The 57,671-nt window shown below is 61.7% G+C and carries 49 protein-coding genes, 1 pseudogene and 1 riboswitch; of the genes and pseudogenes, 33 read left to right on the top strand and 17 right to left on the bottom strand.

What is annotated here, in order from left to right; all coding sequences use genetic code 11:
* The first annotated feature begins 64 nt into the window (after positions 1–64).
* The 6 genes from BM317_RS14000 to BM317_RS13975 all read left to right on the top strand — a co-directional run bounded on the left by BM317_RS14000 (position 65) and on the right by BM317_RS13975 (position 10,308).
* Positions 65–493 (top strand): response regulator, encoded by a 429-nt coding sequence (locus BM317_RS14000; protein ID WP_092170757.1) that lies wholly within the window; start codon positions 65–67, stop codon positions 491–493.
* Between the two features lie 48 nt (positions 494–541).
* Positions 542–907: a twitching motility response regulator PilH gene (gene pilH / locus BM317_RS13995; RefSeq protein WP_003206465.1), complete on the top strand. Its 366-nt coding sequence runs from the start codon at positions 542–544 to the stop codon at positions 905–907.
* A 10-nt stretch (positions 908–917) separates the two neighbouring features.
* Positions 918–1,457: a chemotaxis protein CheW gene (locus BM317_RS13990; protein ID WP_092474668.1), complete on the top strand. Its 540-nt coding sequence runs from the start codon at positions 918–920 to the stop codon at positions 1,455–1,457.
* Between the two features lie 210 nt (positions 1,458–1,667).
* Positions 1,668–3,728: a methyl-accepting chemotaxis protein gene (locus BM317_RS13985; RefSeq protein ID WP_092474665.1), complete on the top strand. Its 2,061-nt coding sequence runs from the start codon at positions 1,668–1,670 to the stop codon at positions 3,726–3,728.
* Positions 3,729–3,908: 180 nt separating this feature from the next.
* Entirely contained in the window at positions 3,909–9,845 is a 5,937-nt protein-coding gene (locus BM317_RS13980) for an Hpt domain-containing protein (RefSeq protein WP_092474662.1), read from the top strand.
* Positions 9,838–10,308 carry a chemotaxis protein CheW gene (locus BM317_RS13975; protein WP_092170775.1) on the top strand — a complete coding sequence of 157 codons (471 nt, stop codon included), beginning with the start codon at positions 9,838–9,840 and terminating at the stop codon, positions 10,306–10,308. Before BM317_RS13980 ends, BM317_RS13975 begins: the two co-directional genes overlap by 8 nt.
* Before the next feature lie 108 nt (positions 10,309–10,416).
* Here BM317_RS13975 and BM317_RS13970 read toward each other — a convergent pair whose 3' ends face one another.
* The gene (locus BM317_RS13970; protein WP_092170779.1) at positions 10,417–10,878 is read right to left on the bottom strand and encodes a hypothetical protein; all 462 of its coding nucleotides are present in this window, start codon (positions 10,876–10,878) and stop codon (positions 10,417–10,419) included.
* A 1,057-nt stretch (positions 10,879–11,935) separates the two neighbouring features.
* Here BM317_RS13970 and BM317_RS13960 point away from each other — a divergent pair.
* From BM317_RS13960 to madM, 11 genes are all read left to right on the top strand, one after another.
* Entirely contained in the window at positions 11,936–12,565 is a 630-nt protein-coding gene (locus BM317_RS13960; RefSeq protein ID WP_092170787.1) for a nucleotidyltransferase domain-containing protein, read from the top strand.
* The gene (locus tag BM317_RS13955) at positions 12,528–12,953 is read left to right on the top strand and encodes a hypothetical protein (protein WP_092474656.1); all 426 of its coding nucleotides are present in this window, start codon (positions 12,528–12,530) and stop codon (positions 12,951–12,953) included. Before BM317_RS13960 ends, BM317_RS13955 begins: the two co-directional genes overlap by 38 nt.
* Positions 12,954–13,211: 258 nt before the next feature.
* Positions 13,212–14,882 (top strand): malonate decarboxylase subunit alpha, encoded by a 1,671-nt coding sequence (gene mdcA / locus BM317_RS13950; protein ID WP_092474653.1) that lies wholly within the window; start codon positions 13,212–13,214, stop codon positions 14,880–14,882.
* Positions 14,883–15,758 carry a triphosphoribosyl-dephospho-CoA synthase gene (locus BM317_RS13945; RefSeq protein WP_092474650.1) on the top strand — a complete coding sequence of 292 codons (876 nt, stop codon included), beginning with the start codon at positions 14,883–14,885 and terminating at the stop codon, positions 15,756–15,758. It begins immediately after the preceding gene.
* Positions 15,758–16,057: a malonate decarboxylase subunit delta gene (locus BM317_RS13940; protein WP_003206454.1), complete on the top strand. Its 300-nt coding sequence runs from the start codon at positions 15,758–15,760 to the stop codon at positions 16,055–16,057. The genes BM317_RS13945 and BM317_RS13940 overlap by 1 nt, the downstream gene beginning before the upstream one ends.
* Complete coding sequence (locus BM317_RS13935; protein WP_092474647.1) at positions 16,050–16,901, top strand: biotin-independent malonate decarboxylase subunit beta; 852 nt, start codon at positions 16,050–16,052, stop codon at positions 16,899–16,901. The genes BM317_RS13940 and BM317_RS13935 overlap by 8 nt, the downstream gene beginning before the upstream one ends.
* Positions 16,898–17,701 carry a biotin-independent malonate decarboxylase subunit gamma gene (gene mdcE, locus BM317_RS13930; protein WP_092474644.1) on the top strand — a complete coding sequence of 268 codons (804 nt, stop codon included), beginning with the start codon at positions 16,898–16,900 and terminating at the stop codon, positions 17,699–17,701. The genes BM317_RS13935 and mdcE overlap by 4 nt, the downstream gene beginning before the upstream one ends.
* Positions 17,695–18,318 (top strand): malonate decarboxylase holo-ACP synthase, encoded by a 624-nt coding sequence (locus BM317_RS13925; RefSeq protein ID WP_170842333.1) that lies wholly within the window; start codon positions 17,695–17,697, stop codon positions 18,316–18,318. Before mdcE ends, BM317_RS13925 begins: the two co-directional genes overlap by 7 nt.
* Positions 18,315–19,235: a malonate decarboxylase subunit epsilon gene (gene mdcH, locus BM317_RS13920; protein WP_092170809.1), complete on the top strand. Its 921-nt coding sequence runs from the start codon at positions 18,315–18,317 to the stop codon at positions 19,233–19,235. Before BM317_RS13925 ends, mdcH begins: the two co-directional genes overlap by 4 nt.
* A gap of 66 nt (positions 19,236–19,301) precedes the next feature.
* A complete protein-coding gene (gene madL / locus BM317_RS13915; protein ID WP_092170813.1) occupies positions 19,302–19,694 on the top strand; it encodes a malonate transporter subunit MadL in 393 nt (130 codons plus the stop codon).
* Between the two features lie 5 nt (positions 19,695–19,699).
* Positions 19,700–20,464: a malonate transporter subunit MadM gene (gene madM, locus BM317_RS13910; protein ID WP_092170832.1), complete on the top strand. Its 765-nt coding sequence runs from the start codon at positions 19,700–19,702 to the stop codon at positions 20,462–20,464.
* A gap of 140 nt (positions 20,465–20,604) precedes the next feature.
* On the opposite strand, the gene BM317_RS13905 is transcribed toward madM, so the two are convergent.
* Positions 20,605–21,519, bottom strand: a complete 915-nt coding sequence (locus BM317_RS13905; protein WP_060740224.1) for a LysR family transcriptional regulator — start codon at positions 21,517–21,519, stop codon at positions 20,605–20,607.
* A 246-nt stretch (positions 21,520–21,765) separates the two neighbouring features.
* On the opposite strand from BM317_RS13905, the gene BM317_RS13900 reads away from it, so the two are divergent.
* Positions 21,766–22,383 (top strand): PAQR family membrane homeostasis protein TrhA, encoded by a 618-nt coding sequence (locus BM317_RS13900; RefSeq protein WP_060740225.1) that lies wholly within the window; start codon positions 21,766–21,768, stop codon positions 22,381–22,383.
* 64 nt (positions 22,384–22,447) lie between these two features.
* Here the strand turns inward: BM317_RS13900 and BM317_RS13895 are convergent, their stop codons facing one another.
* Entirely contained in the window at positions 22,448–23,167 is a 720-nt protein-coding gene (locus tag BM317_RS13895; protein ID WP_092177029.1) for a 16S rRNA (uracil(1498)-N(3))-methyltransferase, read from the bottom strand.
* Positions 23,168–23,374: 207 nt separating this feature from the next.
* On the bottom strand, positions 23,375–24,781 hold the full coding sequence (locus tag BM317_RS13890; RefSeq protein ID WP_092474641.1) for an adenosylmethionine--8-amino-7-oxononanoate transaminase: 1,407 nt from the start codon (positions 24,779–24,781) through the stop codon (positions 23,375–23,377).
* 246 nt (positions 24,782–25,027) lie between these two features.
* Here BM317_RS13890 and BM317_RS13885 point away from each other — a divergent pair, with 246 nt between their 5' ends.
* Entirely contained in the window at positions 25,028–26,785 is a 1,758-nt protein-coding gene (locus BM317_RS13885) for a flavin monoamine oxidase family protein (protein WP_092177033.1), read from the top strand.
* Between the two features lie 752 nt (positions 26,786–27,537).
* Here BM317_RS13885 and BM317_RS13880 read toward each other — a convergent pair.
* Positions 27,538–28,044: a lectin-like bacteriocin LlpB gene (locus BM317_RS13880; protein WP_092474637.1), complete on the bottom strand. Its 507-nt coding sequence runs from the start codon at positions 28,042–28,044 to the stop codon at positions 27,538–27,540.
* A 336-nt stretch (positions 28,045–28,380) separates the two neighbouring features.
* On the opposite strand from BM317_RS13880, the gene BM317_RS13875 reads away from it, so the two are divergent.
* Both BM317_RS13875 and BM317_RS13870 read left to right on the top strand, forming a co-directional pair.
* Complete coding sequence (locus BM317_RS13875) at positions 28,381–28,932, top strand: cytochrome b (RefSeq protein ID WP_072405882.1); 552 nt, start codon at positions 28,381–28,383, stop codon at positions 28,930–28,932.
* Between the two features lie 32 nt (positions 28,933–28,964).
* Positions 28,965–29,561, top strand: coding sequence for a YceI family protein (locus BM317_RS13870; RefSeq protein WP_025215936.1), 597 nt, complete (start codon positions 28,965–28,967; stop codon positions 29,559–29,561).
* A gap of 243 nt (positions 29,562–29,804) precedes the next feature.
* On the opposite strand, the gene BM317_RS13865 is transcribed toward BM317_RS13870, so the two are convergent.
* From BM317_RS13865 to ahcY, 5 genes and pseudogenes are all read right to left on the bottom strand, one after another.
* The gene (locus BM317_RS13865) at positions 29,805–31,673 is read right to left on the bottom strand and encodes an RNA helicase RhlE2 (protein WP_092474634.1); all 1,869 of its coding nucleotides are present in this window, start codon (positions 31,671–31,673) and stop codon (positions 29,805–29,807) included.
* A gap of 234 nt (positions 31,674–31,907) precedes the next feature.
* A pseudogene (locus tag BM317_RS13860) lies at positions 31,908–32,715 on the bottom strand (substrate-binding periplasmic protein); the annotation flags it as partial.
* Positions 32,716–32,838: 123 nt separating this feature from the next.
* Positions 32,839–33,921: a hypothetical protein gene (locus BM317_RS13855; protein ID WP_092474631.1), complete on the bottom strand. Its 1,083-nt coding sequence runs from the start codon at positions 33,919–33,921 to the stop codon at positions 32,839–32,841.
* A gap of 85 nt (positions 33,922–34,006) precedes the next feature.
* Positions 34,007–34,852, bottom strand: coding sequence for a methylenetetrahydrofolate reductase [NAD(P)H] (gene metF, locus BM317_RS13850; protein WP_092474628.1), 846 nt, complete (start codon positions 34,850–34,852; stop codon positions 34,007–34,009).
* Positions 34,853–35,036: 184 nt separating this feature from the next.
* Positions 35,037–36,446, bottom strand: coding sequence for an adenosylhomocysteinase (gene ahcY / locus BM317_RS13845; protein ID WP_092176598.1), 1,410 nt, complete (start codon positions 36,444–36,446; stop codon positions 35,037–35,039).
* 23 nt (positions 36,447–36,469) lie between these two features.
* A riboswitch (S-adenosyl-L-homocysteine riboswitch) is annotated at positions 36,470–36,576 on the bottom strand.
* Positions 36,577–36,766: 190 nt separating this feature from the next.
* Between ahcY and BM317_RS13840 the strand changes: the two genes are divergently transcribed.
* Both BM317_RS13840 and BM317_RS13835 read left to right on the top strand, forming a co-directional pair.
* A complete protein-coding gene (locus BM317_RS13840; protein ID WP_060740235.1) occupies positions 36,767–37,168 on the top strand; it encodes an acyl-CoA thioesterase in 402 nt (133 codons plus the stop codon).
* Positions 37,169–37,285: 117 nt separating this feature from the next.
* Positions 37,286–38,167 (top strand): formate/nitrite transporter family protein, encoded by an 882-nt coding sequence (locus BM317_RS13835; protein ID WP_092176589.1) that lies wholly within the window; start codon positions 37,286–37,288, stop codon positions 38,165–38,167.
* 27 nt (positions 38,168–38,194) lie between these two features.
* On the opposite strand, the gene BM317_RS13830 is transcribed toward BM317_RS13835, so the two are convergent.
* Positions 38,195–40,156 (bottom strand): patatin-like phospholipase family protein, encoded by a 1,962-nt coding sequence (locus BM317_RS13830; protein ID WP_092176585.1) that lies wholly within the window; start codon positions 40,154–40,156, stop codon positions 38,195–38,197.
* Between the two features lie 245 nt (positions 40,157–40,401).
* Positions 40,402–41,562 carry an MFS transporter gene (locus tag BM317_RS13825; protein ID WP_092474627.1) on the bottom strand — a complete coding sequence of 387 codons (1,161 nt, stop codon included), beginning with the start codon at positions 41,560–41,562 and terminating at the stop codon, positions 40,402–40,404.
* A 301-nt stretch (positions 41,563–41,863) separates the two neighbouring features.
* On the opposite strand from BM317_RS13825, the gene BM317_RS13820 reads away from it, so the two are divergent.
* Together BM317_RS13820 and BM317_RS13815 are read left to right on the top strand one after the other, a co-directional pair.
* Complete coding sequence (locus BM317_RS13820; RefSeq protein ID WP_092474624.1) at positions 41,864–42,697, top strand: EamA family transporter; 834 nt, start codon at positions 41,864–41,866, stop codon at positions 42,695–42,697.
* Positions 42,698–42,736: 39 nt separating this feature from the next.
* Positions 42,737–43,120, top strand: a complete 384-nt coding sequence (locus BM317_RS13815) for an MAPEG family protein (RefSeq protein WP_060740239.1) — start codon at positions 42,737–42,739, stop codon at positions 43,118–43,120.
* Between the two features lie 142 nt (positions 43,121–43,262).
* On the opposite strand, the gene BM317_RS13810 is transcribed toward BM317_RS13815, so the two are convergent.
* On the bottom strand, positions 43,263–44,450 hold the full coding sequence (locus BM317_RS13810) for a murein transglycosylase A (RefSeq protein ID WP_092474622.1): 1,188 nt from the start codon (positions 44,448–44,450) through the stop codon (positions 43,263–43,265).
* Between the two features lie 125 nt (positions 44,451–44,575).
* Between BM317_RS13810 and BM317_RS13805 the strand changes: the two genes are divergently transcribed.
* A complete protein-coding gene (locus BM317_RS13805) occupies positions 44,576–45,025 on the top strand; it encodes a c-type cytochrome (protein WP_092474620.1) in 450 nt (149 codons plus the stop codon).
* A gap of 48 nt (positions 45,026–45,073) precedes the next feature.
* Here the strand turns inward: BM317_RS13805 and BM317_RS13800 are convergent, their stop codons facing one another.
* Both BM317_RS13800 and ligB read right to left on the bottom strand, forming a co-directional pair.
* The gene (locus BM317_RS13800) at positions 45,074–45,469 is read right to left on the bottom strand and encodes a DUF1090 domain-containing protein (RefSeq protein ID WP_060740242.1); all 396 of its coding nucleotides are present in this window, start codon (positions 45,467–45,469) and stop codon (positions 45,074–45,076) included.
* A gap of 89 nt (positions 45,470–45,558) precedes the next feature.
* Positions 45,559–47,232: an NAD-dependent DNA ligase LigB gene (ligB, locus tag BM317_RS13795; RefSeq protein WP_092474618.1), complete on the bottom strand. Its 1,674-nt coding sequence runs from the start codon at positions 47,230–47,232 to the stop codon at positions 45,559–45,561.
* Positions 47,233–47,438: 206 nt separating this feature from the next.
* Between ligB and BM317_RS13790 the strand changes: the two genes are divergently transcribed.
* Entirely contained in the window at positions 47,439–48,059 is a 621-nt protein-coding gene (locus BM317_RS13790) for a LysE family translocator (protein WP_092474616.1), read from the top strand.
* Between the two features lie 255 nt (positions 48,060–48,314).
* Here BM317_RS13790 and metK read toward each other — a convergent pair whose 3' ends face one another.
* Both metK and BM317_RS13780 read right to left on the bottom strand, forming a co-directional pair.
* Entirely contained in the window at positions 48,315–49,505 is a 1,191-nt protein-coding gene (metK, locus tag BM317_RS13785) for a methionine adenosyltransferase (RefSeq protein WP_060740245.1), read from the bottom strand.
* A 19-nt stretch (positions 49,506–49,524) separates the two neighbouring features.
* Complete coding sequence (locus tag BM317_RS13780; protein WP_092176560.1) at positions 49,525–50,520, bottom strand: ArsR/SmtB family transcription factor; 996 nt, start codon at positions 50,518–50,520, stop codon at positions 49,525–49,527.
* 310 nt (positions 50,521–50,830) lie between these two features.
* Between BM317_RS13780 and tkt the strand changes: the two genes are divergently transcribed.
* From tkt to fba, 6 genes are all read left to right on the top strand, one after another.
* Positions 50,831–52,828: a transketolase gene (gene tkt, locus BM317_RS13775; protein WP_092176556.1), complete on the top strand. Its 1,998-nt coding sequence runs from the start codon at positions 50,831–50,833 to the stop codon at positions 52,826–52,828.
* Positions 52,829–52,978: 150 nt separating this feature from the next.
* On the top strand, positions 52,979–54,034 hold the full coding sequence (gene epd / locus BM317_RS13770; RefSeq protein WP_060740248.1) for an erythrose-4-phosphate dehydrogenase: 1,056 nt from the start codon (positions 52,979–52,981) through the stop codon (positions 54,032–54,034).
* 24 nt (positions 54,035–54,058) lie between these two features.
* Positions 54,059–55,222: a phosphoglycerate kinase gene (locus BM317_RS13765; protein ID WP_092176552.1), complete on the top strand. Its 1,164-nt coding sequence runs from the start codon at positions 54,059–54,061 to the stop codon at positions 55,220–55,222.
* A 31-nt stretch (positions 55,223–55,253) separates the two neighbouring features.
* Positions 55,254–55,478, top strand: coding sequence for a hypothetical protein (locus tag BM317_RS13760; protein WP_092176548.1), 225 nt, complete (start codon positions 55,254–55,256; stop codon positions 55,476–55,478).
* Between the two features lie 56 nt (positions 55,479–55,534).
* Positions 55,535–55,870, top strand: coding sequence for an MliC family protein (locus tag BM317_RS13755; RefSeq protein ID WP_092474614.1), 336 nt, complete (start codon positions 55,535–55,537; stop codon positions 55,868–55,870).
* A 242-nt stretch (positions 55,871–56,112) separates the two neighbouring features.
* Entirely contained in the window at positions 56,113–57,177 is a 1,065-nt protein-coding gene (gene fba, locus BM317_RS13750; protein WP_003177554.1) for a class II fructose-bisphosphate aldolase, read from the top strand.
* The last annotated feature ends 494 nt before the right edge of the window (positions 57,178–57,671 follow it).

The following is a 57,671-nucleotide window of genomic DNA, read 5'->3' as shown; positions in this document are numbered from 1 at the left end:
CTTGAACATCAAGGGTTTGCGCTGTCGATCACACTTACGCGTTAAAAACCGGTTCGCAGTGGCAATGGCAGAGCATCTCACGCAGCAGCAACCCAGTGCCTTGAAGGTCATGGTCATCGACGACTCGAAGACCATCCGCCGCACCGCCGAAACCTTGCTGCGCAACGTGGGCTGCGAGGTGATCACGGCTATCGACGGTTTCGATGCCCTGGCCAAGATCGCCGACCATCATCCGGGCATCATCTTCGTCGACATCATGATGCCGCGCCTCGATGGCTACCAGACCTGTGCCTTGATCAAGAACAACAGCGCATTCAAGGCCACGCCGGTGATCATGCTGTCGTCCCGGGATGGGTTGTTCGACAAGGCCAAGGGGCGCATCGTCGGTTCCGATCAGTTTTTGACCAAGCCGTTCAGCAAGGAAGAACTGCTGGGGGCGATACAGGCCCATGTCCCGGGCTTTGCCGCTGTCCAGCCGCACCAGGCACATTAATGACACTCGGCCAACGGGCCTGGGGTCAACAAGAAAATGGGGAACACCATGGCACGAGTTCTGATCGTCGATGATTCGCCGACTGAAATGTACAAACTGACCGGCATGCTGGAAAAGCACGGCCATCAGGTCCTGAAGGCCGAGAATGGCGCCGATGGCGTGGCGCTGGCCCGCCAGGAAAAACCCGATGCGGTGCTGATGGACATCGTCATGCCCGGCCTCAATGGTTTCCAGGCCACGCGCCAGTTGACCAAGGACCCGGACACCGGCCATATCCCAGTGATCATCATCACCACCAAGGATCAGGACACCGACAAGGTCTGGGGTACGCGCCAGGGGGCGAAGGACTACCTGACCAAGCCGGTGGACGAAGAAACCCTGATCGCGACCCTGAACAAAGTGCTGGCGGGTTGACGACGCGGCCATGAGCCAATCCCTGACGGCCTTCGAACTGCTGCTGCAGATCGACCGGCGTTGCCGGCTGCTGGGGGCGGACCTGCCCTCCCAGCCGACCCACCGTGCCGGCTGGAGCGGCATCGGCTTTCGCCTGGGCGAGCACTGGTACGTGGCGCCGATGGGCGAAGTCAGCGAAGTGCTGCACGAGCCGCGTTACACGCATTTGCCCGGGGTCAAGCCGTGGGTGCGTGGCGTGGCTAACCTGCGTGGGCGCTTGTTGCCGTTGATGGATTTGTGCGGGTTCTTCGGCCATGAGCTGTCCGCCGTGCGCAAGCAGCGGCGGGTGCTGGTGGTGGACCACGACGAGGTGTTCGCCGGGTTGCTGGTGGACGAGGTCCTCGGGCTGCAGCACTTTGCCCAGGACAGCCCGGAACCGATGCTGGTGGACGACCAAGACGGCCCCGAAGCGGTCTTCGTCAAGGGCCGGTTCGGCGGCGAGCGCGAGTGGCAAGTGTTCAGCCCGTTTGCCCTGGCGCGGTCGCCGGGGTTCATGGATGTGGCGATTTGACGGAAAAGCTCGGGTGAATGGGCTGGCCCTTTCGCGAGCAAGCCCGCTCCCACCTTGGATCTATGGTGCTCACAAAGCTTGAGTTCACAGTAGATCCCAATGTGGGAGCGGGCTTGCTCGCGAAGGAGGCGAATCGGTCTGACAGGTAAGCAAGGCAGTGGCCCCACTGATAAAGCAGTGAGTTGGACTGGGTAGCACAGGCGAGAACCGATGATCAAAGCAAAAACAGGCAAGCCATTGGAAGCGTCGCGCAGTCGTTCGCAGATCATCGTGCTGTTCGTCGCGCTGATCGTCTTCATCGTGTTGCTGTTCGCCAACTTCGCTTACCTCAACACCCAGTCCACCTACGACAAACAGTACATCGGCCATGCCGGTGAGCTGCGGGTGCTGTCCCAGCGCATCGCCAAGAACGCCACCGAGGCCGCCGCCGGCAAGCCTGCGGCGTTCAAGCTGCTGAGCGATGCGCGCAATGACTTCGCCCAGCGCTGGGGCTACCTGAAACAGGGCGACCCGGTGACCGGCCTGCCCCCTGCGCCCGCCACCCTGCGCCCGCAGATGCGCGCCGTGCAGCTGGACTGGGAGCGCCTGCTCAAGAACACCGATGCCATCCTTTCCAGCGAGCAGACCGTGTTGTCGCTGCACCAGGTGGCGGCCACCCTGGCCGAAACCGTGCCGCAATTGCAGGTCGAGTACGAAAAAGTCGTCGAGATCCTGCTGCAACGTGGTGCGCCGGCCACCCAAGTGGCCATGGCCCAGCGCCAGTCCTTGCTGGCCGAGCGGATTCTCGGCGCGGTGAATACCGTGCTGGCGGGGGACGAGAATGCCAGCCAGGCCGCCGATACCTTCGGTCGCGACGCGGCGCGTTTTGGCCAGGTGCTCAATGGCATGCTGCAAGGTGACGCCGCCCTGAAAATCTCCCAGGTCCAGGACCGTGATGCCCGGGCGCGGCTGAGCGAAATCAGCGAGCTGTTCGAGTTCGTCTCCGGCTCGGTGGATGAAATCCTCGAAACCTCGCCGGAGCTGTTCAAGGTCCGCGAATCGGCCGGCAATATCTTCAACTTGTCGCAGACCTTGCTCGACGAGGCTTCGCACCTGGCCACGGCCTTCGAAAACCTGGCCGGCGGGCGTTCCGTCAATACCATCGGCGGCTACGTGCTGGGCCTGCTGGCGCTGATGTCGATCATCCTGATCGGGCTGGTGATGGTCCGCGAGACCAACCGTCAGTTGCACGAAACCGCGGAAAAGAACGAGCGCAACCAGAATGCGATCATGCGGCTGCTGGATGAAATCGAGGACCTGGCCGACGGCGACCTGACCGTCACGGCCTCGGTCACCGAGGATTTCACCGGCACCATCGCCGATTCCATCAACTACTCGGTGGACCAGCTGCGGGATCTGGTGGCGACCATCAACCTCACCGCCGGCCAGGTCGCCGCCGCCGTGCAGGAAACCCAGGCCACGGCGATGCACCTGGCCCAGGCTTCCGAGCACCAGGCCCAGCAAATTTCCGAAGCTTCGACTTCAATTAATGAAATGGCCCAGTCCATCGACCAGGTGTCGGCCAATGCCGCCGAATCGTCGGCGGTGGCCGAGCGCTCGGTGGAAATTGCCAACAAGGGGAACGAGGTGGTGCACAACACCATTCATGGCATGGACAACATTCGCGAACAGATCCAGGACACCGCCAAGCGCATCAAGCGCCTGGGCGAGTCATCCCAGGAAATTGGCGACATTGTCAGCCTGATCGACGACATCGCCGACCAGACCAACATCCTGGCCCTCAACGCCGCTATCCAGGCGTCCATGGCCGGTGATGCCGGGCGCGGGTTCGCGGTGGTGGCCGATGAAGTGCAACGCCTGGCCGAGCGTTCTTCGGCGGCGACCCGGCAAATCGAAACCCTGGTGCGGGCGATCCAGGCCGACACCAACGAAGCGGTGATTTCCATGGAGCAGACCACCACCGAAGTGGTGCGTGGTGCGCGACTGGCCCAGGACGCCGGCGTCGCCCTGGAAGAGATCGAAGGTGTGTCCAAGACCCTGGCGGCGCTGATCCAGAGCATCTCCAACGCGGCGCAGCAACAGACCACCTCGGCGGGGCAGATTTCCTTGACCATGAACGTGATCCAGCAGATCACCACGCAGACTTCCTCGGGCTCCACCGCCACCGCCGAAAGCATCGGCAACCTGGCGAAGATGGCCAGCCAGCTGCGCCGTTCGGTGTCGGGGTTTACCCTGCCGGCCGCGCCTGTGGCGGATGAGGACAAGGGGTGACTGGGCGCACTTTCCTGGCCGCAGAGATCTTCTGTGGCGAGGGGATTTATCCCCGCTGGGGCGCGAAGCGGCCCCTGGCAATGCAGAACCCCATCTCTATGTACCAGACTGGCTATTTTGGGACTGCTTCGCAGTCCAGCGGGGATAAATCCCCTCGCCACAGGTTGATTTGGAGTGGTTATGGGTGATCGGCACGACTACGTGGCCCTGGAATGGGTCAAGGGCGAGATTGCCGAAACGCTGAAGCAGGCCCATCTGGCCCTCAATCGCCTGGTGGACGATCCCCAGGCGTCGGACGCCCTCGGGCAATGCCTGGCCTGCATTCACCAGGTCCACGGTGGCCTGCAGATGGTCGAATTCTACGGTGCGGCGTTGCTGGCCGAGGAGATGGAGCAGCTGTGCGCCGCCCTGCAGGACAACCGCGTCACCCATCGCGATGAAGCCATCAGCCTGTTGAGCCAGGCCCTGGGGCAGTTGCCGATTTACCTGGACCGCATACAAGGCGCCCGCCGCGACCTGCCGCTGGTGGTACTGCCCCTGATCAACGACCTGCGCAGTGCCCGGGGCGAGAGCCTGTTGTCGGAAACCAGCCTGTTCAGTCCCGAATTGCCCGATATTGCGCCGCTCAGCGACGAGGCTTTGCGGCGCCTCGAACCCGCTGACCTGCCAAACACCTTGCGCAAATGGCGCCAGACCCTGCAAATGGCCCTGGTGGGCCTGCTGCGCGAACAGGATGACGCGACCCATCTCGGTTACCTGGCCAAGGTTTTCCAGCGCCTGGAAACGTTGTGTGCCGGGGCGCCGCTCAATGCGTTATGGCAGGTGGCCTCAGCGCTGGTCGAAGGCATGCGTGACGGACGCATCGCCAACAGCCCGGCGCTGCGCAGCCTGTTCAAGGAAGCCGACAAGGAACTCAAGCGCCTGCTGGACCAAGGCATGCCCGGCATCAATCAGCCGGCACCGCCCCACCTGCTCAAGAGCTTGTTGTTCTATATTGCCAAGGCCGAACATCCCAGCGGGCAGATGCAGATCATGAAAGAACGCTACTCACTGGACGACGCGCTGCCCGACAGCGCCATGGTCGACGAAGAACGCGCGCGCCTGGCCGGGCCCGACCGCGATGCCATGCGCTCGGTGCTCGCCGCGCTGTGCGAGGAGTTGGTACGGGTCAAGGAGCGCCTGGACCTGTTCGTGCGCAGCGATCGCCAGCACGCCTCGGAACTGGACAGCCTGCTGGCGCCGTTGCGGCAGATCGCCGACACCTTGGCGGTGCTGGGTTTCGGCCAGCCGCGCAAGGTCATCATCGATCAGCTGGCGGTGGTGCTGAGCCTCGCCCAGGGCCAGCGCGAGCCGGATGACGCGACCCTCATGGACGTTGCCGGGGCCTTGCTCTATGTCGAGGCGACCCTGGCCGGCATGGTCGGCACCGTCGAGCCCGAGAGTCGCGAAGACACGCACCTGCCCACCACCGACCTGACCCAGATCCACCAGATCGTCATCAAGGAAGTCCACACCTGCCTGCAACAGGCCAAGGATATGATCGTCGACTACATCGACGCGGACTGGAACAGCGAGCAACTGCAGCCGTTGCCGGCGTTGCTGACCCAGGTGCGCGGTGCGCTGGCGATGATCCCCCTGAGCCGTGCCGCCAGCCTGGTGGAGGCCTGCAACGCTTTCATCCGTGACCATCTGTTGCTGGAGCAGGCCCAGCCGGGCTGGGAAGAGCTCGACCATTTGGCCGACGTGATCACCGGTCTCGAATACTACCTGGAGCGCTTGAGCGAGGACCCGGAAACCCCAGGCGAGCCCTTGCTCGATGGGGTCGAGCGAAGCCTGGCCGCGCTCGGTTATTACCCTGACGAAGCGCGGGTGCCGGTGCTTGACGATGTGTTGAGTCCCAACGAAGCCCAGGTCATGCAGGACTTGCAGGAACTGGATGACCCGCAGACGGTGCAGTCCTTGGCACAGGTGCTGGCCAGCCCGGTCTCGGCGGTCAATCCGCCGGCCAGGAACACCCCGGGCAGCCTGTTGCCCCCACCACCGGACGAGAGCCCGGTGGACGACGAGTTGCGCGAGGTCTTCCTCGAGGAAACCGCCGAGGTGCTCGACGTTCTGCGCGAATACTTGCCGCGCTGGAGTGCGCATCCCGACGACCACGGCGCCCTGAGCGAACTGCGCCGGGCCTTCCACACCCTCAAGGGCAGTGGTCGGATGGTACGGGCGCTGGTGCTGGGTGAGTTGGCCTGGGCCATGGAAAACCTGCTCAACCGGGTGCTGGAGCGCAGCGTCGAGCCGCAGGCGTCGGTTCGCCAGTTGATCGAAGACACGGTGCAGTTGTTGCCGGCCCTGGTGGCCGAATTCGTGGCCAATCGGCAGCGCCAGCGCGATGACGTCGACCGCCTGGCCGCCCGCGCCCATGCCCTGGCCAAGGGCGGCGATGAAGACGACGAAGACGACGAGCAGGACGTGGCCGCTCTCGATCCGCTGTTGTTGAAGATCTTCGACAACGAAGCCCAAGGCCACCTCGCCAGCCTCAATCGTTTTCTCGACCAGGCGGCCGACCACCTGCCATTGCAGGCCAGCGATGAATTGCAGCGGGCCTTGCACACCCTCAAGGGCAGCGCTTCGATGGCCGGCGTGCTGCCCATCGCCGAGTTGGCCGGTGCGATGGATGAGCTGGCCCGGGAGTACCGGGCGCACCTGATTGCCCTCGACCTGGATGAGGTGGAGTTGCTGCTGGAGGCCGAAGGGCTGCTGCGCCGCGGCCTGCGCCAGTTGCACAGCGAGCCGCTGGCGCCGATCCCCGATGCCGAGGATCTGATCCAGCGTGCCCAGGCTCTGCTGGCCGAGCGTCTGCACGCCGCCAACAGTGCGCCGGACAAAGCACTACGGACCAAGCGCGATCCCCAGCTGATCAACAACTTCCTCGCCCAGGGCATGGACATCCTGCTGGACGCCGAAAGCCTCTTGCAGCGCTGGCAGCAGCACCCCGGCGAAGGCCAGGAACTGAGTGCGCTGCTGGATGAACTGACTACCCTTGGCGAAGGCGCGCACCTGGCCGACCTGCACCCGGTGGACGAACTCTGCGAAGCCTTGCTGGACCTCTACGGCGCGGTGGAAGAAAGCAGCCTGGCGGTCAGCGATGAATTTTTCCAGCAGGCGCAGCTCGCCCATGAAGCGCTGATCGACATGCTCGATCAGCTGGCGGCCGGGCAGCACGTGCGTCCGCAGCCTGAGCGGGTAGCGGCCCTGCGTCGCCTGCTTCAGGAGAGCCTCGATCCGTCGGCCACTGGCCTGATCCGCAGCGACGGCAGCCGCACGCTGAGTATCCGCGAACTGGGCCACGCGACGGCGGAAATGGCACGCGACGCACCCGCCGAGACCTCGGTGGACGATGACCTCGCGTCGATTTTCCTCGAAGAGGCCCAGGACATCCTCGAAAGTGCTGCCCAGGCCTTGCAGCGCTGGTTGGCCGATCCGGATAACGGTGCGCCGCTGTCCTCGCTGCAACGTGACTTGCACACCCTCAAGGGCGGTGCGCGGATGGCCGGCATCCGGCCGGTGAGCGACCTGGCCCAGGAACTGGAAAACCTTTATGAAGGGCTGGTGGACCGGCGCTACAGCTACAGCGAGGAACTGGCGCAACTGCTTGGCAGCAGCCACGAACGCCTCGACCTGTTGCTCGGGCAGTTGCAGCAGGGCCAACCGTTGGGCGATCCCGTTGCACTGATCGACTCTATCCGAAGGTTCCGCCAGGACAAGCCGAACGCCATCGAGACGAGCGCAGCGGCCCTGGCCGACGGTGCCGGCCATGATCCCGAGTTGCTGGAAATCTTCCTTGAAGAGGGCTTTGACATCCTCGACAGCTCAGGTGCGGCGCTGCTGCGCTGGCAGGAAGAGCCGTCGAATCGCCAGGCCGTGGAAACCTTGCTGCGGGATCTGCACACCCTCAAGGGCGGTGCGCGGATGGTGGAAATCGTCCCTATCGGCGACTTGGCCCACGAGCTGGAAAACCTCTACGAAGGCCTGTCGGCGGGCCTGCTCCAGCCGACTCCGGCATTGTTTTCCTTGCTTCAAAGCAGTCATGACCGCCTGGCGCAGATGCTCGATGCGGTGCGCGCCGGCCATCCATGCCCGCTGGCCGATCGGCTGATCGCGCAGATCCAGGCGGTGAATCATCCCCAGGCAAGTGCGGTGGCCCAGGCTGCCCCGGTGACGGAGCCGATCACGCCCCCCATCGTGAGTCCGCCCGCGGCGCCCGCCAGGCAAGACCCCAGTGCAGCGGGCGACGGCGCGGACATGGTCAAGGTCTCCGCCGAACTGCTCGACGACCTGGTGAACCTAGCGGGGGAAACGTCGATTTTCCGTGGGCGCATCGAACAGCAGGTCAACGACGCACACGTGGCGCTGGGCGAAATGGAAACCACCATCGAGCGCATGCGCGACCAGTTGCGGCGCCTGGATACCGAGACCCAGGGGCGGATTCTCAGTCGTCAACAGGTGGAGGCCGAGCGCCTGGGCTACGAAGAGTTCGACCCGCTGGAGATGGATCGGCATTCCCAGTTGCAGCAGCTGTCCCGGGCGCTGTTCGAGTCTGCCTCGGACTTGCTCGAACTCAAGGAAACCCTGGATCGCAGCAATCACGATGCCGAACTCCTGCTGCAACAGCAGGGGCGGATCAACACCGAGCTCCAGGAAGGCTTGATGCGCACGCGCATGGTGCCGTTCGAGCGCATGCTGCCGCGGCTCAAGCGCATCGTCCGGCAAGTGGCGCAGGAACTGGGCAAGGACGTGGAGTTCGTGGTGGGCAATGCCGACGGCGAGATGGACCGCAACGTCCTGGAACGTATGGCCGCGCCCCTGGAGCACATGCTGCGCAACGCCGTCGACCACGGCCTGGAACCGGCCGATGTACGTGTCGCTGCTGGCAAGCCGGCAAGAGGGCGCATCAGCCTCGACCTGTCGCGGGAAGGCGGCGACATCATTTTCGACATCCGCGACGACGGTGCCGGCGTGCCGCTGGAGGCGGTGCGGAGCAAGGCGATCAAGCGTGGCCTGCTGGCGCCGGACAGCGATATCAGCGACCGCGACGTGCTGCAGTTCATCCTGCAACCGGGGTTTTCCACGGCGGAAAAAATCACCCAGATCTCCGGGCGTGGTGTGGGCATGGACGTGGTCCACGAAGAGGTGCGGCAGTTGGGCGGCAGCATGACCATCGATTCCACCCCGGGGCAGGGCGTGCATTTCCGCATTCGCCTGCCGTTTACCGTGGCGGTGAACCGGGCGTTGATGGTGCATTGTCACGAAGACCAGTACGCGATCCCGCTGAACGCCATCGAAAGCATTGTCCGGGTGTTGCCGGCCGAACTGGACGGCCATTACCAACTCGACCCGCCGACCTACACCTACGCCGGGCAACGCTATGAACTGTGCTACCTGGGCGAGCTGCTGAAAACCGGCGCCCGGCCGAAGCTGCTGGGCCAGAGCCAGCCGTTGCCGGTGCTGCTGGTGCAGTGCAACGAGCGGCACGTGGCCGTGCAGGTGGACGCTATCGCCGGGACCCGGGAGATCGTGGTCAAGAGCCTTGGCCCGCAATTTTCGGCGGTGCAGGGCCTGTCCGGGGCGACGATCCTGGGGGATGGCCGGGTGGTGTTGATTCTCGACCTGCTGGCGCCGATCCGCGCCTTGCCCCACCAGGTCCCGCGCCGCCAGGTGCCGGCGGAAGGCGAGGGTGAACCGCAACGGCCACTGCTGGTGCTGGTGGTGGATGACTCGGTGACGGTGCGCAAGGTCACCAGCCGCCTGCTGGAGCGCCATGGCATGCACGTCCTGACCGCCAAGGACGGCGTGGACGCCATGGCGCTGCTGTCCGAGCACGCGCCTGACCTGATGCTGCTGGACATCGAGATGCCGCGCATGGACGGCTTCGAAGTGGCCACGCAAGTGCGTAACGACCCACGCCTGGCGCACCTGCCGATCATCATGATCACCTCCCGCACCGGTCAGAAACACCGCGACCGCGCCATGGCCATCGGCGTCAACGACTACCTGGGCAAGCCGTACCAGGAGTCGGTGCTGCTCGACAGCATCGCCTACTGGAGCAGAACCCATGCATGACCTGCATCACTCACGCGCCAGCCACCTCACCGGCCTGCTGCTGCCACTGGCCGACCGCCACCTGATCCTGCCCAACGTGGCGGTGGCCGAACTGATCGACTACCAGAGCAGCGCCTTCGATATGGACACCCCGCCGTGGTTCCTGGGCTGGGTAAGCTGGCGCGAACGGCAAATCCCGCTACTGAGCTTCGAATCGGCCTGCGGCCAGAAAACCGTGATCGGCGAGCGAGCACGCATCGTCATCCTCAACGCCCTGGGCGGCCGACCGGAGCTGCGCTTCATCGCACTGCTGGTGCAAGGGATCCCGCGGTCCTACAAGCTCGACAGTCAGTTGAGCTATGTCGACGTGCCGCTGTGCGGGTTGGAACAGGCGGCGGTGCAAGTGGGGGAACATGTGGCGAAAGTGCCGGATTTGTTGGCGTTGGAGGAGTTGGTGGTGGCTGCCGGGTTGGTAAACACCTGAGACGGGCACGATACCTGTGGGAGCGAGCTTGCTCCCACAGGTAATCATTGCAATCTGATAATCGGCTCGCCGGATGTGAACTCGCAATGGCTGTGAGTAACCAAGCCCTCAGAGTTTTGGCCCGAAATAGATATCGTCGAATTCGATGGCAAACGGCGATAAGTTTCGAGACCCGGTGAACCCGATCCAGACTTCCTTTTTAGGTGGCAGATAGAGGAGACGTTCCTGTATCTTCACCCATGTATTGACCGGCGTCGTAGTTTCCACTGCTATTTGGTTTGCCGCCAATCTATCGGGATCGGTGATTGTCATATAGAAGTATTCTGACGGCGCGCTCGGGATACGATAATTAAAATGAAAATACAAGGTCGTACCGGGCTCAAAGTCAAATATTTTACGGAGTCCCGGCTGCACTTTTGCGTAGTCGAACATGTTTACCTGACCACTCCAATAACCATTTTTCCCTTCCGTCTTCAGTTCACCTTTCGATGCTCCGGGGCCGTTCTCCCATCCATTCCACTTAGCCTCTTCGGTATCGCCCTCAAATCTGGTCCAAGGTATATAAGCCATGATGTTTTCCTTTGTCGAGTGACGGCGTTCCAAGAACGCTACGAGTTGATTAGGCGCTGCAATTAGAGGGCTGGATACTGTCAACATTGTCAGGTCGGAGCCATTACCGATCAGTGGTCTCGCACTGATCGGCCGACTTCAGTTCAGGGTCACTCTCCTACAGTGTGCCTTTCAGCCCGATGCGTAGCGTTGTCTGAACCCGTGGCGAGGGAGCTTGCTCCCGCTGGGCTGCGAAACAGCCCCAAAAAAAGCGTCAAGCTTTTTCGGTTACCCTGATATCGTCGAACTCGATTGCCCACTGTGGCGGGTTGATGGTGCCTGCGCCGCGCCAGGCCGATCCATATTTCCTTCGCCCCGCTGAAAAGAGGCAAGCCGTCTTGTGTGGAATTCAGCCATTGGTTTAGTGGGGGGTGGCTATCTACAGATGTACTGAACCGGCTGGTTGGGAAACTGGGTGAGGTCACTCCGATCAAGAAATGCTGGCCGAGTTCTGGTGCTTTTTTAATACAATATTGAAACTGAACCAAGATGATCTTTTGGCTGGCTACGGCCTTATATAGGCTTTCTTGAGAGCGGGTTCGAATCGTTCGACGGATCCCATATCTACCAACCCAGCCCAGTAGATGTTCGAATCCTTGTCCTTACCAATCTCCCATGCCCTGGCGTGGGCTCCGGATCCTGTCGTCCATCCATTCCAGTTTTTGTCATCGAACGATGTGTAATCTTCAAAAGCCATGTTGTTTTTCCCCATGAAGACGTGACAGATCGACCAGTGCGAAGCCCATTGGGCGCTGTAAACGGCAAGTTGACTACTGTCAGTCCTAACAGGTCGAAAGGCCGAGCCGACAGATGGCCATGTCAAAACACTCAGCCGGTTTATTGGTGAAAGCTTGCTCGCAATGGGGACAGCCCCCAACCTCAATGTTGACTGACCCATCGCCACCGCGAGCAGGCTCGCTTCACAGAAGTCCAGGCGCTTACGTTTAATGCCACTTCCAACTTGATAAGTCCCAAAAAGGGACCTATCGTTCCCTTTTTGGGACTTGTGGCCTTTTCTATGAATCATCTCTCTCTAAGCGATGCCTTGTTCACGGCCACTCAGCAACGGGTCCTGGGCCTGTTGTTCGGTAAACCGGATCAAAGTTTCTATGCCAATGAAATTGCTCGCTGGGCTCAAGTCGGCAAGGGCAGTCTCATGCGGGAGTTGGAGCGTTTGCAAAACTCAGGGATCTTGATGATGACTCGTCAGGGCAATCAAACCCATTACCAAGCCAATGTGAACTGCCCGATTTACGCGGAACTGTTGGGCATCGTTCAAAAAACCATGGGTATAGCGGAACCGTTGCGCCAAGCCTTGCAGCCGTTTTCCAGGCAGTTGAGTTGGGCATTCGTCTACGGTTCCGTCGCCAAAGGCCAGGCGAACGCATCCAGTGACATAGATCTCATGCTGATCGGCGAAGGCCTGCACTACAGTGAAGTGATGGAGCGGCTTATGCCTCTGGAAGAGAAACTGGGCCGTCCTCTTAACCCTACGCTCTACACGCCCCAGGACTGGGCCGCAAAATTTGCGGCGGGTAACAGCTTCGTGGTTCGGGTAGCGCAGCAGGACAAGATCAACTTGCTGGGTGAAGACCCTTTGGAGTCCAAGGATGGGCAAGCAGGAAAGCCTGGAAAATCTGTTACGTAGCGGCAGCCTCAAAGCAGAACCGCCGGATCGCCAGGAATGTGAGGGCTTGGTGCGTTCTGCAATGGACCGCCTGACAGATGCGCAAACAGTGTCCCTTTCGTTTGCCAGTCGATTCGACCTGGCGTACAACGCCGCCCATGCCGCCGCCCTTACGGCGTTACGTTTGAGCGGCTATCGTTCGGACAAGCGTTATCTGGTCTTTCAATGCCTGGTTCATACGGCGGATGTCACCAAAGTGCAGGTCCGGCTATTCGCCCTATGCCATGAGCGGCGCAACCTTGCCGAGTACGAGGGCTACATGGATGAAGATGACGCGCTTCTTATCCAACTGATTGAGAGTGCGGTAGAACTGCTCGAACGGGTTCGGCAATTGATGAGTATGAGTTGATCCCTGCTGGCCGCTACAAAATCCAAAGCCAAACGCAATCCTTGTGGGGGCTAGCTTGCTTGCTCGCGATAGCGGACTGTCTGCCGGCTCAGTGTTGACTGATCCACCGTCATCGCGAGCAAGCTCGGCTCCCACAGGGGACTGGGTCTTTTTCCTCACCATTACTCCAACCGTAACGATCCGCTGCTGAGCTTGATTGATGCCCTCGCCACAACACTCCTAAGGTAACCCCCACGACAGCGAACCCGTGGAGTGGTCATGACAACAACAATATCCCCCGACTCGCGCTGGACGCGGCGGCGCAGCGAGAAGCAGCGGCGTCTCGGGCTGGTGAAGGGGCTTGCCGATGGAGTGGTGTTGCCCACCGACAGGATCGTCGCGGCGCTGGAGGCGTTGATCCTGCCCGGCGACCGTGTGGTGCTGGAGGGCAATAACCAGAAGCAGGCGGATTTTCTCTCGCGCTCGCTGGCGAAAGTCGACCCTTCGAAGTTGCACGATTTGCACATGATCATGCCCAGCGTCGGCCGTTCCGAGCATCTGGACCTGTTCGAGCGCGGCATTGCCCGCAAGCTCGACTTCTCCTTCGCCGGCACCCAGAGCCTGCGCATCAGCCAATTGCTGGAAGACGGCCTGCTGGAAATCGGCGCGATTCATACTTACATCGAGCTGTATGCCCGGCTGGTGGTGGACCTGATCCCCAACGTGGTGCTCTCGGCCGGTTTCATGGCCGACCGCGCCGGCAATATCTACACCGGCCCCAGCACCGAAGACACGCCGGCGCTGATCGAGCCGGCGGCGTTCAGCGACGGGATTGTCATTGTCCAGGTCAACCAGTTGGTGGATGACGTCAGTGACCTGCCACGGGTGGATATCCCGGCGTCCTGGGTCGATTTCGTGGTGGTGGCCGACAAGCCGTTCTACATCGAGCCGCTGTTCACCCGCGACCCGCGCCACATCAAGCCTGTGCACGTGTTGATGGCGATGATGGCGATCCGTGGAATCTACGAAAAGCACAACGTCCAGTCCCTCAATCACGGCATCGGTTTCAACACCGCCGCCATCGAATTGATCCTGCCGACCTACGGCGAATCCCTCGGCCTGAAGGGCAAGATCTGCCGTAACTGGACCCTCAATCCGCACCCAACCCTGATCCCGGCCATCGAAAGCGGCTGGGTCGAAAGCGTGCATTGCTTTGGCACCGAGTTGGGCATGGAAAACTACATCGCCGCGCGACCGGATGTGTTCTTCACCGGTCGCGATGGCTCGCTGCGTTCCAACCGCATGGTCTGCCAACTGGCCGGGCAATACGCGGTGGACCTGTTCATCGGCGCCACCCTGCAAGTGGACGGCGACGGTCATTCCTCAACGGTGACCCGTGGCCGCTTGGCCGGTTTCGGTGGTGCGCCGAACATGGGCCACGATCCGCGGGGTCGCCGCCACGGCACGCCGGCCTGGCTCGACATGCGCCACGGCGATGGTGACGCGCCGTTGCTCGAGCGTGGCAAGAAACTGGTGGTGCAGATGGTCGAGACGTTCCAGGAGGGCGGCAAACCGACCTTCGTCGAGACCCTCGATGCGGTGGACGTGGCGAAGAAAGCCGGCATGCCCCTGGCGCCGATCATGATCTACGGCGACGACGTCACCCACCTGCTGACCGAAGAGGGCATCGCCTACCTGTATAAGGCTCGTTGCCTGGAAGAGCGCCAGGCGATGATCGCCGCCGTGGCTGGGGTCACCGCCATCGGTTTGCGCCATGATCCGAAAGACACCGCGCGCATGCGCCGCGAAGGGTTGATCGCCTTGCCCGAAGACCTCGGCATTCGCCGGACCGACGCCACCCGCGAGCTGCTTGCAGCCAAGAGCGTGGCCGATCTGGTGGAGTGGTCCGGTGGCCTCTACAACCCGCCCGCCAAGTTCAGGAGCTGGTAAATGCACGCCTTCAACCTGCAACCGAAAAAACTGTCCTTGGCCGAACGTCTGGCGGACATGGCGGTGGATGCACTGATCGACGAAGCCGACCTGTCACCTAAACCGGCCTTGGTGGACCGTCGCGGCAATGGTGCCCATACCGATTTGCACTTGGGCCTGATGCATGCTTCGGCGCTGTCGCTGTGGCCGGCGTTCAAGGAAATGGCCGAAGCCGCCCTCGATTGCGGCGAGATCGGCCTGCCGTTGCGCGAAGCCCTCGGCCGGATCGGCCGTGAGGGCGAAGCTGCGATGCTCGTCACCACGGGCGGAGTGAACACCCACCGAGGCGCGATCTGGGCCTTGGGCTTGCTCGTGGCCGCTGCGGCGCTGGAACCTGAATCCAGTGTCGCCAGCGCCGTTGCTTTACGTGCCGCCCGCCTGGCCTTGCTCAACGACCGTTATGCGCCCCAACCCTTGAGCCACGGCGCCCAGGTCGCCCAGCGCTACGGCGTGCGCGGTGCCCGGGAAGAGGCGCAACTGGCGTTCCCGGCGGTGACCGGCCTCGGCCTGCCGCAACTCAAGCGCAGCCGCGCGGCGGGGGCGGGTGAGCAGAACGCTCGGCTCGATGCCTTGCTGGCGATCATGACCACCCTGGCCGACACCTGCGTGCTCTACCGCGCTGGCGAGCCGGGTTTGCAGGCCATGCAACAAGGCGCCAGAGCGGTGCTCGATGCCGGTGGCAGTGCGAGCCTGGGCGGTCGTCGCCAATTGCACGCGCTGGATCAACAACTGATTGCCTTGAACGCCTCGCCCGGCGGCGCTGCCGACCTGCTCGCCGCCTGCCTGTTCCTCGATCGTATCGAGCGCGGCGATGGCCTCTTCCCAGGAGTGTGCTGATGGAAACCTTATCCTTTGAATTCCCCGCCGGGCAGCCGCCACGGGGCCGGGCGCTGGTGGGCTGCGTCGGCTCGGGCGACCTGGAAGTGCTGATCGAACCTGGCTTGGCGGGCAAGCTGACGATCCAGGTGCAGACCTCGGTCAATGGCAGCGAGCAACGCTGGCAACATCTGTTCGCCCGCATGTTCGACGGTCAGACGCCACCGGCCCTGTCCATCGACATCCACGATTTCGGCGCCACCCCCGGCGTGGTGCGTCTGCGCCTGGAACAAGGCTTCGAGGAGATCGGCCATGACTGACAGTACAGCGCTGCTCAACAAGCACAGCTTCGTCGAACTCGGTGCCCGGCAACGGGCCAAGGCCTTGCTCGATGACGGTACGTTCCGCGAATTGCTCGATCCCTTCCAGCGCATCATGTCGCCCTGGCTGCTGCGCCAGGGCGTGGTGCCGCAAAGCGACGACGGCGTAGTGATCGCCAAGGGCAGCATTGATGGCCTGCCGGTGGTGATCGCCGCCATCGAAGGCGCGTTCCAGGGCGGCAGCCTCGGTGAAGTCGGCGGGGCGAAGATTGCTGGTGCGTTGGAGCTGGCCGCCGAGGACAACCGCAAAGGCATCCCAACCTGTGCCGTACTGCTGCTGGAAACCGGTGGCGTGCGGTTGCAGGAAGCCAACCTCGGGCTGGCGGCGATTGCCGAGATTCATTCGGCGATTGTCGACCTGCGCCAATACCAGCCGGTGGTCGGCGTGGTGGCCGGCAGTGTCGGCTGCTTCGGCGGCATGTCCATCGCCGCCGGGCTGTGCAGTTATCTGCTGGTGACCCAGGAAGCCCGGCTGGGCCTGAACGGCCCACAAGTGATCGAACAAGAGGCCGGGATCGACGAATACGATTCCCGCGACCGACCCTTCATCTGGAGCCTGACCGGAGGCGAACAGCGTTTCGCCACCGGCCTGGTGGACCGTTACGTCGCCGATGACGTGGCGCGGATCCGCCAGCAGGTCAGCCAACTGCTGCACCTGGGCGTTCCCGTCGAACACCGCAGCGGCCAGGCCGAACTGTTCCTGCAACGCCTGGAGCGGTTGGACACCGGCGTGCAAATCGAACCGGCCACGGTTCGTCAGCTGTATCAGGGAGAACGCTCATGAGCTCGTATTCGTTGAGAGGCTTGCGCTGGTTCGAGGCCTTGAGTGGCGGCGCCAAACCGTTGGAAGGATTGCCTGCTTCGTTGAAAGTCGCGGACGTCACGCTGGGCGGGCAACACGTGCGCCTGCTGGCGGTGGTGGCGGATCCCGACAGTCGTTTTCCCCGGGCGCGCAATGGCGAAGTCGGTTTGCTCGAGGGTTGGGGCCTGGCCAAAGCCGTGGACGATGCCATCGACGCCGACCGCGATGCCACCCACAAGCGTGCGTTGATCGCGATTGTCGATGTACCGAGCCAGGCCTATGGCCGGCGCGAAGAAGCCCTGGGCATTCATCAGGCCTTGGCCGGTGCGGCGGACAGCTATGCCCGTGCGCGACTGGCCGGACATCCGGTGATTGGCTTGCTGGTGGGCAAGGCGATGTCCGGGGCGTTCCTGGCCCACGGCTACCAGGCCAACCGACTGATTGCACTGCGTGATCCGGGGGTGATGGTCCACGCCATGGGCAAGGCCTCGGCGGCGCGGGTGACCTTGCGCAGTGTCGAAGAGCTTGAAGCCTTGGCCGCCAGCGTGCCGCCGATGGCCTACGACATCGACAGTTTTGCCAGCCTGGGCCTGCTGTGGGAAACCTTGTCGGTGGAGCAGATCGAGCAGCCCTGCGCGACCGATCTGGCCCGGGTCACCGATTGCCTGCAACAAGCGATCATCGATGTCGCCAATGCGCCTCGCGACTTGCGCAGCCGCCTCGGTGCGACCCATCGGGCCGCCTCCAGCACGGTTCGTCAATTGTTGAGCGCGCAGTGGTGAACGGGTTCCTGGCCCATGACCTGCTCTGGGGAATGACGCCGGAGCACTTGCCTGCGGATGCGCCACGCTGGGCCGTCGAGAGCCTCGGCCTCGGCCAACCGGTGGTGGTGCGCCGGGCGTTGACCTTGCCCGGGGATGTCGCGGTGGGCGTGCGCGGGCGCTCCAGGGCGCAGCGTTACGCCACGTCGATGCCGATGGCTGCGATCCAGCGCCGGGTGCGCCCGGAGGACCTGTGCCAGGTCGAGTCGCCGCGCGATCTGCCGGCCCTGCACGCCCTGGCCCGGCTACGCCCGCTGCTCGATGGCAGTGGCTGGACCTGGGGCGTCAGCGGCAGCGCCGGGTTCGAACTCGCCAGCGGCATCGAGGCGCTGCACGAGCGCAGCGACCTGGACCTGATCCTGCGCACACCGCACTGTCTGGATCGTCTCCAGGCCAGGGATTTGCTGGCGCTACTGGATGCTTCGGTATGCGCCGTGGACATGCAGTTGCAAACGCCTTGCGGCGCCGTGGCCCTGCGGGAATGGGCGGGTTCGTCGCCTCGAGTCTTGCTCAAGGACGATGTTCAGGCCCGGCTGGTGAGCGACCCCTGGCAGCCTTGCGTGGAGCAGGTCGCGTGAGCAGCCTCTTCGTCTTTCCCGGCCAGGGTGCGCAGCGCGTGGGCATGCTCCATGGGCTGGCGCCGCTGATCCTGGACGAGGCGGGGGATGTGCTCGGTGAAGACGTCTTGCGACTGGACAGCGCCGAGGCGTTGCAATCGACCCGCGCCGTGCAGCTGTGCCTGCTGATCGCAGGCGTGGCGGCGGCCCGTCGATTGCTGGAACAAGCCCCCGCGCCGGATTATGTGGCAGGGCTGTCCATCGGTGCATATCCGGCGGCGGTCGTTGCCGGGGCGCTGGGCTTCGAGGATGCGCTGCGGCTGGTCAGCCTGCGGGGTGAGCTGATGCAGCAGGCGTATCCGCAAGGCTACGGCATGAGCGCGATCATCGGCCTGGATCTGGCGGCAGTAGAAGCCTTGCTGGAGCAGGTGCACGGTGAAACGACGCCGGTCTACCTGGCCAATATCAATGCCGATAATCAGGTGGTCATTGCCGGCAGCGACGAAGCCATGCGCCTCGTCGCTGAGCGGGCCCGCCGCCAAGGCGCCGCCAAGGCCTGCCGGTTGGCGGTGAGCGTGCCGTCCCACTGCCCGTTGCTGGAGGTCCCGGCGCGGACATTGGCCCAGGCATTCCTCGATGTGCCGTTGAAAACACCGACGCTGGGCTATCTCAGTGGCAGCCGCGCCCGACCGGTGACCAAGACCGATGCTCTGCGCGACGACCTGGCCTTTAACATGTGCCGCGTGGTCGATTGGCGCGGCACCGTGCAAAGCGCCTACGAACGCGGCGTGCGGCTACAGATCGAACTGCCACCCGGCGCGGTACTCACCGGGCTGGCGCGCCGGGTGTTCGAGCAGGGCACCGTCATTGCCTTCGACGGTGCCCGGCTCGATACCTTGCAGGCGCTGTTGCGTGAGGAGGGAAGCCGCCAACCCTAGACACCGACTCAAGCTGGCGAAGCACAAAAACAACAACTTCGACGATGCACTTTGAGGACTACGACAATGATTATTTACGGTGTGGCGTTTCTGGCCTTTTGTACCCTGGCGGGTATTTTTATCGGCGAGCTGCTGGGCAAATTGATTGGCGTGCCGGCCAACGTCGGCGGCGTCGGCATTGCGATGCTGCTGTTGATCGGCCTGGGCAGTTATCTGGGCAAGCGTGGCCTGTTCAAGGGTAAGTCCGAGGCCGGCGTGGAATTCTGGAGCGCGGTCTACATTCCCATCGTGGTGGCGATGGCGGCGCAGCAAAACGTCTACGGTGCGCTCAAGGGCGGACCTATGGCGATCCTGGCTGGCACCTTGGCAGTGGTGATTGCCTTCGCGTTGGTGCCGGTGCTGGTGCGCATTGGCAACAAAGATTCCCAGGCCGATGTTTCCGTTAAGACGGTCGGGTGATTGCCATGTACGAATCCATGATGAAAGTCATCACCGGCTACGGCCTGATCAGCGGCTTCGCCATTGTCGGCATCACCATGTGGGTGTCCTATTGGATCAGCAACACGTTCACCAAAGGTCGGTTGCATGGCTCGGCCATCGCCATTCTGCTTGGGCTGGTGCTCTCCTACATAGGCGGGGCAATGACTGGCGGGCAGAAGGGCGTGGTGGACATTCCCCTGCTGTCTGGGATTGGCCTGCTGGGCGGTGCCATGCTGCGGGACTTCGCCATCGTCGCCACGGCGTTCGGCGTGAGCATCGAAGAACTCAAGCGTGCCGGTTTCGTTGGCGTGCTGGCGTTGTTCGTCGGTGTCGGTACGTCATTCATTGCCGGTGTCGGCGTGGCGATGGCCTTCGGTTATACCGATTCGGTGAGCTTGACCACTATCGGCGCGGGGGCGGTGACCTATATCGTCGGGCCGGTGACCGGGGCGGCTATCGGTGCCAGTTCCGAAGTGATGGCGCTGTCCATTGCCGCTGGGTTGATCAAGGCGATCCTGGTGATGGTGGCGACACCGTTCGTGGCACCGATGATTGGTCTGAATAATCCCCGCAGCGCGGTGATCTTCGGTGGCTTGATGGGCACCTCCAGCGGCGTGGCCGGTGGTTTGGCGGCCACTGATCCGAAGCTGGTGCCCTATGGCTGCCTGACGGCGGCGTTCTATACGGCGCTTGGGTGTCTGCTGGGGCCTTCGTTGTTATTCCTGATCATGCGGGGGTTGATCGGATAGGGCTTAGGCTTTTTGCTGACAGGGCTGGCCTCATCGCGAGCAAGCTCGCTCCCACACAGGTTTTGTGTCGTACTCAGATGTTGGGGATGACACAAATCAATGTGGGAGCGAGCTTGCTCGCGATGGGGGGCGGCACGATTTCAGGCCTGGCGATTGGCATACATCCGGCACTCGGCCAACAGCGCCAGCAGGTTCGGATCCCGTTCCTTGGCCTTGAGAAACACTACGCCGATGTGCTGCTGCAAGCGGTACTTTTCCTGCAATGGGATCAGTTTCACCCGGTTTTCATACACCGCCGCGATCCGGCCGGGCAGCAAGGCATAACCCACCCCGGAGCTGACCATGCTCAGCAGGGTGAAGATGTCGTTGACCTGCATCGCCACCTTCGGCTCGAACCCCGCCTGCTTGAACACCCGAATCCCGTCCTGATGTGTGGCGAAACCCTGGGTCAAGGTGATGAATGTCTCGTCGCGAACCTCGGCCAGGTCGACTTCGCTGCGCTGGGCAAAGGGTGAGTCGGCTGGCGTGGCGAGGAAGATGTCATCGGAAAACAGCGCAATCTGCTCGCAGTCCGGGTCGTTGACGCTGTCGTCCAGGGACACCAGGATCGCATCGACCTCCATGTTCTTGAGCTTGTACAGCAGGTCGATGTTGGAACCCATGATCAGGTCTATATTGAGTTCGCTGCGGCGGATCTTCAGGCCCATGATCAGTTGCGGCACGGTCTTGACCGTCAACGAATACAGCGAGCCGAGCTTGAAGCGCTCGGCGGAGAACCCGGCGGCTTCACGGGTCAGGCGCACGCTGTCGACCACGTCCTGGATCAGCTTCTGCGCCCGCTCTTCCAGCACGTAAGCGCTTTCCAGCGGTGTGAGGTTACGCCCTTCGTGCTTGAACAATGGGCAGCGCAGGGCGCTTTCCAGCGAGTGAATGGCCCGGTGCACACTGACGTTGCTGGTCTGCAACTCGGCCGCTGCCCGCGCCAGGTTGCCGGTGCGCATGAAGGCCAGGAACACCTCCAGTTTCTTCAGGGTCAATTCTTCGTCGATCAGCATGGGGCGGACTCTTATTCGTATCGCCCGATTGTGCCCCAATTGGCCTAGGGATGTGATCGTTCCCACGCTCTGCGTGGGAACGCCTCAATGGACGCTCCGCGTCCGCTTTGGGACGCGGAGCGTCCCGGGCTGCATTTCCACGCGGAGCGTGGGAACGATCATCCAATGATTAAATCAACAAACATTGCACTTTGCAGCGCCAAGCCTGAGCCTTGGCGTCTGTTTTGGAATGTGAGGGGGGATTGGATGTATCACGGGGAACGACTCAACGCCTGGACGCACCTGGTCGGGGCGGTCGCGGCTTTTATCGGGGCGGTGTGGCTGCTGGTGATTGCCGGGATGGCCGGCGATCCGTGGAAGATCGTCAGCGTGGCCATCTATGGGTTCACCTTGCTGGTGCTGTACAGCGCTTCGACGGTCTACCACAGCGTGCGCGGGCGCAAAAAGGAAATCATGCAGAAGGTCGATCACTTTTCGATCTACCTGCTGATCGCCGGCAGTTATACGCCGTTCTGCCTGGTGACCCTGCGCGGGCCGTGGGGCTGGACGTTGTTCGGGATCGTCTGGGGGCTGGCCGTGATTGGTATCTTGCAGGAGATCAAGCCGCGTTCCGAAGCGCGGATCCTGTCGATCGTGATCTACGCCGTGATGGGCTGGATCGTGCTGGTGGCGGTCAAGCCCCTGCTGGCGGCCCTGGGCAGCACCGGGTTCGCCTGGTTGGCCTCGGGCGGCGTGTTATACACCGTCGGCATCATCTTCTTCGCCCTCGACCACCGGCTGCGCCACGCCCATGGCATCTGGCACCTGTTCGTGATCGCCGGCAGCCTGCTGCACTTCGTGGCGATTCTGTTTTATGTGCTCTAACTCATGACCACCACCAAACCACTGTGGGAGCGAGCAAGCCCGCTCCCACATTATCCGCAGGACACTAGAAATCCCCCCACAACTGCTGCGCCACGGCCAGGGCCACCACCGGCGCGGTTTCGGTGCGCAGCACGCGTGGGCCGAGGCGGGCGGCCTGGTAGCCGGCGGTCTTGGCCTGCTCGACTTCGGCATCCGACAACCCGCCTTCGGGACCGATCAGGAAGGCCAGGGTCGACGGTTTGTCATGACTGACCAGCGGCTCGGCCACCGGGTGCAGCACCAGCTTCAGTTCGGCCTCGGCCTGCTTCAACCAGTCAGTCAGCAGCAGCGGCGGATGAATCACCGGCACGGTCGAGCGCCCGCACTGCTCGCAAGCACTGATCGCCACCTGGCGCCAGTGCAGCAGGCGCTTGTCGGCGCGTTCGTCCTTGAGGCGCACTTCGCAACGTTCGCTGAAAATCGGCGTGATCTCGCTGACCCCCAGCTCCGTGGCTTTCTGGATCGCCCAATCCATGCGCTCGCCTCGGGACAGGCCCTGGCCGAGGTGGATACGCAACGGCGATTCAAGTTGTCCGGCGAACTGCTCGTCCAACTGCACCCGCACGCGCTTTTTGCCGACTTCGGCCAACGTGCCGCGAAACTCCTGGCCGGAGCCATCGAACACTTGCACCGCATCGCCCTCGGCCATGCGCAGCACCCGGCCGATGTAATGGGCCTGGGCTTCGGGCAGTTCGTGGTCGCCGAGGCTCAGGGGGGCGTCGATGAAGAAGCGGGACAGTCTCATGTCGAATCTCTGAAAAAGTTAATGGTGCTATGGATGCTCCCGGCACCTGTGGCGAGGGGATTTATCCCCGCTGGGCTGCGAAGCAGCCCCAAATACATCCAACGCGATTTGCCTGAAGCACCGGGGTATCCGGTTTTAGGGCTGCTGCGCAGCCCAGCGGGGATAAATCCCCTCGCCACAATAGTGTTCCAACAAGAAGACCGAGGTTCAGCCCGGATCACGATAGCCCGGGTGAAAATCCTTCGGCACCGCCACACTGACCTTGTCCCGGGTGGCGATGTCGATGCCTTCACTGGCCACTTCGGCGAGAAAGTCGATCTGCTCCGGGGTGATGACATACGGCGGCAGGAAGTACACCACGCTACCCAACGGCCGCAGCAACGCACCGCGCTCCAGGGCATGCTGGAACACCGCCAGGCCACGCCGTTCCTGCCACGGATACGCGGTTTTGCTGGCCTTGTCCTTCACCATCTCGATGGCCAGCACCATGCCGGTCTGGCGTACTTCGGCGACGTTCGGGTGATCGGCAAGGTGCGCGGTGGCGCTGGCCATGCGTTGGGCCAGGGCCTGGTTGTTTTCGATGACGTTGTCTTCTTCGAAGATATCCAGCGTCGCCAAGGCCGCCGCGCAGGCCAGCGGGTTGCCGGTGTAGCTGTGGGAATGCAGGAAGGCGCGCAGGGTCGGGTAGTCGTCGTAGAACGCGCTGTAGACCTCGTCGGTGGTCACGCACGCCGCCAGCGGCAGGTAGCCGCCGGTCAGGGCCTTGGACAGACAGAGGAAGTCCGGCGTGATGCCGGCCTGTTCACAGGCGAACATCGTCCCGGTGCGGCCAAAGCCGACGGCGATTTCGTCATGGATCAGGTGCACGCCATAGCGGTCGCACGCCTCGCGCAATAACTTCAGGTACACCGGGTGGTACATGCGCATGCCGCCGGCACCCTGGATCAGTGGCTCGACGATCACCGCCGCCACCGTGTCGTGGTGCTCGGCCAGGGTCTGCTCCATGGCGGCGAACATCGCGCGCGAATGTTCCTCCCAGCCCATGCCCTCGGGGCGGTGGTAGCAGTCGGGGCTCGGTACCTTGATCGTGTCCAGCAACAGCGCCTTATAGGTCTCGGTGAACAACGGCACATCACCCACCGACATCGCCGCGATGGTTTCGCCGTGGTAGCTGTTGCTCAGGGTGACGAAGCGCTTCTTGTCCGGCCGGCCGCGATTGATCCAGTAGTGGAAGCTCATCTTCATCGCCACTTCGATGCAGGACGAGCCGTTATCGGCATAGAAGCACCGGGTCAGGCCCTCGGGCGTCATCTTCACCAGGCGCTCGGACAGTTCGATCACGGGCTGATGGCTGAAGCCGGCCAGGATCACATGCTCCAGCTGATCGACCTGGTCCTTGATGCGCTGGTTGATGCGCGGGTTGGCATGGCCGAACACGTTGACCCACCAGGAACTGACGGCATCGAGGTAGCGCTTGCCTTCGAAATCTTCCAGCCACACGCCTTCACCGCGCTTGATGGGGATCAGTGGCAGCTGTTCGTGGTCTTTCATCTGGGTGCAGGGATGCCATAGCACCGCGAGGTCGCGTTGCATCCACTGGTTATTCAGGCCCATTTACAGTCTCCTCGAGGCGGCTCGCGGCGGGCGCGGGCAAAACAATCGCGCAAGCCTATGCAATGGCGGCCGTGGGGACAACCCATTGTGTCGCTGGCGCTACTTTTAGCGAGGCGATAGACGCCGCTGGCGGCGCTTTGATGGCTGTCGTATTCTTCGCCGTTCCCTGAGCCGACTGGCTCGAAAAACCGAGAGCCGCCTGGCTCGAAAGCTGAAATTTCCTACGTTTAATCCGGAGTTCGTTGAATGTCTGCTGGTTGGCTGCGCGCCTGTGCGCTGGTGATGATAGGGCTGTTCAGCGTTTCGGCGCTGGCCAAGGACAAACAACCGACGGCCATCGTCATCGGCGGCGGCCTGGCGGGACTCACCGCGGCCTATGAGCTGCAGAACAAAGGCTGGGCCGTGACGCTGCTGGAAGCCAAGCCGGACCTGGGCGGTCGCTCGGGCATGGCCACCAGCGAGTGGATCGGCAATGAGAAGACGCAGCCGGTGCTGAACAAGTACGTCTCGACCTTCAAGCTGAGCACCACGCCGGCCCCGGAGTTCGTGCGTACCCCCAGCTACCTGATCGACGGCACCTACTTCACCGCCGCCGACCTGGCGACCAAGCAGCCGGCCACCGCCGAAGCCCTCAAGCGCTACGAAACCACCCTGGACGACCTGGCGCGCTCCATCGAAGACCCGCAGAACCCGGCGGCCAACAACACGTTGCACGCCCTGGACCAGATCACCGTCTCCAACTGGCTCGATCGTCTACAACTGCCGGCCACGGCGCGTCAGTTGGTGAACCAGGAAATTCGCACCCGTTATGACGAACCTTCGCGCCTGTCGCTGCTGTATTTCGCCCAGCAGAACCGCGTCTATCGTGGCGTGTCCGACCGCGACCTGCGGGCCTCGCGCCTGCTCGGCGGCAGTCCGACCCTGGCCCAGGCGTTCGTCAAGCAACTGAAAACCATCAAGACCAACTCGCCGGTGTCGGCCATCTCCCAGGACAAGGACGGCGTGACCGTCAAGGTCGGCAGCGTGGGTTACCAGGCTGACTACGTAGTGCTGGCGGTGCCATTGCGGGCGCTGAACAAGATCCAGTTGACCCCGGCCCTGGACGCCCAGCATCAAGGCGCGATCAAGGGCACCAACTACGGTTGGCGCGACCAGATCATGCTCAAGTTCAAGACCCCGGTCTGGGACAGCAAGGCACGCATGTCGGGCGAAATCTACAGTAACGCCGGCCTGGGCATGATGTGGATCGAGCCGGCCATGAAGGGCGGCGCCAACGTGGTCATCAACCTGTCCGGCGACAACGCCCGGGTGATGCAGGCCTTCGGCGACAAGCAGATGGTCGATCAGGTGCTGATCCGCCTGCACGCGTTTTATCCACAGGCCCGTGGCGCGTTCACCGGCTATGAAATCCGCCGCTACAGCACCGACCCGTCCACGGGCGGCGCGTACCTGGCCTTTGGCCCGGGCCAGATCAGCAAGTACTGGCGTCTGTGGGAAAAACCGTTGCAGCGTGTAGCCTTTGCCGGCGAACACACCGATACCCTGTATCCGGGCACCCTGGAAGGCGCCTTGCGCAGCGGCCAGCGGGCTGCCAGCCAGGTTGAAGACCTGGCGGCCGGCAAGTCGTTCGAACCGGCCAAGGTCGCGCCGGCTGCAACGGCCGCCGCTGCCGGCGCGGTGGCGGCGAAGAAGGGCAACTTCTTCAGCAACCTGTTTGGTGGCTCGGATGACGAGAAGAAGCCGGAGCCGGTCAAGGCACCCGAGCCGGTAGCGCCTGCTCCAACGCCTGCGCCCGTCCCAGCACCCGCATCTGTGGAACCACCAGCGCCTGCTCCGGCGAAAGTTGAGCCAACCAAGAAAGCAACGGCCAAACCGGCGGCGAAAAAACCAGCTGCCAAGACCCCGGCTAAAAAAGCGCCGACCAAGGCACCGGTAAAAAAGGCCGAGCCGGCGAAGAAGCCAGCAGTCAAACCGACGACGACTACTGAAACCAAGTCTCAGTAACGATCAGGTGGAAAGAACGCGGTTCAAGGACCTAATGCTGTTCACTTGAGGCAATCGACAAACCCGTGGCGGGGGAGCTTGCTCCCGCTGGGCCGCGAAGCGGCCCCCAAACCTGCCAAATGCGGAGCATCAGGCACACCGCACCCGCCGGTTTACGACTGCTTCGCAGCCGAGCGGGAGCAAGCTCCCTCGCCACAGGTCCTTCATTTTTCTCAAATGAACCACATGGGCCCAGGGGCCGCGTTTTTTTATCCCGCATCAAGCGTATCGGCGCCGCTTGATAAGCGCGACGTCCTACACGCCTCGGCGATATATCGGAAACTTCCCACCCTTTAACCGGAAGCAGGCGATAGCGCTTACCAAGCCATAAGTCTAGGCTCCTCGAAAAACAGGAGCGTGTATGAAAAAACTGATGGCAATGGTCGTATTGGTTTCGATGTACGGGTGCGTGTATGGCGAATGCCGGGATCCTTTGAAAATTCCAATGATTCCAAAAAGAGATCCGCAGTTAGCACACAAATGCTCCATCGATCCATATAGGCCTGAGTGCTCGGTGAACTAATAATTCACAATTTTCACCTCGTAAAAGCTGGAGTTAATATGAAGTTGATAGCAGCTTTAATGCTATTGGCAGTATTCGGTATCAGTGGTTGCACTGCTGATGGTCGTATGGTGCTGAAAAAGCACGATCCTCAATTAGTTTATAGATGCGACATGGATCCTTACAGGCCTGAGTGCGCCAATAAGTGACTCTAGAGAGGCGGCAGTGAAAACGACCAAGTTTTAATTTCAAAGTCCTCAAATAAAATTTTGACCCGCTTTGGCTTGGACATACGTCCCGGGACGAAGCCAAAGCGAGCCCAGCATAGCTTTCCCGTTCGCCTGTCATGGATGACCAGGTTGCCGTCATCCTGAATGACCATACAAGCGTTGTACCAAAGCGACTTGTCCCTGCTATGGCTACTTTCAGCAATCCATAAGCGTCTTCTGGATGGATCATAAAGAAAGCCACTATCAGCGATTACAAATTGCAGGGGCTCTCGCATTCTCTTTGGATACAAGGTTGCACTATAACGTTGATTGCTGTCTGCAATCCAGACGACAGTACCGACGTCCTTGATAACCAAATTCCCATCAGCCTGCAATATCAGTCGAAACTTTCCGTTTGGGGACTGAAGAAACTGCCCCGGCGCCATTGTTTGATTGGGCGGAAGTAGCGGTGAGCCGTTGGCCCGAAATGGGGTGTAAGGAACAGCCATGCTTCACCTCGTTCAATAGTTGTTGAACGCCCATGTGATCAAGAGGAGAAGCGGAAATGACGATACATATATATTGCATGGAAAAAATAGTTGGGCGATGGTGACGATTCCGACGCGGTCTTCTGTTGCAGCGAGCCTGCTCGCGATGAGGCTCAGGCGCATATCCAGCGGCCGCCAGCCCCCTCGCCATCACCTACCGTTTCCCCTTTAATCTTTCCTTAACCCACCCCCTCCAGACTGATGATCGTATTTCTCGATATTTCAAAGCGAAAATTTCCGCTTTAAATCGATAGATAACTCGCTAGTCTTGATCGCAGTTTTTACAGGATATGAGCAATGCAGCTTCGCAACTCTTCTTCTCGCTATGGCTGGGTCAGTATCGCTGTGCACTGGGGCGTTGCGCTGGTGGTGTACGGGCTGTTCGCCCTGGGCCTGTGGATGGTCGGCCTGGATTACTACAGCACCTGGCGCAAAGACGCGCCGGACCTGCACAAGAGCATTGGCCTGGTGCTGCTGGCGGTCATGTTGCTGCGGGTGGTCTGGCGGTTTGTCAGCCCGCCACCGCCGACCCTGCCAACCTATGGCCGCCTGACCCGCGTCGGCGCCAAGCTTGGACATAGCGCACTGTATCTCGGGTTGTTTGCCGTGATGATTGCCGGTTACCTGATTTCCACCGCAGACGGTGTCGGGATACCGGTGTTTGGCCTGTTTGAAGTACCCGCGCTGGTGTCCGGACTGCCCGATCAGGCAGACGTCGCCGGTGAGATCCACTTCTACCTGGCATGGGCGCTGGTCATTTTTTCCGGCCTTCATGCGTTGGCAGCATTGAAACACCACTTTATCGACCGTGACGCGACCCTCAAGCGCATGCTGGGGCGCCAAGCCTGATGTTCAACCTCGACTCCAAAGGAATAGAAAGCATGTTGAAAAAGACGCTCGCCGCCCTGGCAATCGGTTCTGCCCTGCTGTCTGCCGGCCAGGCCATGGCTGCCGACTACGTCGTTGACAAGGAAGGCCAGCACGCCTTCGTCGACTTCAAGATCAGCCACCTGGGCTATAGCTACATCACCGGTACCTTCAAGGACATCGACGGCAAGTTCAGCTTCGACGCCGCCAAGCCTGAAGCCAGCAAGATCGAGTTCAACGTGAATACCGCCAGTGTGTTCACCAACCACGCCGAGCGCGACAAGCACATCGCCAGCGCTGACTTCCTGAACGCCAGCAAATTCGGCAAGGCCACTTTCGTGTCCACCAGCGTCAAGTCCACTGGCAAGAACGCTGATGGCAAGGAAACCGCCGATGTGACCGGTGACCTGACCCTGTTGGGCGTGACCAAGCCGGTCGTGGTCAAGGCCACCTTCCTGGGTGAAGGCAAGGACCCGTGGGGCGGCTACCGTGCTGGCTTCGAAGGCACCACCAGCATCAAGCGTTCGGACTTCGGCAAGCAGAAAGACCTGGGGCCAACCTCCGACGCGGTCGAACTGTACGTCTCGTTTGAAGGTGTCAAAGCGAAGTAACCTTCGCGCCTGACAAAAAAACGCCCCTGGTCTTGGGACCAGGGGCGTTTTTTATTACGCGGATTCGGGCAACACAGAGAACCCTGTGGGAGCGAGCTTGCTCGCGATGGCGTCTTACCAGTCGACTTGATGTTGACTGACATACCGCTATCGCGAGCAAGCTCGCTCCCCCATTGGGAATGTGTCGGGCCAAAAAAAGCCCCGGGTCGCGAGACCCGGGGCTTTTTCACGGCTTGGAAAAACTCAGCGATTGCGTGTCAGCAATGCCGGTTTTTCGCCCCGTGGACGGCTTGGCAGTTGATCCAGCTGTTCAGGTGTCGGGAAGCGATCGGCTTTCGATTCCTTGTGCATGATTTTCGGCTGGTTGCTGCGTGGGTTCTGCACGGCCGGTTCCTGGCGAGGCTGGTCGTCACGGGCCGGGCGGCGCGGGCGGGTGTCGTCGCGGCGGGCCTGGCCGTCACGTGGGGCGCCGTTGCGTGGGCCGCTGCGCTTGGCCGGTGGTGTGCCGGTAGACGAGCCGTTGCTGTTGCGCGGACCGTTCTGGCGACCCTGTGGCTGGCCACCGCGCGGAGCGCCTGCACCTGCGCCCTGTGCTGGGGCGCCCGGACGACGACCGCGGCCCTGGGCCGGTTTCTGCTGCGGCACGTAGTCGACGCGGTTACCGAAGTTATCGACATCGTCATCCAGGAACTCGTCCGGCGCACGATCGGCTGCGGCGCGCGGAGTCGGGCGCTGCTGCTCACGGGCTGGGGTACCTTCGCGAGGCTTCTGCTCGCGGGCAGGGCGTTCGCCGCGGCCATTGCTGTTGCTGGCCGATTTCTCCTTGCCCTTGTCCTTGCCTTTGTCTTTGCGACCGCCGCCGCCACCACCGCCGTTCGGACCGTCGCCCCGTGGGCCACGGGCATTGCGCGGATTACGCACATCCGGACGTTCGCGCACTTCAGGCTTCTCGGCTTCGATGGTACTGGCATCGAAGCCCATCAGGTCACCGTCGGCAATTTTCTGCTTGGTCATGCGCTCGATGCTTTTGAGTAGCTTTTCTTCGTCCGGCGCGACCAGCGAGATCGCTTCGCCCGAACGACCGGCACGGCCGGTACGGCCGATACGGTGAACGTAATCTTCATCGACGTTCGGCAGCTCGAAGTTGACCACGTGGGGCAACTGGTCGATGTCCAGGCCACGGGCCGCGATGTCGGTGGCCACGAGGATGCGCACTTCGCCGGCCTTGAAGTCGGCCAGGGCCTTGGTGCGGGCGTTCTGGCTCTTGTTGCCGTGGATCGCCACGGCTGGCAGGCCGTGCTTGTCCAGGTACTCGGCCAGGCGATTGGCGCCGTGCTTGGTACGGGTGAAGACCAGGACCTGTTCCCAGGCGCCGGCGGTAATCAGGTGCGCCAGCAGGGCACGTTTGTGGCTGGCCGCCAGGCGGAACACACGTTGCTCGATACGCTCGACCGTGGTGTTCGGCGGCGTGACTTCGATGCGCTCCGGGTTGTGCAGCAGCTTGCCGGCCAGGTCGGTGATGTCCTTGGAGAACGTCGCCGAAAAGAGCAGGTTCTGGCGCTTGGCGGGCAGGCGGGCGAGGACTTTCTTCACGTCATGGACGAAGCCCATGTCGAGCATGCGGTCGGCTTCGTCCAGCACGAGGATTTCAACGTGGGACAAATCGACGCTGCCCTGGCCGGCCAGGTCCAGCAAGCGACCGGGGCAGGCCACCAGTACATCGACGCCACGGGACATGGCCTGGACCTGGGGGTTCATGCCGACGCCGCCAAAAATGCAGGCGCTGACGAACTTCAGGTCGCGAGCGTAGACCTTGAAGCTCTCGTGTACCTGGGCCGCCAGTTCGCGGGTAGGGGTCAGGACCAGTACGCGCGGTTGGCGCGGGCCATGACGCTGGGATTTGTCTGGGTGACCGTTGGGAAACAACCGCTCCAGGATCGGAAGGGCGAAACCACCGGTTTTACCAGTACCTGTCTGCGCCGCGACCATCAGGTCGCGACCTTGCAACACGGCGGGAATGGCCCGCTGTTGCACCGGGGTAGGCTGGGTATAGCCGGCGGCTTCGATGGCGCCGACTAAAGCCTCGGAGAGACCGAGGGAAGCAAAGGACATGAGTAATCCTGTTTTAGTGAGGGCCTGGCCCAATGGGATAGTCTTGCCGGGCGCGAATGACGTTCAACCAAAAGACGTCATCCCGTCCGGTCCTGCCGGGTCTCGAAGGCGGGTCCGGACAAGGCTCGCGCGGGCTGTAGGCTGCGCTGTAGCGGTGTCGGGATGCCTTTTGCAAGACCGGGCGTCCGGGCGTGAGCCTGGCGGGAAGGCCGGAGTATAACAGAGCAAACGCCCCGCGCCGCTTTCCTGCTGCTCAACGGTTTATTTCAGTGCTGGCCCGACTGGGCGGTGTGGCCTTGGTCATGGCGCCTGCGCCGTAGCGGGCGCTCAGTTCGGCATAGGCTGGTTCGCGCTTGAAACGCTTGAGTTCGGCACTGAAGCGTTGCACCAGCAAATCCATCCCGGCATTGCGCCGCACCGCCAGGTATTGGCTTTGACGGCTCACCACCTCCGGGTTTTCGGTGATCTGGTCGCCCAATTGCATTTGTTCGAGCAGATGTCGGCCGACCCTGCGGTCGGTGATGAGCAGGTCGATTCGGCCCAGTTGCAACTTGCCGAAGTTGGCTTCATGGGTGGGCGCCGCTTCACGTTTGAACAGGGTCGACTCACTGAAGGCCTGGCTGTACAGGTAACCGGGCGAGGTGCCGACGGTCAGGCCGCCCAAGTCGTCGAGCGTGCGAAACGGATGGGGGCGGGCGTTGGCGTAGAACATCACGAATTCCACGTCCGACAGCGGTTCGCTGGGGTAAAGCAACAGGGCATCGCGCTCATCGCTGTGGAAAATGTCCAGCGCCCCGTCCGCCAACCCTTGTTCCAGCATTGCCAGGCACCGCTTCCAAGGCAGGAACTGCCATTCCACGTCGATGCCCAGGCGCTTGAACACAATGGCCGTGGCTTCGTAGTCCAGGCCGAGCTTCTTGCCGTTCTCTTCGTAGACATAAGGCGCCCAGGGTTCGGTGACAATGCGCAACTTCTCGGCCTGAGCGGTCACGCTCAGGCACAAGAGAAGAAGGGCGGTCAGCAGCTGGACAATGACAGGCATGGGCCTGAGGTTACGACGAGAGCTTATCAAATAGCTAGAGCGCTCTGGCCTGTGCCCTGGTGGCTGTTTGGCTAGTGAGTCAACTTCTGCGAATTTGAACCAGCGAACTCACCGCGCAGGCCACTACTTGCCTTTTGCCTGCATCAGGTGCGCATAGATGGCTTCGCGGCGCTCACCCAGCACGAGACGAATCAGCGGATGATCGAGCCAACGTTTGAGTTCATGGTCCTGCAGCGACTTTTCCAGGCGATTTTCGACGTTTTCCAGGGCTTTTTCCCACCAGACCGGGGCGCAGGCCTGGTCGAACTCGTTGGTATGGCGATAGCAGCCATAGAGGATCTCGCGCATGAACTGGCGTTTATGGCCGGGCAGCCCCAGGGTGATGAACTTGTAGGCCAGGCGTTGGAAGGTCGGCGGCCGAGGCAGGTTGGCGGTGACTTGGCCGGTTTCATCCAGGGCTTTGTGGCAAGTCGGTGCGGCACCGTGTTTGGCGAGCCAGGCTTTGGTCTTGGCGCGAAACAGCTGCTTGCGGCTCCAATAGTGGTGGATCAGGTCCGGGCATTCGCGCACTTGCACCGAGCGATAGGCCGCTACCGAAAGGCAGAACTCTTCCAGCGTGTAGGCACCCTTCGCCAATGGATACAGTTCATCCATCAGGGCGATCGAGCGATCCAGGACTGACGCGTCGGCGCAGTTGAGACCAATGACCCCGGAGTTCAGCAAGGGCATGTCGTCGTCCGCCAACTGCCGCTGGTGCAATGTGTCGGCCAGTGTCAGGTAAAGCCCGGCGTCTTTGTTGGCGCCATACGTCAGGCCGAAGGCATTGCACAGCAATGTACCAGGCTGGACGCGACGAAACAGTTCGAGGGGGGAGCAATGGAAAAAAGTGTCGGTGTCGATCAGCAGCGCCACTTCGGCTTCTTCGAGCACTTTGCGCATCACCACGTGCTTGGCACGGAAGTGATACCCGTGGGGTTCGATCCAGGCCTGGCGGGTTTCATTGTCCAATGGGCGCAAACGCACCGGCAGCCCTGCGTACGGTGCGGGATTGTCGGTGAACACCTGGATATCCAAGGCTTCGTCCGGCGTCTTGCGCAGGCCGGCCAACGCGCTGGCGATGCTGAACAACGCTTCCTGGTGGTAGGTTTCGGCCCCGTAGACCAGATAAATGAGTTGTGGGGTCGTTAGCCTGTGACCATTGGGCATCTACTGCGATCCTCCAGATGTCTGTGCTTAAAAAAAAGGCCTTGGTTTTCGCCAAGGCCTCTTTGTACCACCGCATTAAGTCAATTCAGCGCGGCAGCTTGAGGTTGTTCCATACCGCGAGGCTGGGCTCGGCCTGGTTAAGGGTATAGAAATGCAGCCCCGGTGCGCCGCCTTGCAACAAACGCTCACACATTTGTGTGATGACTTCCTCGCCGAAGCTTTGGATGCTTGAGGAGTCATCGCCATAGGCTTCCAGTTGTTTGCGAATCCAGCGTGGGATTTCTGCACCGCACGCGTCGGAGAAGCGCGCCAGCTTGCTGTAGTTGGTGATCGGCATGATTCCCGGCACGACAGGAATGTCGACGCCCAGCTTGCGGATACGTTCGACGAAGTAGAAATAACTGTCGGCGTTGAAGAAATACTGGGTGATGGCACTGTTGGCGCCAGCATTGGCCTTGCGCACGAAATTGCGCAGATCGTCTTCGAAGTTGCGCGCTTGCGGGTGCATTTCCGGATACGCAGCCACTTCGACGTGAAAGTGTTCGCCGGTTTCCTCACGAATGAAGCTCACCAGTTCGTTGGCGTGGCGCAGCTCACCGCTGGCCATGCCCATGCCCGACGGCAGGTCGCCACGCAGGGCAACGATGCGCTTGATGCCGGCGGCCTTGTACTGGGTCAACAGGCTGCGCAGGTCGTCCTTGCTGTCGCCGACGCAGGACAGGTGAGGGGCAGCGGGAACTTTGACTTCGCTTTCGAGCTGCAACACGGTGTTCAGGGTGCGATCACGGGTCGAACCGCCGGCGCCATAGGTGCAGGAGAAGAAGTCGGGGTTGTAGCTGGCCAACTGGCGGGCAGTGGCGATCAGTTTTTCATGCCCAGCATCGGTCTTCGTCGGGAAGAACTCGAAGCTGTAGCGACGGTCTTGGGACATGGTCATATCCTTGGAAACTCGTAGGCCGGAGAGGCTTGCATATCCCTGGTGGGGGCGGGCTTATGTGGGAGCGAGCTTGCTCGCGATTGCCATCGCCTCGGTACGGCAGTTGGACCGAGGTGTCTGCATCGCGAGCAAGCTCGCTCCCACAAAAAAGCCTGCTCCCGTGGGGGAGCAGCGCCGATCAGTAGCGGTAAGCGTGCGGCTTGAACGGGCCTTCGACGGTGACGCCGATGTAGTCAGCCTGTTGCTTGGTCAGCTTGGTGACCACGCCGCCGAAACCGCGGACCATTTCCAGGGCCACTTCTTCGTCGAGTTTCTTGGGCAGTACTTCCACGGTCAGGCGCTCGGCTTTCTGGGCCGGCGACAGGTCGGCGTATTTCTGGCCGAACAGGAAGATCTGGGCCAGGACCTGGTTGGCGAACGAACCGTCCATGATGCGGCTTGGGTGACCGGTGGCGTTGCCCAGGTTCACCAGGCGGCCTTCGGCCAGCAGGATCAGGTAGTCGTCGTTCTGTGGGTCGAAGCTGCCGGTGCCGGTGCGGTGCACCTTGTGGACCTGTGGCTTCACTTCTTCCCATGCCCAGTTCTTGCGCATGAAAGCGGTGTCGATTTCGTTGTCGAAGTGACCGATGTTGCAGACCACGGCGCGCTTCTTCAGGGCCTTGAGCATGTTGGCATCGCAGACATTGACGTTGCCGGTGGTGGTCACGATCAGGTCGATCTTGCCCAGCAGCGCCTTGTCGATGCTGGCTTCGGTGCCGTCGTTGATCCCGTCGATGAACGGCGAAACCAGCTCGAAACCGTCCATGCAAGCCTGCATGGCGCAGATAGGGTCGACTTCGGACACCTTGACGATCATGCCTTCCTGGCGCAGGGACTGGGACGAACCCTTGCCCACGTCACCGTAGCCGATCACCAGCGCCTGCTTGCCCGACAGCAGGTGGTCGGTGCCGCGCTTGATGGCGTCGTTGAGGCTGTGACGGCAGCCGTACTTGTTGTCGTTCTTGCTCTTGGTCACCGAGTCGTTGACGTTGATGGCCGGGATTTTCAATTCGCCCTTGGCCAGCATGTCCAGCAGGCGGTGCACGCCGGTGGTGGTTTCCTCGGTCACGCCATGGACGTTTTCCAGCACGGATGGGTATTTCTTGTGCAGCAGCTCGGTCAGGTCGCCGCCGTCGTCGAGGATCATGTTGGTGTCCCATGGCTGGCCATCCTTGAGGATGGTCTGCTCCAGGCACCACTCGTACTCCTGCTCGGTCTCGCCTTTCCAGGCGAATACCGGGATACCGGCGGCGGCGATGGCGGCAGCGGCCTGGTCCTGGGTCGAGAAGATGTTGCAGGACGACCAGCGCACTTCGGCACCCAGGGCAACCAGGGTTTCGATCAGCACGGCAGTCTGGATGGTCATGTGGATGCAGCCGAGGATTTTTGCGCCTTTCAATGGCTGTTCGCCAGAGTACTTGCGACGCAGACCCATCAGGGCTGGCATTTCGGATTCGGCGATGATGATTTCGCGACGACCCCAGGCAGCCAGGGACATGTCGGCGACTTTGTAATCGGTAAAAGCTGCAGGCGTGATAACAGCGCTCATGAAGAGCCTCCATTCGTAATGTATGCGAATGGGCGCCGTTGTGCGTTTAGTGTCCGTGCGGGCAGGCCCGTACAAACAACGCCCCATCCGAGCCTGACAGGTCGAGCCTGCTGCAGCGCCCCTCGGACAGGTGGCGGGAACGGTCCAACGGGTGGACCGGGTAAAACGGGGCGATTATAACGGGCTAATCGGATCTTCCAAAAGGGTTTCTGTCGGCAAATCAAAATTGCCGATGACCGTCATAGGGCCCGCGACCTAGAGCCTGACCGCCCGGTCTGCCATGATGCGGCTATTCAACGGCCAGACGCACAGGAGTGAACATGAATTTCCACACCCGCAAATGGGTCAAGCCCGAAGACCTCAACCCCAACGGCACGCTGTTCGGCGGCAGCCTGTTGCGCTGGATCGACGAGGAGGCGGCGATCTACGCCATTGTCCAGCTGGGTAACCAGCGCGTGGTCACCAAGTACATCTCGGAAATCAATTTCGTCAGTGCTTCGCGCCAGGGCGACATCATCGAGCTGGGCATCACCGCCACCGAGTTTGGCCGCACCTCCATCACCCTGACCTGCGAGGTGCGCAACAAAATCACCCGCAAGAGCATCCTGACCGTGGAGAAAATGGTCTTCGTCAACCTCGGCGAAGACGGCTTGCCCGCGCCCCATGGGCGGACCGAGATCACGTACGTTAAGGATCAGTTCAAGGAGGATGTCGTCGGGTGAGATCGGCGGCGCTGTCATCGCGAGCAAGCTCGCTCCCACATCTGTGTTTGGGGTGCCACTGAACAGCTCCGAGCGCCGCGTGTCGTAGGTACATCACGCCACCGGTTCAGGAGCTGTATGGACACCCACAAAGACGGCAAGACCCCTGATCTTTCGGCTCAGGAGCAGCATGAAGTCGACCGTAACCAGCCGCCGCGGGCGGCGGTGTTGCATGAAATCATCCGCACCCAGGGCAATCTGGAGCTGGAACGTAGTATCGCCGCGCTCTGGTGGTCGGCCCTGGCAGCGGGATTGACCATGGGGCTGTCGCTGATGGCGATGGGTTTGCTCAGCTCCCGGCTGCCGGATCACGAGGGCTTCAAGGTCATCGCCAGTTTCGGTTACTGCGCCGGCTTTCTCGCGGTGATCCTGGCCCGCCAGCAACTGTTCACCGAAAACACCCTGACCGCTGTGCTGCCGATCATGAGCAAACCCACGCTGGGCAACTTCGGTCGGTTGTTGCGGCTGTGGGGGGTGGTGCTGGTGGGTAACCTGTGCGGCACCTTGCTGGTGGCCTACGTGATGCTGCATCTGCCGATTTTCGACCCGCGCACCGACCAGGCTTTCCTGGAGATAGGCCGCAAGGTCATGGAGAACGACACCGGCCAGATGTTCGCCAAGGGCATCATTTCCGGCTGGATGATTGCCACCATGGTCTGGATGATCCCGTCCATGGAAAGCGCCAAGATGTGGATCATCATTTTGATCACCTACCTCATGGCGCTGGGGGATTTCACCCACATCGTCGTCGGCTCGGCCGAAGTGTCCTACCTGGTGTTCGCCGGAGAGCTGGCCTGGAAGGATTTCTGGCTGGTGTTCGCCGGGCCGACGTTGGCGGGGAACATCGTCGGCGGCAGCTTTATCTTTGCCTTGATCAGTCATGCGCAGATTCGCAGCGAGGAAGGGCCGCCCAAGGCCAATCGTTCGACGGAGGATGGGCGGCGTGCTGATTCGCAATGACCGGGCACCTGGGCGCAGGCTCCTGGCTCAGGCGAGCGGTTCTGGGTACAACATGTTGAGCAGTGTGGTGCGGGTGTGCGATTCGGGATTGGCCAGTCCGGTGGAGCGTGATACGTAATTATCGATAACCCGCTTGAGTGCATTGTTGAAGGTCTCTTTGCTGCGCACCTCCTCCAGGTCTCGGACGACACCCTTGATGAGCTTTTCGTTCCAGTCGGTTTGACCGTTTAGAAAGATCGAAGGGTACAGCACGTACCGCACGACGTTATCGACGCGTGTAGCAAGGTCTCGCTGATTCATTTCCTCGACGGCGTGGCGCGTGACTGCGGAAATCCCGCTGGGCGCGTCCTTGTCCCAGCGAGCGGCAGCCTGCAGGTACTGCATGAAATCCGGATCACTATTGTGATTGAGCCGTTTAGCCAGCCATTCCAGCTTGTCGGGATGGTCTGCAAGTTGATCGAGGGTCCCAATGGCCATTCGGATTTGCTGGCTCGGTTCCAGTCTGGTGGAGGTTTCATTCGCCTCTTTGATGGCGATTTTCAGTTGCGTCCACGCTTCCTGTGCCTGGCGCTTGAAGGCAATGACTTGCGCGCAGGTTTCGTCTCTTTCCAATTCCGGGCTTAGTTGCTCGAGTTCTTTGTCACTCAGTGCCAGCAGGGCTGCTTCGGTCGAGTCAAACCAAAAGGTTTGCTGTGTTGCATTGCGTGCGTCGAGATGGATCTGGACAGCCTCACGCGTTTTTTCCTGGAGATAATTCTTGGTTGGCTCGGGCATGCTGAATCGAACCGTTCCACTGAGCGTCCCAGTGAAATCACCTTTAGGGGTATTCAGCGGAGCGACAACGATCTGGTTGGCGAAGCCCTTCATCTGTTTGGCATTCAGCGCAGAGTAAGCCGCGTGAGGCGCCTTGAGGAATTTGTCAACGAGGGCCGATATACCCGTCCCCCTTTGGCTTATTTGATCCGGTTCCCCACCTTCGAATACCAGGATCAAGTGTTCCTTTTCCGGGATCGGGCTCATCTGATGAACCGGATTGTAGAGGGCCGATATCGGTGTGTTGTTCAGGATGCCACCGTCGGCAACCGCCGTGGTTTCGCCCGTTCGCTGGAATGGGAGCCCTTGCACGATCGGTTTACTGAACACTACCGGCAGCGCAGCGGAGGTATGCGCTGCCACGGCGATATCCATATCAGGGGTGGTCTTAGCGCTATAAACCAATAATTGCGCGCCCCCCTCCACCATGACGGTGCCGGTGATTTCCACGGATTTAATCTGGGGAATCTCTTTGCTCAGGACATCCAAGTCGCCAAAGGTGACAAATTTTTTCTCGCGCACACTGTCGATGACTTTCTGGGCTTGCGGGGAGAGGGGTGTCGTTACGTTGTCGCAACGCTGTAAAAGCGCCGCGCAAGATTCCGTTCTGATCAGCTCCTCCAGCGGCATCCCTTTGGAACCCAGGCGTGGCACCAGATCACAAATCAGCTGTGCCAACGGGATCTTCTTCAGTTTCTTGCCTAAATTCGACCATCCATCCTGTCTGGCTGAAACACCAGGATCGGCGCTATTGAGCAAGGAGATGAGGGAAACCTTGTCTGAGATCCTATCGAAGTCCGCGTGAGTCATGCCGCTGGCGAGTAAAACAGCCGATATGGCTCCCGCGGACGAACCGGTGATCATTTCGATAACGTCCATGACACCGTTGGCTTCGAGCGCTTCCACGAGTCCGGAAATGACCACACCCTTGGCACCACCGCCACTCAGGTTCAGTTCTTCAATGGCCGGCCGATTCCTGCTGACTTTTACTCTACCGTCGTCGTACCGGGTGATTGATGTCGACCCATCTGGCCCTCCGCATAGCAACGTGCTACCACGTTCTGAGCTCGCTGACTCTTGGCTTCGGCAATCGGTTTTCTTAGGGCTGACCTCTTGAGGCTGCGACTGGATGTAGCTCTGGAGCCCGGTGGATGAGGTTGATGATGGTACAGGCATGCAGGTTCGTTCCTTGGACCCATGGAGTAGGGGGTCGAACTTTAAACAAAACCTGAAGGCATTTTCCCCGATGACTCAATTGGAAAAAATATCTGCCGCCGGCCCGCATTCGCCGGTGGACCTCAAACGAAGAGCTCTGGAACGGGGCCTCCAGCAGGCTGGTAAAACAACCTGCGCGTGCCGGGATATTTTCTTACTGAACGCGCAGCGTATTCACTCGTGGGTTGGATAGATTTCTCCGGCCCTCAAACAGCGACTGCCGCCAAGCGTCGTTGTCGATGGATAAAGAACAAGGCAGTCAATACCGTGAGGCCGCCGACCGCTGCTCCAGTCCAGGGGAGATCCGCCAGGTCGGCACCACTGGCCACGACCAACCCACCCATCCAGGCCCCGGCGGCGTTGCCCAGGTTGAATGCGCTCTGGTTGAGTGTGGAACCGAGGTTCGGTGCTTCGTGGGCCTGGTCGATGATCAGCAATTGCAGGATCGGGCACAGGGCGAAGGCGAAGATGCCCCACAGCACCAGGGTGATTGCTGCTGGGATCACCGACCGGCTGGTCTGGCTGAACGCGGCCAACACCAGCACCACGGCCAGGGCCATGCCGACGAGCGAAGGCAGCAGGCGCCGGTCCGCCAGGCGTCCACCGAGGAAGCTGCCGGCCGTCAGACCGACGCCGAACAACAGCAGCATGACGGTGATGCCGTGGGGGCTGACACCGGTGATGTCCTGCAGGATCGGCGCGATGTAGGTGAATACGCTGAACAGACTGGTAGAGGCCAGTACGCTCATGCCCAGGGCGAGCAACACGTTGACCTTGCCCAGGACCTTGAACTCACTGGCCAGGTTGGCTTTGTCCATGGGAATTTCCTTGGGCAGCCAGACCCATTGGGCAATGGCCGCGATCACGCCGATGATCGAAACCGCCCAGAAGGTCGAGCGCCAGCCGGCGTATTGACCCAGGGCCGTGCCCAACGGAACGCCCAGCACGTTGGCCAGGGTCAGGCCGGTGAACATCATGGCAATCGCCTGGGCCCGCTTGTTCGGCGCCACCAGCCCGGCGGCCACCACCGAGCCGATGCCGAAGAACGCCCCGTGGCACAGCGCCGTGATCACCCGGGCAGCCATCAGCGTGGTGTAGTTCGGCGCCAGGGCGCAGAGCACATTGCCGAGAATGAACATCAGGGTCATGCCCAACAGCGTGGCCTTGCGCGGCATGTTGGCGGTGCCGATCGCCAGGATCGGCGCACCGAACACCACGCCCAGGGCGTAGCCGGTGATCAGCAGCCCGGCCAGGGGAATGCTCACGGCCAGGTCCCGGGCGACATCGGGCAACAGCCCCATGATGACGAATTCAGTCGTGCCGATGCCGAAAGCGGCAACGGCCAAAGCAAGCAAGGCGAGTGGCATGCGCAAGGTCTCTGTCTGTAGTCTTGACGCCCGGATCAGGCATACGCATGCCGGCGCCCGGTTCTAGTGAACTTGGCAGCAGCAGAATTATTGGAATTGGCTTATGCGCAACTGAGTGCGGCGTGATCGGCCTGAAGTATAAACGATCGCGAATCAATTCATGAGCCCCGCTGATCGTAGGAGCTGTCGAGTGAAACGAGGCTGCGATCTTTCCACTGACAATTGAGTCTGGCGTGAAAGATCAAAAGATCGCAGCCTTCGGCAGCTCCTACGGGCGGAGGGACAAGACAAGGAGCGTGCCGTGCTTGCGACGGCCTTGGTGTTGGTAGCGGCGCTGTTGCATGCGGCGTGGAATACGCTGATCAAATTCAGTGGCGAGCGTTTGCTGGTGGTGGCGTGCATGGACAGCGTCGCCCTGCTGTTCGTCGCGTTGACCCTGGGCTTCGTGGCATTGCCGCCGTTGGAGATCTGGCCGTGGATCCTGGCCTCGGCGGCGTTCGAGCTGTTGTACCGCTATTTGCTGATCCAGGCTTATCGGGTCGGAGACCTGGGATTGGTCTATCCACTGATGCGTGGCCTGTCGCCGCTGGTGGTGCTGGCCCTGACGTTTATTTTCGCTGGTGAAGCGCTGACGACCCAGCAGGTCATCGGTATCTTGCTGATCCCGTTCGGCATGCTTTGCCTGTTGTGGCAGGGCGGTGGCGGCGACCGGCTGCCCTGGTCGATGTTGCCGGTGGTGGCGCTGATCGGCCTGTGCATCGGTTGCTACACCTTTATCGACGGCCATGCCCTGCGGCGTTGGTCCCATCCGCTGGATTACCTGGTCTGGGTCACGCTGCTCAGCGCCTGGCCCTTCCCCTTGCTGGCGTTGGTGAGCAAACGGCCGGCGTTCATGCGGTTCTGGCACGAACAGTGGCGGCTGGGGTTGGCGGTCGGATTCTGCGTATTGTTCAGCTACGCTCTGGTGCTATGGGCCATGCAACTGGGTTCGATCGCCGAAGCGGCGGCGCTGCGGGAAATCAGCGTGATCCTGGTGGTGCTGTTCGGCATGCGCTACCTGAAAGAACCTTTTGGCTTGCCGCGGCTCTTAGCCTGCGGGCTGGTGCTGATTGGCATGCTGGTGATGAAAGCCTGACGCTCGATTCTCTATAAAACTCAAAAAAGGAAGTGCGGTATGACGGTTGCCCTGTGGTGTGTGTTGATTGCTTTTCTCCTGCCTTACCTGTGTATCGGGATCGCCAAGGCCGGTGGGAAATACCGGTTGCAGGATAATCACGACCCCCGGGATTTTCTCGATTCACTCGAAGGCGCCCCCCGGCGTGCCTACGCGGCGCAACTGAACAGCTTTGAAATCAGTCCGTTTTTCGCCGCCGCCGTGATCGTCGCGCACCTGGCCGGCAACGCCGAACTGGTCACCATCAATGTGCTGGCGGTGCTGTTCATCACCAGCCGCCTGCTCTACATCATTTGCTATCTGGCGGACTGGGCGATTCTGCGTTCGCTGGTATGGTTCGTGGGGGTAGGGTTGGTGGCGAGTTTCTTCTTCGTTTCGATTTGAGCCTGGCGGCGTCTGTACTGGGGCTTATCGCGAGCAAGCTCGCTCCCACATTGATCTAGTCGCACACAAGAGATGTGTCCACTGGCGATCAACTGTGGGAGCGAGCTTGCTCGCGATGGGGCCGGAACATCAGCACATCTCTTCAGGGATTGGCGGTCACCGCATTCGCCACCTGCGGCACTTGCGGCAACGCCATGCCCTTGGGCCAGAGCATCCAGATCTGTCCCTGTTGCTTCATGTCCCCGGCCAACTGCCCTGCGGCCTCCCCCGTGCCCCAGAACAGGTCCGCCCGCACTTCGCCGGTAATCGCACCACCAGTGTCCTGGGCGGCGACGGGGCGATTCAAGGCGCTGCCGTCGGGGCGAGTGGTGGATAACCACAGCAGGCTGCCCAGCGGAATCACCTTGCGGTCCACCGCCACGCTGTAGCCGGCGGTCAGAGGTACATTCAGCGAACCGCGCGGGCCTTCATTGCTGTCGGGGTTGCGGTTGAAGAACACGTAGCTGGGGTTGCTGGCGAGCAATTCGGGAATGCGGTTCGGGTTGGCCTTGGCCCAGGCACTGATGGTGCCCATGGTCACGTCTTCTTTCTTGAGTTCGCCTTGTTCGACCAGCCAGCGTCCGATGGGGCGGTAGGGATGGCCGTTCTGGTCGGCATAGCCGATGCGCAGTTGGCGGCCGTCAGCCAGTTGAATGCGTCCCGAACCCTGGATCTGCAGGAATTGCAGGTTCATGGGATCGGTCAGCCAGGCAATGACCGGCGCCTTCACGCCGTTGGTCTCGATGGTGGCCGCGTCGTCATACGGCTTGAGCACCCGACCTTCGAGGCGGCCGCGCAGGCGTTTACCCTTGAGCTCAGGGTAGAGGCTGTCCAGCGACACGATGATCATGTCCTCCGGTACACCGTAGACCGGAATATTCGCCGTGGTGGTCTGGGTGAGGCTGCCGGGGTAGACCGGCTCGTAATAGCCGGTAATCAGGCCGTTGGGGCTGTTGTCCCCCGAGCGCAGGCCATAGACGTCCAGGTTCTGTTTCAGGAAGTTGCGTACATCCTGTGGGGTTTGCGGCACGTTGGCCGCTGCCGCACAGGTCGGACCCCAGGTTGCATCGGCCTTGAGCCGGGTGCACGCGCCGCGCCAGGAACCGAAACCGGCCAGCAGGTCTGCATCGGACACCGCCGGCAGCGCCTCCCAGGGGGCGCTGACATAGGTGGCGAGGGCATGGGTCTGAGGTTCTTCGACCTTTTCGCCGCGGTTACAACCGGCCAACAGTGCGATCAGCGGTAGGGTCAATGCCAGGCCTTTGTGCCAGGGCTTGATGCGGCTGTTCATGAAGATTTCCTTTGCAGCCATTCGGGCGCTGTCAGGCGCTCGAACAACCCGTATTGTTGATAGGGCCATTGGTCTTTACCGATGACCCGAGGATACTAACCGCCGTTTCCTGCCCCGAGGCCAAGATGTTTGTAAAACGATTTTCCATGGCTGTGCTGGCCTGCCTGATGTTGTCCGCCTGTGGCGGCGTCGACCCCAATTCTCCCCTGGGCCAGCGCAAGACGATTTTCAAGCAGATGCTCAAGACCAATGAAGAGCTGGGCGGCATGTTGCGCGGCCGAGTCCCGTTCGATGGCGCACGCTTCGCCGAGGGCGCGGCGCAATTGGACCAATTGTCCCATGAGCCGTGGAAGCACTTCCCGCAAGTGCGTGAGCAAGACCACACCAGCGCCCGGGATGACGTCTGGCAAAAACAGGCGCGTTTCCAGGAACTGGCTCGCAGCCTTGAAGCGGCCACCGGTGAGTTGGTAACCGCCAGCAAAGTCCAGCCTTACAGGGCCAGTTACCTGGGGCCGGCGGTGCAGAAGGTCGAAGATGCGTGCAGTGCCTGTCATAAAGAGTTTCGGGATTATTGACATGCCTTGAACGATCGCAGGCTTCGCCAGCGCCTACAGATCGGATGTTCACTTATCCAACTCATCCACCGCTTCCTGCAGCTCCTTGCGGGAGGTTGCCAGCTTGTCCTTGCGTTTGTTGATCCGCTCGGCGTCGCCTTTCTTCATGGCCTTTTCCAGGTCGGCCTGACGCCGGCTGACCTCGTGCTTGGCATCGAGTACCTTGTTTTCACGCTCCTTGCGCAAGGACGCATCGGTGCAATGGGTGGTGACTTCGCTCAATGCGGTTTCCAGGCCTGCCTGCTGGTCCTGGTTGCCACGGGACTTGGCCAGTTCGATCTGGTTGATGATGCCCTGGCGCTTGGCCGCGCAGCCGGTGAGTTCCGGGGTTTGTTCGTCCGCCAGCAAAGGGGCGGCCATGGCGCTGCATAAGACCAGCAGGGCAACGGGGGACAGGAAATTCATAGCAACTCCGTAAAAAATCGCGAGCGGTCGGTACAGATGCGCTGTTGGAGCGCATGTTCGCCTCTTGGGTTCAACCGCACGGGGCCGGATTAAAAACCGTCGACCCCGGCGGAGCGTAATACGTCACTCAAGGCCAGCACCTGCGGGTCGCGAAAAAAGGCGCTCAATTGCGCGGCGCGTCCCGCTCCGATGCCGACTTCGGCTTGCCATTGTTCGGTGCTGCGCTCGGCCAGCGCCTGCCACGGCCCTTCCAGCCGGGCCCCACCGATGGGTGGCAGGCCCAAGGCCTTGAGCCATTGCCCGAAAGGGCGTTGCCGGGCGCTGTCGAGGCTGGCGAGCAGGCGCGCGCTGGTGCGTTCGCCGAAGCCGTCAATGTTAGCAAGCTCGGCGGCATCGAGGGTCAACCAATCCAACAATCCGTGAAGCCTGCCGGCAGCCAGGAGTTTTTCCCAGGTGCCGGGGCCGACATGGGGCAGGGCGAGCCCGTGCTTGCCGCTGAGCCAGTTCAGGCGTGCGAGGAATTGGCTTTCGCAGCCGGGCGTCGCTTGCCAGCAACTCAAGAAGTGATGATCGCTCGCCGCGGGGGCATTGACGTCCTGGCGCTCGAGGCTGCGCAGCACCACCTCGTCGAGTCGTGGAATGGTCAGCCCGGCCAGGCTGATGGCGACCCGATCTCCGGGACGGATGTCCATCTCCTCCCAGCGCTTGAGGGAACTGACGCTGACCCGGCGAATCCGCCGGTCGTCGAGCAGGGTCGGTTCGAGTTCCAACACAGGAGTGATGCGCCCGGTACGCCCGACCTTGAAGCGCACCTTGCGCACTTCGGCCAGGGCCTGGGCATACGGGTATTTCCAGGCCACGCTCCAGAACGGCGTCCTGGCCTGCCAACGGTCGGCGGGTGGGCGGCGGCTCTGGCGCAGGACGATCCCGTCACTGGCGAAGGGCAGCGGTGTGCGGTACCAGTGGTCGCGCCACCGCTGGGCATCCCTCAGTGTCCGGACAGGTTGGTTGTAGTCGTGGGTGTCAGCGAAACCCAGCGCGTTCAGCGCGGCCATCCGCTCTGGCAGGGTGCCGGGCCCTTCAGGCCAGTCCCAGACAAACAGGCCGATGGAGGATGCCTCCTGCGCCGTCAAATTGTTGCGCGCCATCAAACCCGCCACGGTTGCGCGGGCGTTCAGGCTGCCGCGGCTGGCTTGGACATGGGCGTCCAGGCGCCAGTACAACTCGCCCTGGACGACCAGGTCCACGGGCTGGCGCAGTTGCTGCGCGATGGCGCCGATCTGGTGCGCACTCGCGGTCCAGTCATGCCCCAGGACGCCATCGCCGCGGCTGATCGCCTGATGCAGGCGACCCTTGCGGTAAACCAGGGAGACCGCCACGCCATCGACTTTCGGTTGCGCCCAGACGTCCGCTCGACCGAGCAGCCAGGCCTCCACGGCGTCGGCGTCCTTCAGTTTTTCCAGGCCGGTATGGACGACGGGGTGCCGCACCTTTCCGCGCGCTGAGCGCAGGGGCTCGTCGGGTGTCGCGAGATGGAAGCAGCGGCGCCATTGGCCCAGCTGTGTGCGGGATTGATCATAAAGCTCATCGGCCACCAGCGATTGGCCGAGGCGGTGGTAACGATCATCCCAGGTGTCGATTTGCTGTTGCAGCGCGGCGATCTCCGCCCGGGCCCGTTCAGCGGGCCAGTCGGGACAGGGTGCGGCTAGCGCGGGGAGGGCCATGAATGCGAGGCAGGCGAGGGCATAGAGGAACGTTGGCATCGAAGCATCCTTGCTCGGTTGAGTATCTCAAGGCTAGTCAGCGTCCCGGCTGTTGCGAGGGGCGGAGCGTTACCGGATTTTGCGGCGCCTGGTGGCAAAGTCGCGGCGGTACAGTCCCGCGGGATTTCGCCACGCAACTGTCCCTTGAACCCCTCGATGACCGGTGCAGAATGAGCCTTCGATCCACCTCTGCCTGGAACGCCCGAATGGACCTGCCGACACTCGCTGTTTTCATTCCGGCCTGCTTTGCGCTGAACATGGCGCCGGGGCCGAACAACCTGCTCTCCATCAGCAACGCCTCGCGTTATGGCTTCGTCCGGGCGTGCAGCGGCGGCATCGGTCGGTTACTGGCGTTTGCGATCATGATCGCCCTGGCTGCGGTGGGGCTCACCGCCGTGTTGCACACATCGGAGCTGCTGTTCCTGGGGATCAAGCTCGTCGGTGCCGGTTACCTGTTCTATCTGGCCGTGCAGTTGTGGCGGGCCCGGCCCGAGGCTGACAGCGAAGCCGGGCTCGCATCGATGACCCGGGCCGGCCTGGCGCGCCAGGAGTTCCTGGTGGCGATTGGCAATCCGAAGGCAATTCTGTTGTTCACTGCGTTCCTGCCGCAATTCGTCGACCGTACAGGTACCGTCACTCAACAATTCGCCGTGCTGGGTGGCTTGTTCCTCGCGCTGGAGTGCATCGCCATCGGGTTGTATTGCTATATGGGCATTTACGCGCGGCGGCTGTTCGCCCGGCCCAGTGGCAAACGCCTGTTCAATCGAATGTGTGCGGGGCTGCTCGCAGGTGCGGCTTCGTTTTTGCTGGTGGCTCGGCGGGCCTAGACTCTCTGAGGGCCCTGTTGGAACCGAGGACATGGTCCCCCTGTGGCGAGGGGATTTATCCCCGCTGGGCTGCGAAGCGGCCCCAAATGGTCAAGCACCGTTAACCTGACACACCGAGGTGGCTGGTTTGGGGCCGCTGCGCGGCCCAACGGGGATAAATCCCCTCGCCACAGGGTCGGTGCCTGACATTGATTTTTTTAATAGAAAAAGCCCCTGACGACCCAGTCGCCAGGGGCTTTTTCTTACTCGCGGGTGTTACAGGCCGGCAGCGGCGCGCAGGGCGTCCGCGCGGTCGGTCTTTTCCCAGGTGAACGTGGTGAAGGTATCGCCATCGACAGTCCTGGTCTCTGGCGTACGACCGAAGTGACCATAGGCGGCGGTTTCCTGGTACATCGGGTGCAGCAGGTCGAGCATGGTGGTGATGGCGTATGGACGCAGGTCGAACACTTCGCGGACCAGGTTGATGATCTTGTCATCGCCGATCTTGCCGGTGCCGAAGGTGTTCAGCGAGATCGATGTAGGCTGGGCGACGCCAATGGCGTAGGACACCTGGATCTCGCAGCGCTCGGCCAGGCCGGCGGCCACGATGTTCTTGGCGACATAACGACCGGCGTAGGCGGCCGAACGGTCAACCTTGGAAGGGTCCTTGCCGGAGAACGCGCCACCGCCGTGACGGGCCATGCCGCCATAGCTGTCGACGATGATCTTGCGACCGGTCAGGCCGCAGTCGCCCACCGGGCCGCCGATGATGAACTGGCCGGTCGGGTTGATGTGGAACTGGGTGTCCTTGGACAGCAACTCGGCAGGCAGCACGTGCTTGACGATCAATTCCATCACGCCTTCGCGCAGGTCTTTGTAGGACACCTCAGGGTTGTGCTGGGTCGACAGGACGACGGCGTCGATACCGACCACCTTGCCGCCTTCGTAACGGCAGGTCACCTGGGACTTGGCGTCCGGGCGCAGCCACGGCAGCAGGCCGGATTTACGGGCCTCGGCCTGGCGTTTAACCAACTGGTGCGAGAAGGTGATCGGGGCCGGCATCAGCACGTCGGTCTCGTTGCTGGCGTAGCCGAACATCAGGCCCTGGTCGCCTGCGCCCTGGTCTTCAGGCTTGGCCCGGTCAACGCCCTGGTTGATGTCCGGGGACTGCTTGCCGATGATGTTCATCACGCCGCAGGTCGCGCCGTCGAAGCCGACGTCGGAGCTGTTGTAGCCGATGCCCAGGATGACGTCGCGAACGATCTGTTCCAGGTCGACCCAGGCCGACGTGGTGACTTCGCCAGCGATGATCGCCACGCCCGTTTTCACCAGAGTCTCGCACGCCACGCGGGCGAACTTGTCTTCAGCAATGATGGCGTCCAGCACCGCATCAGAAATCTGGTCGGCGATTTTGTCCGGATGCCCTTCAGACACGGACTCGGAGGTGAAAAGGGAGTATTCGCTCATCTCGATGTTTTCCTACAAGTTACCGTTGGTGAGTGTCGCCAGTGGGTCGCTGAAAGTGGCGAACCTGGATCTGGAAACCATTACGTAAGCCTACATAGAGGCTTTCCCCGGGCACGAGGCCCGCTGCGGTGGCCCAGCGGGCCAGGTCGTCCTGTTCAAAGCCGAGCCAGAGGTCGCCGCAGGCTTCCCTGGCCCAGCTCTGGTTGTGGCTGCATAACTCGGTCACCAGCAGGCTGCCGCCCGGTTGCAGCAGGCGCGCCATGTGCTTGAGTGCATCGGCCGGCGCGGCGAAATGATGCAGCACCATGTTCAATACCACGCAGTCGGCCTGCAGGCTCATGCCATCCAGTGCATCGGCCAGTTGCAGGCGCACATTAGCCAGGGCCTCGCGCTCACACACCTGGCGCGCCAGTTCGAGCATGGCCGGGCTGTTGTCCAGTGCCGTCACCTGGCTGAAGCGCCGCGCCAGCTCCGGCAGAAAGGCGCCATCGCCGGGACCGACTTCGATCGCCGTGGCCGCAGGCTCGAAGCTCAATTTGTCGAGCAGCGCCACCACGCTTTCACGGTATTGCGGCAAGCCGGCGATCAGGTCTTGCTGGGCGCGAAACTTCTCGGCGACCCGTGCGAAGAAGTCCTGGCTGGCGGCCGCCCGCTGCCCGTGAACCTGGGTGATGCGAGCCTGCACGTCGGTCGGCAGGCTCAGTGCGTCCACTTCGTCCAGCAGCGCCGCGTGCAGCTTGCCGCCCAGCAGGTCGGTGTGGGGCAGGGCGCGACGATAGAAAATGGCGTTGCCTTCCCGGCGGGTCGCCACCAGGTCGGCCTGGGCCAGGACCTTGAGGTGGTGACTCATGCCGGACTGGCCGATGCCGAAGATCTGCGCCAGTTCCAGCACGCCGAACGAATCGTTGGCCAGGGCACGCAATACATTGAGCCGCAACGGATCGCCGCCGGCCTTGCAAAGGGCCGCCAGCTCATCGCAGTCGTCGTGGCGAATGGAGGGCGCGGGCAGGTTCATAGTGGGGCCGTCTGTTTCATGAGTGGGGCGGTCCGTTTCAGTGAGGCAGTCTAGTGAGGGGTTTGGATCATCGCAAGTTCAATATCAAAAAGTTTTGATATTGGATGATAAATGGCACTTCCCACTCCGTGCTTGACTCTACAGGCCATCAGCGGAAAGGTTTCACCCGGCGAATGCGACTTTATCCACCGGAAAAACGCTCAAGGATGACTATCTGTCATTGCCCCGGAGCGGGTGGGTGAGGGAAAATGCTCGCCTTTTTCAGTTTCGTTTTATTCATTCTCGATTCAATACCCGCAGGAGAACAGCGATGCCCAGCCGTCGTGAGCGTGCCAATGCCATTCGTGCCCTCAGCATGGATGCCGTGCAGAAAGCCAACAGCGGCCATCCCGGTGCCCCCATGGGTATGGCGGATATCGCCGAGGTGCTTTGGCGCGACTACCTCAAGCACAGCCCGAGCAATCCTTCGTTCGCCGACCGTGACCGCTTCGTGCTGTCCAACGGCCACGGTTCGATGTTGATCTACTCGCTGCTGCACCTGACCGGCTATGACCTGTCGATCGATGACCTGAAGAACTTCCGCCAGTTGCACAGCCGCACCCCGGGCCACCCGGAATACGGCTACACCCCAGGCGTGGAAACCACCACCGGACCATTGGGCCAAGGCCTGGCCAACGCCGTGGGTTTTGCCCTGGCGGAAAAAGTCCTGGCGGCGCAGTTCAACCGCCCAGGTCATAACGTCGTCGACCACCACACCTACGTGTTCCTGGGCGATGGCTGCATGATGGAAGGCATTTCCCATGAAGTCGCCTCCCTGGCCGGTACCCTGGGCCTGGACAAGCTGATCGCGTTCTACGACGACAACGGCATCTCCATCGATGGCGAAGTCGAAGGCTGGTTCACCGACGACACCCCCAAGCGCTTCGAAGCCTACAACTGGCTGGTGATCCGCAACGTCGATGGCCACGATCCGGAAGAAATCAAGACCGCCATCGAGACCGCTCGCAAAAGCGCCCAGCCGACCCTGATCTGCTGCAAGACCACCATCGGTTTCGGCTCGCCGAACAAGCAAGGCAAGGAAGACTGCCACGGCGCACCGTTGGGGGCCGAGGAAATCGCCCTGACCCGCGCTGCGCTGAAATGGAACCATGGCCCGTTCGAAATCCCGGCCGACATCTACGCCGAATGGGATGCCAAGGAAAAGGGCCGTGCGCTCGAAGCCGAGTGGGACCAGCGTTTCGCTGCCTATTCCGCCGAATTCCCCGCGCTGGCAAACGAGCTGGTGCGTCGCCTCAGCGGCGAGCTGCCGGCCGACTTCGCCGAAAAAGCCTCGGCGTACATCGCTGAAGTCGCCGCCAAGGGCGAAACCATCGCCAGCCGCAAGGCCAGCCAGAACACCCTGAACGCCTTCGGCCCATTGCTGCCGGAACTGCTGGGCGGTTCGGCCGACCTGGCCGGTTCCAACCTGACCCTGTGGAAAGGCTGCAAAGGTGTCAGCGCCGAAGACGCCAGCGGCAACTACATGTACTACGGCGTTCGCGAGTTCGGCATGAGCGCAATCATGAACGGCGTTGCGCTGCACGGCGGCCTGGTACCTTACGGCGCCACTTTCCTGATGTTCATGGAATACGCCCGCAACGCCGTGCGCATGTCGGCGCTGATGAAAAAACGCATCCTGTATGTGTTCACCCACGACTCCATCGGCCTGGGCGAAGACGGCCCGACGCACCAGCCGATCGAGCAACTGGCGAGCCTGCGCTGCACGCCGAACCTGGACACCTGGCGCCCCTGCGACGCCGTGGAATCGGCCGTGGCCTGGAAATACGCCCTCGAGCGTAAAGACGGCCCTTCGGCGCTGATCTTCTCCCGCCAGAACCTGCAGCACCAGAACCGCGATGCCGACCAGATCGGCGACATCACCCGCGGCGGCTACGTGCTCAAGGACTGCATCGGCGAGCCTGAACTGATCCTGATCGCCACCGGCTCCGAAGTCGGCCTGGCCGTCCAGGCCTACGACAAGCTGACCGAGCAGGGCCGCAACGTACGCGTCGTGTCCATGCCGTGCACCAGCGTGTTCGATGCCCAGGATGCTGGCTACAAGCAGGCGGTGTTGCCGCTGCAAGTTAGCGCGCGGATCGCCATCGAGGCTGCCCATGCCGATTACTGGTACAAGTACGTGGGCCTGGAAGGCCGCGTGATCGGCATGACCACCTACGGCGAATCGGCGCCTGCGCCGGCGCTGTTCGAGGAGTTCGGCTTCACCCTGGAAAACATCCTGGGTCAGGCTGAAGAGCTGCTGGAAGACTGATCCGCAAACAGGTTGTCTGTTTTGACGCCATCGCGAGCAAGCTCGCTCCCACAAGGATTTTCACCGACCCTGTGGGAGCGAGCTTGCTCGCGATAGCGCAGGCTCAGGCATTACTGGACTGAAGGATTCACCACGGTAACCGAGAACCCCATGCCCCAACCGCGTCCCTACAAAGTTGCACTCAACGGCTACGGCCGGATAGGTCGTTGCGTCTTGCGTGCGTTGTTCGAGCGAGGGGCCAAGGCCGATTTCGAAATCGTGGCGATCAATGACCTGGCCGACATGGCCAGCATCGAATACCTGACACGCTTTGACTCCACCCACGGCCGGTTTCCCGGCGAAGTGCGGGTAGAGGGCGATTGTCTGCATATCAATGGCGACTGCGTGAAAGTGCTGCGCAGTGCCACCCCCGAAGGCATCGATTGGGCGTCCCTGGGCGTCGATCTGGTGCTCGAGTGTTCCGGTGCCTACCACACCCGCGAAGACGGTCAGCGTTTTCTCGCGGCCGGCGCGCCACGGGTGCTGTTCTCCCAGCCGATGGCCAGCGAAGCGGATGTCGACGCCACCATCGTCTACGGCGTGAACCAGGATTGCCTGACCGGCGAAGAGCTGCTGGTGTCCAACGCATCCTGCACCACAAACTGCGGCGTGCCGCTGTTGCGCCTGCTGGACCAGGCCATTGGTCTGGAGTACGTGTCGATCACCACGATCCACTCGGCAATGAACGACCAGCCAGTGATCGACGCCTACCACCATGAGGACTTGCGCCGCACCCGTTCGGCGTTCCAATCGGTGATTCCGGTGTCCACTGGTCTGGCGCGCGGCATTGAACGGCTGCTGCCGGAACTTGCCGGGCGAATTCAGGCCAAAGCCGTGCGGGTGCCGACGGTCAACGTGTCCTGCCTCGACATCACGATGCAGACCGTGAGCGATACCGACGCCACCGAGGTCAACCGGATCCTGCGCGAAGCCGCCACCAGCGGCCCGCTCAAAGGCCTCCTGGCTTACACCGAGTTGCCTCACGCCAGTTGTGATTTTAACCATGACCCCCATTCGGCCATTGTCGATGCCAGCCAGACCCGTGTTTCCGGGCCGCGGCTTGTGAACATCCTGGCCTGGTTCGACAACGAATGGGGGTTTGCCAACCGAATGCTGGACGTTGCCGAGCATTACCTGCAAACCGCTTCGAAAAAACCTGCTCTCTAAACAGTTACCCAGGAATTGCGACCCATGACCGTGTTGAAGATGTCCGACCTCGATCTGCAAGGTAAGCGCGTACTGATCCGCGAAGACCTCAACGTCCCCGTCAAGGACGGTGTTGTCACCAGCGACGCGCGTATCCTGGCCTCGCTGCCGACCATCAAGCTGGCCCTGGAAAAAGGCGCGGCCGTGATGATCTGCTCCCACCTGGGCCGTCCGACCGAAGGTGAGTTCTCGGCGGAAAACAGCCTCAAGCCGGTAGCCGATTACTTGAGCCGGGCCCTGGGCCGCGACGTGCCGTTGGTCGTGGACTACCTGGGCGGCGTCGATGTGAAGGCTGGTGATGTCGTGCTGTTCGAAAACGTGCGCTTCAACAAGGGCGAGAAAAAGAACGCCGATGAATTGGCCCAGCAATACGCCGCCCTGTGCGACGTGTTCGTGATGGATGCCTTCGGCACCGCTCACCGCGCCGAGGGTTCGACCCATGGCGTGGCGAAATTCGCCAAAGTCGCAGCCGCAGGCCCGTTGCTGGCGGCCGAGCTGGATGCACTGGGCAAGGCCCTGGGCTCGCCGGCCCAGCCGATGGCCGCCATTGTGGCCGGCTCCAAGGTCTCCACCAAGCTGGACGTGCTCAACAGCCTGAGCCAGGTGTGCAACCAGTTGATCGTCGGTGGCGGCATCGCCAACACGTTCCTCGCCGCCGCCGGTCACCCGGTCGGCAAATCCCTGTACGAACCGGACCTGCTGGACACCGCCCGGGAAATCGCCGCCAAGGTCAGCGTACCGTTGCCGGTGGACGTGGTCGTGGCCAAGGAATTCGCTGAAAGCGCGACGGCCACCGTCAAGCTGGTGGCCGACGTGGCCGACGATGACATGATCCTCGACATCGGCCCGCAAACCGCAGCCAACTTCGCCCAATTGCTGAAATCCTCCCAGACGATCCTGTGGAACGGCCCGGTCGGCGTGTTCGAGTTCGACCAGTTCGGCAACGGCACCAAGGTGTTGGCCCAGGCCATCGCCGAAAGCGCTGCGTTCTCCATCGCTGGCGGCGGCGATACCCTGGCGGCCATCGACAAATATGGCGTGGCCGACCAGATCTCCTACATTTCTACCGGTGGTGGCGCATTCCTCGAGTTCGTCGAAGGCAAAGTGTTGCCGGCCGTGGAAGTCCTGGAAAGCCGGGCCAAGGCCTGAGGCGGCGTTGACCAGGCAAAGGAGTGTTCTGATGGTCAAGACGTTCACGTTGTTGCTGGCGGCAACGATGCTGGTGGCTTGCTCGAGCAGCCCGCAGGCTCCGGCCCCGCAAACCGGCACGCCGACGCCCGAAGAAGGCTGTTACCAGGCTGACTGGCAGGCCGAGACGAATCCGGTGCTGAACAAGCGTTCCGGACCGGACGGCCTGGACAAATACGAGACGCAAACCCCGGCCAAGGAACATGGTTGTCCTTGACGGGTCTGACTCTTAACTCATGGCGGGCGGCGAGTGCCGTCCGTCGAGGAACACGGATGAAAGGCTTGATCGCCGTTATGGCCTTGGCATTGCTGGCCGGTTGTTCGCAACTGGGTTTTTTGCAGTCGTCCGAGCCTGTTGAAGAGGGCTGGACGAGCTGGACCTGTGACAGCGAGGCCAAAGTGCTCTGGCGCTACGCCGATGCCGCCCGCAAGGAAGTCGATGTACGCCTGGGCGGTGCCGATAAGGTTTATCGCCTCAAGCTTGAGCCGGGTGCCGAAGGTTCGCTGTACAGCGATGACATGCTGGCGTTTCACGTCAAGGGTGAGGAAGGCCTGGTGTATTGGGTCGCCACCAATGACTTGATTGGGCGTGGCTGCAAGGCTAATTGATCCAGAGAGATCCAATGTGGGAGCGGGCTTGCTCGCGAATGCGGCGGGTCAGCTTGCATATCTGCTGAATGTGAAACCGCATTCGCGAGCAAGCCCGCTCCCACAGGGGTCTCTATAGTTTTGAGATTTTGTTCCACCGAACACGCAGCTCGGGCCAACCCCCGATCCGCAATGACTTGAATAGCCGCCGCCGCTCCGGCAGGCTGGCACGATTAACGACCCTCGACCGGGAGAGAGACACAATGGCACTTATCAGCATGCGTCAGATGCTGGACCACGCAGCCGAGTTCGGCTACGGCGTTCCAGCCTTTAACGTCAACAACCTTGAGCAGATGCGCGCCATCATGGAAGCCGCTGACAAGACTGACTCTCCGGTGATCGTCCAGGCTTCGGCCGGTGCCCGCAAATACGCCGGCGCGCCGTTCCTGCGTCACCTGATCCTGGCGGCGATCGAAGAATTCCCGCACATCCCGGTGTGCATGCACCAGGACCACGGCACCAGCCCGGACGTCTGCCAGCGCTCCATCCAACTGGGCTTCAGCTCGGTGATGATGGACGGTTCCCTGGGCGAAGACGGCAAGACCCCGACCGACTACGAATACAACGTCCGCGTCACCCAGCAGACCGTGGCCATGGCCCACGCCTGCGGTGTGTCGGTGGAAGGTGAGCTGGGTTGCCTGGGTTCGCTGGAAACCGGCATGGCCGGGGAAGAAGACGGCATCGGTGCCGAAGGCGTGCTGGACCACAGCCAGATGCTGACCGACCCGGAAGAAGCGGCGGACTTCGTCAAGAAAACCCAGGTCGACGCCCTGGCCATCGCCATCGGCACCAGCCACGGCGCCTACAAGTTCACCAAGCCACCGACCGGCGACGTGCTGGCTATCGACCGCATCAAGGAAATCCACAAGCGGATCCCCAACACCCACTTGGTGATGCACGGTTCTTCCTCGGTACCGCAGGAATGGCTGGCGATCATCAACCAGTACGGCGGCGACATCAAGGAAACCTACGGCGTGCCGGTTGAGGAAATCGTCGAAGGTATCAAGTACGGTGTGCGTAAGGTCAACATCGACACTGACCTGCGCCTGGCCTCTACCGGTGCCATGCGTCGTTTGATGGCGACCAATCCGAGTGAGTTTGATCCGCGCAAGTTCTTCGGCGCCACTGTGACGGCCATGCGTGATGTGTGCATTGCGCGTTATGAGGCGTTTGGGACTGCCGGTAATGCTTCCAAAATTAAGCCGATCTCGTTGGAAGCGATGTATCAGCGGTATTTGAAGGGTGAGTTGAACGCTAAGGTTAACTGAGGCTTTAGTGGTGTGAGGAAACCCGCAGTGATGCGGGTTTTTTTATGTTTTGGGTTTGTGTGTATATCCGTTTCTTGGGTAACGGCGGCTTATGGTTCCGCTCTTACAGCGGCTCACTTTTGAGAAGCGCAAAAGTAAGCAAAACGCTTTTGCCCCACCACTCGGTGCCTCGCCTAGGCTCGGCATGCCCTCACTCCGGCATTGCTCCGTGGGCCCGCCGCGAAGGGCCATCCATGGCCCAGCGCGGCTATCCCGGCATCCATGCCGGGATGCCCACTCCACAATGCCTGCGTTCGGCCATCGTGGTTAACGGGGCGTCCGAGATCAACGTCCACTGCGAGGCGGCCTTATAGCCGACCTGGTTTAGGGGGGACCGCGTTTCTCCTGTGGGAGCGAGCTTGCTCGCGAAGGACATCAACGATACAGGGTCTACTGCACGTTAATCGTCCAGTTCACATTGCAAAGCGACCTCAAAGTCCTGCCCCCCATAAAAA

This window comes from Pseudomonas sp. NFACC24-1, assembly GCF_900115235.1.
GTDB lineage: Bacteria > Pseudomonadota > Gammaproteobacteria > Pseudomonadales > Pseudomonadaceae > Aquipseudomonas > Aquipseudomonas fluorescens_AA.
This window is presented reverse-complemented; position numbering and strand designations above follow the sequence as displayed.

Excerpts from the sequence above, each read along its gene's own strand:
- BM317_RS13905 (WP_060740224.1), bottom strand. The coding sequence starts at position 21,519 with ATGCTGATCGACGAAGAATTGACCCTGAAGAAACTGGAGGTGTTCCTG.
- BM317_RS13765 (WP_092176552.1), top strand. The coding sequence starts at position 54,059 with ATGACCGTGTTGAAGATGTCCGACCTCGATCTGCAAGGTAAGCGCGTA.
- BM317_RS13885 (WP_092177033.1), top strand. The coding sequence starts at position 25,028 with ATGTCTGCTGGTTGGCTGCGCGCCTGTGCGCTGGTGATGATAGGGCTG.
- BM317_RS13880 (WP_092474637.1), bottom strand. The coding sequence starts at position 28,044 with ATGGCTGTTCCTTACACCCCATTTCGGGCCAACGGCTCACCGCTACTT.
- tkt (WP_092176556.1), top strand. The coding sequence starts at position 50,831 with ATGCCCAGCCGTCGTGAGCGTGCCAATGCCATTCGTGCCCTCAGCATG.
- ligB (WP_092474618.1), bottom strand. The coding sequence starts at position 47,232 with ATGCCAACGTTCCTCTATGCCCTCGCCTGCCTCGCATTCATGGCCCTC.
- BM317_RS13935 (WP_092474647.1), top strand. The coding sequence starts at position 16,050 with ATGACTGACAGTACAGCGCTGCTCAACAAGCACAGCTTCGTCGAACTC.
- epd (WP_060740248.1), top strand. The coding sequence starts at position 52,979 with ATGCCCCAACCGCGTCCCTACAAAGTTGCACTCAACGGCTACGGCCGG.
- BM317_RS13780 (WP_092176560.1), bottom strand. The coding sequence starts at position 50,520 with ATGAACCTGCCCGCGCCCTCCATTCGCCACGACGACTGCGATGAGCTG.
- BM317_RS14000 (WP_092170757.1), top strand. The coding sequence starts at position 65 with ATGGCAGAGCATCTCACGCAGCAGCAACCCAGTGCCTTGAAGGTCATG.
- BM317_RS13980 (WP_092474662.1), top strand. The coding sequence starts at position 3,909 with ATGGGTGATCGGCACGACTACGTGGCCCTGGAATGGGTCAAGGGCGAG.
- BM317_RS13990 (WP_092474668.1), top strand. The coding sequence starts at position 918 with ATGAGCCAATCCCTGACGGCCTTCGAACTGCTGCTGCAGATCGACCGG.
- BM317_RS13870 (WP_025215936.1), top strand. The coding sequence starts at position 28,965 with ATGTTGAAAAAGACGCTCGCCGCCCTGGCAATCGGTTCTGCCCTGCTG.
- BM317_RS13755 (WP_092474614.1), top strand. The coding sequence starts at position 55,535 with ATGAAAGGCTTGATCGCCGTTATGGCCTTGGCATTGCTGGCCGGTTGT.
- BM317_RS13865 (WP_092474634.1), bottom strand. The coding sequence starts at position 31,673 with ATGTCCTTTGCTTCCCTCGGTCTCTCCGAGGCTTTAGTCGGCGCCATC.
- BM317_RS13830 (WP_092176585.1), bottom strand. The coding sequence starts at position 40,156 with ATGCCTGTACCATCATCAACCTCATCCACCGGGCTCCAGAGCTACATC.
- metK (WP_060740245.1), bottom strand. The coding sequence starts at position 49,505 with ATGAGCGAATACTCCCTTTTCACCTCCGAGTCCGTGTCTGAAGGGCAT.
- BM317_RS13975 (WP_092170775.1), top strand. The coding sequence starts at position 9,838 with ATGCATGACCTGCATCACTCACGCGCCAGCCACCTCACCGGCCTGCTG.
- BM317_RS13790 (WP_092474616.1), top strand. The coding sequence starts at position 47,439 with ATGGACCTGCCGACACTCGCTGTTTTCATTCCGGCCTGCTTTGCGCTG.
- BM317_RS13840 (WP_060740235.1), top strand. The coding sequence starts at position 36,767 with ATGAATTTCCACACCCGCAAATGGGTCAAGCCCGAAGACCTCAACCCC.
- madL (WP_092170813.1), top strand. The coding sequence starts at position 19,302 with ATGATTATTTACGGTGTGGCGTTTCTGGCCTTTTGTACCCTGGCGGGT.
- fba (WP_003177554.1), top strand. The coding sequence starts at position 56,113 with ATGGCACTTATCAGCATGCGTCAGATGCTGGACCACGCAGCCGAGTTC.
- BM317_RS13825 (WP_092474627.1), bottom strand. The coding sequence starts at position 41,562 with ATGCCACTCGCCTTGCTTGCTTTGGCCGTTGCCGCTTTCGGCATCGGC.
- BM317_RS13955 (WP_092474656.1), top strand. The coding sequence starts at position 12,528 with ATGGGCAAGCAGGAAAGCCTGGAAAATCTGTTACGTAGCGGCAGCCTC.
- BM317_RS13895 (WP_092177029.1), bottom strand. The coding sequence starts at position 23,167 with ATGAGACTGTCCCGCTTCTTCATCGACGCCCCCCTGAGCCTCGGCGAC.
- madM (WP_092170832.1), top strand. The coding sequence starts at position 19,700 with ATGTACGAATCCATGATGAAAGTCATCACCGGCTACGGCCTGATCAGC.
- BM317_RS13815 (WP_060740239.1), top strand. The coding sequence starts at position 42,737 with ATGACGGTTGCCCTGTGGTGTGTGTTGATTGCTTTTCTCCTGCCTTAC.
- BM317_RS13875 (WP_072405882.1), top strand. The coding sequence starts at position 28,381 with ATGCAGCTTCGCAACTCTTCTTCTCGCTATGGCTGGGTCAGTATCGCT.
- BM317_RS13960 (WP_092170787.1), top strand. The coding sequence starts at position 11,936 with ATGAATCATCTCTCTCTAAGCGATGCCTTGTTCACGGCCACTCAGCAA.
- ahcY (WP_092176598.1), bottom strand. The coding sequence starts at position 36,446 with ATGAGCGCTGTTATCACGCCTGCAGCTTTTACCGATTACAAAGTCGCC.
- BM317_RS13940 (WP_003206454.1), top strand. The coding sequence starts at position 15,758 with ATGGAAACCTTATCCTTTGAATTCCCCGCCGGGCAGCCGCCACGGGGC.
- BM317_RS13945 (WP_092474650.1), top strand. The coding sequence starts at position 14,883 with ATGCACGCCTTCAACCTGCAACCGAAAAAACTGTCCTTGGCCGAACGT.
- BM317_RS13900 (WP_060740225.1), top strand. The coding sequence starts at position 21,766 with ATGTATCACGGGGAACGACTCAACGCCTGGACGCACCTGGTCGGGGCG.
- BM317_RS13810 (WP_092474622.1), bottom strand. The coding sequence starts at position 44,450 with ATGAACAGCCGCATCAAGCCCTGGCACAAAGGCCTGGCATTGACCCTA.
- mdcE (WP_092474644.1), top strand. The coding sequence starts at position 16,898 with ATGAGCTCGTATTCGTTGAGAGGCTTGCGCTGGTTCGAGGCCTTGAGT.
- BM317_RS13985 (WP_092474665.1), top strand. The coding sequence starts at position 1,668 with ATGATCAAAGCAAAAACAGGCAAGCCATTGGAAGCGTCGCGCAGTCGT.
- BM317_RS13855 (WP_092474631.1), bottom strand. The coding sequence starts at position 33,921 with ATGCCCAATGGTCACAGGCTAACGACCCCACAACTCATTTATCTGGTC.
- BM317_RS13890 (WP_092474641.1), bottom strand. The coding sequence starts at position 24,781 with ATGGGCCTGAATAACCAGTGGATGCAACGCGACCTCGCGGTGCTATGG.
- BM317_RS13835 (WP_092176589.1), top strand. The coding sequence starts at position 37,286 with ATGGACACCCACAAAGACGGCAAGACCCCTGATCTTTCGGCTCAGGAG.
- BM317_RS13760 (WP_092176548.1), top strand. The coding sequence starts at position 55,254 with ATGGTCAAGACGTTCACGTTGTTGCTGGCGGCAACGATGCTGGTGGCT.
- mdcA (WP_092474653.1), top strand. The coding sequence starts at position 13,212 with ATGACAACAACAATATCCCCCGACTCGCGCTGGACGCGGCGGCGCAGC.
- pilH (WP_003206465.1), top strand. The coding sequence starts at position 542 with ATGGCACGAGTTCTGATCGTCGATGATTCGCCGACTGAAATGTACAAA.
- BM317_RS13800 (WP_060740242.1), bottom strand. The coding sequence starts at position 45,469 with ATGAATTTCCTGTCCCCCGTTGCCCTGCTGGTCTTATGCAGCGCCATG.
- metF (WP_092474628.1), bottom strand. The coding sequence starts at position 34,852 with ATGTCCCAAGACCGTCGCTACAGCTTCGAGTTCTTCCCGACGAAGACC.
- BM317_RS13970 (WP_092170779.1), bottom strand. The coding sequence starts at position 10,878 with ATGGCTTATATACCTTGGACCAGATTTGAGGGCGATACCGAAGAGGCT.
- BM317_RS13805 (WP_092474620.1), top strand. The coding sequence starts at position 44,576 with ATGTTTGTAAAACGATTTTCCATGGCTGTGCTGGCCTGCCTGATGTTG.